Here is a 57,671-nt window from a genome sequence, read left to right as displayed (position 1 = left end):
CCCACATGCGACGGCCATCATGTTCGCCGAGCGCGCCGCGGCACTCGAGCGTGCGCAATGACCCGTTGCGGATGCACACCGCGATCGGAGGCGTAGCGTTCGTGTTCTGGGGACCGTTCGGGTTCCCCAACAGATGGGTTTACTGCCATGTCGGACAAATCGCCCCGCAACACGATGACCAAGAAGTCCGGCAAGTCTCTGAAGGACAAGCGCGCCGACAAGCGGGCCAAGTCCAGTGGTGACACCAGCAACGACATCATTACCTCGGCTGTCAAGAAGAAGTAGGCACTCGCAGTCGACGCGACCGGGCCTGCCGCTCGCGTCGACCACGGTTGTATCCTTGCTTGTGAGCTGGGTTACAGCGATGTGGACAGGCCACAAAGGAAGTGTCGAATGGCAAGCCGATCGGACGGTGGCGGCAACCCCTGGGTCGCGGTGCGACCCGGCGAGGACATCGCTGTGCTCGCGCGCAAGATGTCCAGTGCCCATCAATCTTTCGTCGACGACATCCGCACTCACGGCTCGACGGTCAGGTCCGTGGTCCTCGACTCGTGGATGCGTAGTCGTACCAAAGGTGTCGACCCCGACGGTGCGAACGAGGCACCGACGCTGACCGGTCCCGATCTCGAGAGCTACCGCAGCGGTCATCCGATGTCCATCATCCGACCGGTCGTTCGCAAATTGCTCGTCGAGGACGCGTCCGACACCGGATTGCTCGTCGCGATCTCGGATGCGGAGGGCCGGCTGCTATGGGTCGAGGGTGATTCCGCCGCGAAGGATCGTGCGCTCGCGATGGAATTCGCCGAAGGGGTCGACTGGAGCGAGGAGAGCAAAGGTACCAATGCTCCCGGCACTGCACTCGCCGTCGATCACAGTGTGCAGATCTTCGCATCCGAGCATTTCTCGCGGTCGGTGCACGAGTGGAGTTGTTCGGCGGCTCCGGTTCACCACCCCACCAGCGGCCACATACTGGGAGCGATCGACATCACCGGGGGTCCACGGGTGGCGGTGCCCGAGGTGCTCTCGTTGGTGCGAGCGACCGTCGCGGCTGCCGAGTCGGAGTTGCGACTGCACCTGATGAACTCGCCGAAATCCTTGGGCGACACCGCTCCTCGGCTCGAGGTTCTCGGATCGGGACGGCCCGGTGTGGTTCGCGGATCCGGTCGGATACCTCTCTCGCAGCGGCACGCCGAAATTCTGCTGCTCCTGGGCGAGCATCCCGAGGGGCTCAGCTCGGACCATCTCGCCGTGCTCCTCGACGAGCAAGAGCTCGATTCGGTCACCATCCGCGCCGAGATGTCGAGACTGCGCAAGACGTTCGGCACGGCCGGACTGGCCTCGCGGCCCTACCGGCTGGTCGGTGAGTTGACGTCCGATGTCGCCGACATCCGACGCGCCCTCGACCGCGGCGACGTCGAGGCCGCGCTACGTATCTACACCGGTCCGGTGCTCCCTGGATCGTCCGCCCCCGGCATCGAGGACATCCGTGAGGAGTTGCGGTCTCGAATGCAGGCCGCCCTGCTCCGGCTCGGGGATCCGGTGCTGTTGGCGCAATGGACCTCGTCCATTCACGGCCGCTCGGACATCATCGCGTGGGAGGCCTATCGGGCGACGCTCAGCCGCGATTCCGCGCTCTACGGTCAGGTCAGCGCACGCATCGATCTGCTCGATCAGGATCTCGGAATCTGACGGCAGAGGTGCCCGCCGGTACGCCGAGCGGATGCAGCAACGTAGTTGCAACGTTGCACCGCCTAGTGTCCTGAATCACACACCGCATCAACTGTGAAGCACGTGTCGATCAGGAGGATTTTCAATGTCCGTCTATGCCCGTCCAGGTACCGCCGATTCCGTCATGTCGTTCCAGTCGCGCTACGACAACTGGATCGGCGGAGAATGGGTACCGCCTGTCAAGGGTCAGTACTTCGAGAACCCCACTCCCGTCACCGGTGAGAACTTCTGCGAGGTCGCTCGCTCCACGTCCGAGGACATCGAGCTCGCACTCGACGCCGCGCACGCCGCAGCCCCCGCGTGGGGCAAGACGTCCGCTGCCGAACGCGCCGTGATCCTCAACAAGATCGCCGACCGCATCGCCGAGAACCTCGAGTCCATCGCGCTCGCGGAGTCGTGGGACAACGGCAAGCCGATCCGCGAAACCCTCAACGCCGATATCCCGCTCGCCATCGATCACTTCCGATACTTCGCGGGCTGCATTCGGGCGCAGGAAGGATCGCTGTCCGAAATCGACAGCGACACAGTCGCATACCACTTCCATGAGCCGCTCGGCGTCGTCGGGCAGATCATTCCGTGGAACTTCCCGATTCTCATGGCCGTGTGGAAGCTCGCACCCGCACTGGCCGCAGGCAACGCCGTGGTACTCAAGCCGGCCGAGCAGACACCCGCGTCGATCCTGCACCTGATCTCCATCATCGGCGACCTGCTGCCCGCAGGCGTGCTGAACATCGTCAACGGATTCGGCGTCGAGGCCGGTAAGCCGCTGGCATCGAGCCCGCGCATCGCCAAGATCGCGTTCACCGGTGAGACCACCACCGGACGCCTCATCATGCAGTACGCATCGCAGAATCTGATTCCGGTGACGCTGGAACTCGGTGGCAAGAGCCCCAACGTCTTCTTCTCGGACGTACTGCAGGCCAACGACGACTACCAGGACAAGGCTCTGGAGGGATTCACGATGTTCGCCCTCAATCAGGGTGAAGTGTGCACCTGCCCGTCCCGGTCGTTGATCCAAGCGGACATCTTCGACGAGTTCCTCGCGTTGGCGGCCATCCGCACCAAGGCTGTGCGACAGGGCGATCCGCTGGACACCGAGACCATGATCGGAGCCCAGGCATCGAACGATCAGCTCGAGAAGATCCTCTCGTACATCGAGATCGGCAAGGGTGAAGGCGCACAGGTGGTCACCGGCGGCGAGCGCGCGCAACTGGGCGGCGACCTCAACGGCGGCTACTACGTGCAGCCGACGATCTTCACCGGCAAGAACAACATGCGCATCTTCCAAGAGGAGATCTTCGGACCCGTCGTATCGGTGACCTCGTTCAAGGACTACGACGACGCCATCGATATCGCCAACGACACCCTCTACGGACTCGGCGCGGGCGTCTGGTCGCGCGATGGCGGTGTGGCCTACCGGGCCGGACGCGATATCAAGGCCGGCCGCGTGTGGACCAACACCTACCACCAGTACCCCGCGCACGCGGCGTTCGGTGGCTACAAGCAGTCGGGCATCGGCCGCGAGAACCACAAGATGATGCTCGACCACTACCAGCAGACCAAGAACCTGCTCGTGAGCTACGCGCAGAAGGCACAGGGCTTCTTCTGATGGTGGAGGTTCGGCCGCCCGCGCGGCTGAAGACAACCGTCGAGGCGATGGACCTGCTCCGTCGCCTCGGCGGGATCCACGGCGAGCTGATGATGCATCAGTCCGGTGGATGCTGTGACGGCTCGTCGCCGATGTGTTACCCGGCAGGGGAATTCATCGTCGGTGATCGCGACGTCCTCCTCGGCTACATCGACCTCCGGCTCGGCGTGGGAGAGATCCCGACCGATCTGCCGAGCGGAGCCGACGGGGTGGCGGTGTGGATTTCCGGATCGCAGTTCCAGGCGTGGAAACACACTCAACTGGTGCTCGACGTGGTGCCCGGCCGCGGCGGCGGATTCTCGCTCGAATCGCCCGAAGGGGTTCGCTTCCTCAGCCGCGGGCGCGCGTACACCGCAGAGGAGAACGAGATCCTGGCCGAGCATCCACCGCTCGTCGGCACCGACTGGGAACAAGGTCGTCGCCCCGAGGTTCCCGACGACCCCTTGGTCGTTGCCGAGGCAGTCGATGCGTGTCCGGTGCCCGGGATGCTCCAGGGCTGAGCACCGTATGCGCTGCGCGCATACAGTGCGAAAGATGAAGAGCACAAACAAGTCCGACGGGTCCGGCGGCGGCGAAAGTCTACGCACCGTCGTCATCGCCTTCGTCGCCAATCTGGGCGTCGCGATTGCGAAGACGTTCGCCGCCGTGTTCACCGGGTCGGCGTCGATGGTGGCCGAAGCCGCGCACTCGTGGGCCGACACCGGTAACGAGATCTTCCTGCTGGTGGCCAATCGTCGCGGGTCCCGCGGGCCCGATGACCAGCGGCCACTCGGGTACGGGCGTGAGACGTACTTCTGGTCGACGCTGGCGGCGATCGGACTCTTCGTCGCCGGCGCGGCGGTATCGGTGTGGCACGGCATCACCTCCCTGCTCTCCGGAGAATCGAGCAGCGAGAACTACCTCGTCGCCTACGTGGTGCTGGCCCTGGCGTTCGTTCTCGAGGGAGTGTCGTTTCTGCAATCGGTGCGGCAGATTCGCGGTGAAGCAGCCGAGTACGACAAGGACTTCCTCGATTACGCACTCGAGACCTCGGATCCGACGCTGCGTGCTGTGTTCGCCGAGGACAGTGCCGCCCTGGTCGGCATCGTGATCGCCGCTGCGGGAATCGGTCTGCATCAGCTGACCGGTTCAGCTGCCTTCGATGCCATCGGGTCGATTCTGGTGGGCGTACTGCTGGGAATCGTCGCGTTCGTGCTGATCGATCGAAACCGCCGATTCCTCACCGGTGAACCGGGTTCGAGAGCATTATGGAATGCGGTAGTGCAGCGAATCGAACAACTGCCCGAGGTGGCGTCGGTCCGGTTCGTGCGTATCGAGTTCGTCGGTCCCAAGCAGATCTACGTGGTGGCCAGTGTCGATCTCGTCGGTGATTTCGCAGAATCACGTATCGCGCACACGCTCCGTCGGCTCGAGCGTGAGTTGGAAACCAACAGAGCCGTCGTGGACGCAGTTCTGACAGTGGCCGAACCCGACGAGGGCGATATCGGCGATGTCAATGCGGTTGCACAACGACCGTAATTCGCTCGTCATTCGGCGATGATGCAGCGCTTACATCACGGGCCTATTTTGGATCGATTCGCGCGCCACCCGTGTTGTGAATCTCCCCCTCGGGCGTGACCGTCGCCCCGAGCGCAATGACTACGAGAGGCTTGCAATGTCTGTAGTGGACCCCCAGTCGTCTCATCCGAAATCCGGCTCCCGGGAGAGCGTTCAGTCACATGTCGAGGGCGGTGACTATCTGGCCAAGCGAACGCTGAAGAAGGGGACGGCGGGCTGGGTCCTGCTTGCAGGCCTCGGAGTCAGCTACGTCATCTCCGGCGACTACTCCGGCTGGAATCTCGGTCTGGCCGAGGGCGGCTTCGGTGGTCTGCTCATCGCAGCGATCATCATCGCGGGCATGTATCTGGCCATGGTCCTCGGCATGGCCGAGATGTCCTCGGCGCTGCCCGCAGCCGGCGGCGGATACACCTTCGCCCGCCGAGCTCTCGGGCCGTGGGGTGGATTTGCCACCGGCACCGCCATTCTCATCGAGTACGCCATCGCGCCTGCGGCCATCGCGACCTTCATCGGAGCGTATGTCGAATCGCTCGGTCTGTTCGGCATCACCGACGGCTGGTGGGTGTACCTGGCGGTGTACGCAGTGTTCATCGGAATCCATCTTTCCGGCGCAGGCGAAGCCCTCAAGATCATGTTCGTCATCACCGGCATCGCCCTGGTCGGCCTCGTCGTGTTCGCCATCGCCGCCATCGGCCAGTTCGACGCGAGCAACCTGACCGACATCGCGCCGACCGATGCCGCCGGTGCCTCGGGATTCCTGCCGTTCGGGTACCTCGGCATCTGGGCCGCAGTCCCGTTCGCCATCTGGTTCTTCCTGGCGATCGAGGGAGTGCCGCTGGCCGCGGAGGAGGCCAAGGATCCGACCAAGAACGTCCCGCGCGGCATCATCGCCGCCATGGGCGTACTCCTGGTGACCGGGGCCCTCGTGCTGTTCCTGGTCACCGGCGCGGGCGGCGCAGACGCCGTCAAGGAATCGGGAAACCCGTTGGTGGAGGCCCTCGGTGACGGAACGGCGAGCAAGATCGTCAACTACATCGGCCTGGCCGGTTTGGTCGCCTCCTTCTTCTCGATCATGTACGCGTACTCGCGTCAACTCTTTGCACTCTCCCGTGCCGGATACCTGCCGAAGACCCTGTCCATCACCAATTCTCGCAAGGCTCCGACGCTCGCGCTGATCGTGCCCGGCGTCATCGGCTTTCTGCTGTCCCTGACCGGCCAGGGCGGAATGTTGCTCAACATGGCCGTGTTCGGTGCCGCCCTGAGTTACGTTCTGATGATGGTCAGCCACATCGTGCTTCGTCGCCGCGAGCCGAACATGGAGCGCCCGTACCGCACTCCCGGCGGCGTCCTGACCACCGGATTCGCGTTGGTCATCGCCGCGCTCGCCGTCGTCGCCACCTTCGTCGTCGATTCCACTGCGGCACTGTGGTGCCTGGGTGTGTTCCTGGCCTTCATGGTCTATTTCGGGGTCTACAGCAGGCATCACCTCGTCGCGAATTCACCGGACGAAGAGTTCGCCGCACTGGCCGAGGCCGAGGCCGAACTGGAATGACCACATACACCCAGCAGGTGTCGGGCACCACCTACACGTTCGATGGTCTGATCGACCTGATGGCCAAGGCGACCCCGCTTCGATCGGGTGACGAATTGGCCGGCTGCGCAGCCGAATCGGATGCCGAGCGCGCGGCAGCCCAGTGGGCACTGTCCGAGGTGTCGCTGGATGTCTTCCTGCACGACCTGCTCGTTCCGTACGAGAGCGACGAGGTCACACGGCTGATCATCGACTCGCACGACCGCATCGCGTTCGGGGCGCTCTCGCACCTGACGGTAGGAGGCCTGCGAGATTGGCTGCTGCAGGTCACCGCAGGTCCGGATGCTGCAGCGACGCTACGTTCGGTCGCGGCCGGGCTGACTCCGGAGATGGTGGCGGCGGTCAGCAAGATCATGCGCAATCAGGATCTGATCGCGGTCTCCCGGGCCGCACAGGTGACATCGGCGTTCCGGACGACGATCGGTCTTCCCGGGACCCTCACCACCCGGCTGCAACCGAACCATCCGACCGACGACCCCCGCGGTATCGCTGCGGCGACGCTCGACGGCCTGCTGCTCGGATCCGGCGACGCGGTCATCGGGATCAACCCGGCGACGGACTCGCCGCAGGCCACGGCCGATCTGCTGCATCTGCTCGACGAGATTCGGCAACGCTTCGAGATTCCCACGCAGTCCTGCGTACTCTCGCACGTCACGACCACGATGGAATTGATCGACAAGGGCGTTCCGGTCGATCTGGTGTTCCAGTCCATCGCGGGCACCGAACGGGCCAATTCGAGCTTCGGAGTGAGCATTCCGTTGCTTCGGCAGGCCAACGAGGCCGGGCGATCCCTGCACCGCGGAACCGTCGGGAACAACGTCATGTATCTCGAAACCGGTCAGGGTTCGGCCCTGTCCGCGGACGCGCATCTCGGCACCGGCGGCCGCCCGGTCGATCAACAGACCCTCGAGGCGCGCGCATACGCGGTGGCTCGCGATCTCGAGCCGCTGTTGATCAACACCGTCGTCGGGTTCATCGGGCCGGAGTACCTCTACGACGGAAAGCAGATCGTCCGGGCGGGTCTAGAGGATCACTTCTGCGGCAAACTCCTCGGTCTGCCGATGGGAGTGGACGTTTGCTACACCAACCATGCCGAGGCCGACCAGGACGACATGGATACATTGCTGACGCTGCTCGGAGCCGCCGGGGTCTCCTTCGTCATCGCTGTCCCTGGTGCCGACGACGTCATGCTCGGGTATCAATCCCTGAGCTTCCACGATGTGCTCTACGTTCGGCAGGTACTGGGCCTGCGTCCTGCACCCGAGTTCGAATCCTGGCTCTCTCGGCTGGGAATGATGGGCGCAGACGGCAGGGTTCTGGACGTCGACGCCGCCGGATCACCGTTGCGAGCCTTGATGAGTGCGCGATGACCGAACCTGCGGAGCGACCGGACCTACAGTTCTGGGATGAGTTGCGCGCTGTCACGCAAGCGCGGATCGGGTTGGGACGCATCGGTGATTCCTTGCCGACGACCCGAGTACTGGAGTTTCGTGCGGCGCACGCGGCTGCACGGGACGCTGTGCACATGCCGCTGGATGTCGAGAAGTTCACGGGCCGGGTGGAGCAGGTGGGGCTCGGTGTGCCGTCGGTGGTGACGTCACTGGCGACCAGCCGTGCGGAGTATCTGCGCCGGCCCGATCTGGGTCGGCAGCCGAAGGATCTGAGCGAGATCGCGTCGTCGGACGACGAGATCGGCATCGTGCTCGGTGACGGGCTGTCTCCGCGCGCTCTCGACGATCACGGTGTGCCGATGTTGGAGGCATTGAAAGCGGAACTGGCCGATCGGTATTCGATTGCGGCACCGGTGATCGCGACGCAGGCGCGCGTGGCGCTCGGCGATCACATCGCGTCGGCGATGGGGGTGCGCACGGTTCTGGTGCTGATCGGGGAGCGGCCGGGATTGTCGGTCGCCGACAGTCTCGGTATCTACCTGACGCATCTGCCCGAGCCCGGACGCACGGACGCGGATCGAAACTGCATCTCGAACATCCATCCGCCCGAGGGGCAGGGCTATGCCCAGTCGGCGCGAACAGTGGCAGGTCTGTTGGCGGGGGCCCGGAAGTTGGGGCGGTCGGGAGTCGCGCTGAAAGACACCTCTCGGGCCGATGCACTCGAGGGCTCCGAGGCGCTCACTTTGGAGTGAGGGTTTCCCCCTATTCGGGGGTGGTCGCGCGTGACGGGCGTCACTACCGTGGGGCTATGGACAGTTTTTCCTCCGGTGCATCGGAGACCGCGGTTCTGGACGACACGATCGGAACGAACCTGGATCGAACCGCCGCGACATACTCCGATCGTGACGCGCTGATCGACGTTCCTTCCGGGCGGCGGTGGACCTATTCGGAATTCGTCGCCGATGTCGATCTGTTGGCTGCAGGTCTGCTGGTGGCGGGCACCGCGGTGGGGGACCGGGTCGGAATATGGGCACCGAACTGCCCCGAATGGGTTCTCGCGCAATACGCGACGGCGAAGATCGGGGCGGTGCTGGTCAACATCAATCCTGCCTACCGTTCACACGAGTTGAAGTTCGTGCTGAAGCAGGCGGGGGTTTCGGTGCTGTTGGCGGCCACGGATTTCAAGGGTTCGGACTACCGGGCGATGATCGACGAGGCCAGGCCGGAGGTGCCGTCACTGCGTGAAGTGGTGTTCATCGGGAGCATCCAGTGGGAGGCGATGACCGATCGTGGGCATCGGGCGTTGGCGGACACTCCGCGGATGATCAGCGACGTATCGGAGCGGCTGGGTGCCGACGATGCCATCAACATCCAATACACCTCGGGGACAACGGGTTTTCCGAAGGGTGCGACGCTGAGCCATCGGAATATTCTCAACAACGGCTACTTCGTCGGCGAGCTCTGCCATTACACCGCCGAGGATCGAGTGTGCATCCCGGTGCCGTTCTACCACTGCTTCGGGATGGTGATGGGCAATCTCGCGTGCACCTCGCACGGCGCGGCGATGGTCGTTCCCGGCCCGGCGTTCGATCCGGTTGCGACGCTGACGGCGGTGGCGTCGGAGAAGTGCACGTCGCTGTACGGGGTTCCGACGATGTTCATCGCCGAACTGGCGTTGGAGAACTTCCGCGAGTTCGACCTCGGCAGCCTGCGCACCGGAATCATGGCCGGATCGCCATGCCCCACCGAGGTGATGAAACAGGTGATCGATCGCATGGGGATGACGGAGGTGTCGATCTGTTACGGCATGACCGAGACCTCGCCGGTGTCACTGCAGACTCGAAGTGACGATTCCGTCGAGCAGCGTGTATCCACCGTCGGACGCGTCGGCCCACACCTCGAGGTCAAGATCGTCGATCCGGTCCAGGGCGGCACCGTGCCTCGCGGAGAAGCGGGGGAGCTCTGTACTCGTGGCTACTCGGTGATGCTGGGCTACTGGGAGCAGCCGGAGAAGACAGCGGAGGCCATCGACGACGAGGGGTGGATGCACACCGGCGACATCGGGGTGATGGACGAGCAGGGCTATGTGGCGATCACCGGACGGATCAAGGACATGGTGATTCGGGGCGGCGAGAACGTCTATCCCCGTGAAGTGGAGGAGTTCCTCTACACCCACCCCGACATCCTCGACGCACAAGTGATCGGAGTGCCCGACCCGAAGTACGGCGAGGAGCTGATGGTGTGGATCAGGATGCGCGAGGGCGCCGTACCGCTCGATGCGGATGCCGTGCGCGCGTTCTGTAGTGGCAGGCTCGCGCATTTCAAGATCCCGCGGTACGTCCACGTCGTCGACGAGTTCCCGATGACGGTCACCGGAAAAGTACGCAAGGTGGAGATGCGTGAACGCTCCCTCGGATTGATCTGAGAACGGCGGTTCGGCTGACATACTCGCTTCCATGATCAGTGCGCAGTGGACGCCGACGGATGCCGATATCGCCGAGGCCAGGGTCACCGAGTTCGCGCAGTTCGTCGAGCGACGTCACGAGGTGACGCTGCCCGATTACGCGGCGTTGTGGCGGTGGTCGATCACCGAGCTCGAGTCGTTCTGGCGAGCGGTGTGGGACTTCTTCGAGATCCGCTCGGCCACCGAGCCGGGCGTCGTGCTCGCAGAACGCGGTATGCCGGGCGCCCGCTGGTTTCCGGGCGTCGAACTGAACTATGTGGATCAGGTGATCAGGCACGCTCGGCCCGATCGAACGGCCATCCTCGGGGTCGGCGAGGACGGATCTGTTCGGGAGGTGACGTGGACGCAGATGCTCGAGCAGGCGGGTGCGTTGGCTGGGACGCTCGCCGAGGCGGGGGTCGGCCGCGGCGATCGCGTCGTCGGGTACCTGCCGAACATTCCCGAGGCGGTGATCGCCTTCCTCGCGACAGCGAGTCTGGGTGCTGTGTGGTCCGCGTGTGGGCAGGACTATTCCGCTTCGGCGGCGATCGATCGATTGGGCCAACTCGAACCCGCTGCCCTGATCACGGCCGCCGGCTACACCTACGGAGGTCGATTCCGCGACAAGACCGGTGAGGTCGCCGCGCTGGTGGAGGCCTTGCCGACGGTTCGGCTGGTCGTGACCGTCGGCGGGGACTCGGAACACGCGCAGAGTTGGTCGGACGTGACGGCCGAACCGCGACCACTGTCGCCGGTAGCGGTTCCGTTCGATCACCCGCTGTGGGTCGTGTTCTCCTCCGGCACCACGGGTCTGCCCAAGGGCATCGTCCACGGTCACGGCGGAGTGGTGCTCGAACATCTCAAATCCATTGCGCTGCAGTCCGACCTGGGTGCCGAGGATGTGTTCTTCTGGTACACCAGTCCGAGCTGGATGATGTGGAACTTCCAGGTCGCCGGGCTGCTCACCGGTGCCACGATCGTGTGCGCCGAGGGAAATCCCGCGTTCCCGACGCAGGATGCACTGTGGGGGATCGCGGCAAGGCTCGGCGTGACCTATCTCGGCACCAGTCCCGGTTACGTGCTGGCATGCATCAAGGCCGACGCCCACCCGGGTACCGATCATGATCTTTCGGCCCTGCGAGCGCTGGGTATCACCGGTTCCGCGATGCCGGCAGCATCCTCGATCTGGTTGACGGAGAACATCGGTGAGCGGGTGCCGGTGTTCTCCATCTCGGGCGGCACCGATGTGGTGTCGGCGTTCGCGGGGGGAGTGCGAACGGCACCGGTCTGGGCGGGCGAGCTGTCGGTGCCGTTCCTCGGTGTGGCGCTCGCTGCATTCGACGAAGCCGGAAGATCGGTGACCGAGGAGGTCGGGGAACTGGTCGTCACCGAGCCCATGCCCTCGATGCCCTTGTATTTCTGGAACGACACCGACGGCGTTCGGTACCGGGACTCCTACTTCGACACCTACCCGGGGATCTGGAGGCACGGTGACTGGATAACGATGACCGATCGCGGCAGCGTCGTCGTACACGGACGGTCCGATTCGACGCTCAATCGCAACGGGATTCGCATGGGGAGCGCCGATATCTATCAGGCCGTCGAAGCCTTGGACGAGGTCACCGAAGCTCTGGTGCTCGGCATCGAACTGCCCGACGGCGGCTACTGGATGCCACTGTTCGTCGTCGCCCCGGACGGCGTGACCGACGAGTTACGCGAACGCATCGTTGCCGCCATCAGAACTCAGGCATCGGCGCGGCACGTCCCGGACGAGATCATCGCCGCCCCTGCGATACCGCACACCCGCACCGGCAAGAAGCTCGAGGTTCCGCTCAAGCGAATATTCCAAGGTGCCGGTGCGGCAGAGACTCTCGACACCAGTGCCGTCGACGACCCCGCCGCCGTGCGGTGGTTCGTCGACCGTGCGGCCGAGGATCAGCGAGTCCACCGCGCGAGATAGGCCTTCTCCTCCGGCGCGATCCGGCGCAGGGTCTCGGCACCGACGTCGACCATCGCCATCCGGGTGGTCGCCGTGACCGCGGGCGGTGAATCGGGAGCAGCACCCGCGGCCCGCACCTCGTAGCCGATGGTGAAATCGACCGCACGTACCTTCTCGAACCACAGTGTGATGTCGAGCGGGCCGTCCGAGTGTCGAAGCGGCTTCTTGTACGCAATGGTCACATTCGCGATCAGCGCGCTCTTGATCAGCGATTCGTTGGCCTCGCCCTCGCTGAGCAACCACTCGATGCGCGCCTCTTCGAGCAGGGTGACCATGCGGGCATGGTTGATGTGTGCGAACGCGTCCATGTCCGACCACCGCACGGTGACGGTCGCGTGATACCCGACGGGATCGGTCCGATCAGTCTGCATCGCAACAGGCTCTGTTTTCATTGCTAGAGGATGGCATGCGCGTGCTCGACGTCGACGTTCTACAGTCCAGGGGTGATTATCGGCAACGTGGCATTGGATGGTTCCGGCGCACTGTTCGACATCGAACTCGCAGGCTCGGTCATCGTGTCGATCACTCCCTCCGGGGGTCGTGGACCCACCGGCGAGGAGGTGTTCGACGGTGGCGGCGGGGTCGCTCTGCCAGGGTTCGTGGACAGCCACGTTCATCTGACGCAGTGGGCGGCGGCGCGTCGAAGAATCGACGTCGGACCTGCGTCGTCGGCGGCCGATGCAGTCGCGCTGGTCTACCCCTACGTGCGAACAGCGGGCGAATCGGTTGTGCGCGCCAACGGCTTCCGTGACGCGCAGTGGCCCGAGGAGCCGCACAAGGATCTGATCGAGAATGCGCTGCCCGGGGCTCGCGTGGCGATGACGAGCATGGACCTGCACACACTGTGGCTGAGCCCGGCGCTGCTGGCCGACCTCGGCATCGATCACCCCACCGGCGTGCTCCGCGACGTCGACGGGCTCGAGGCCGTGATGGCACTCGAGGCCATGGAAGATCCGGCCGAGCTCGATCGGGCCGTGCTCGACGCCACCGCGGCACTGGCGGTCCGTGGTGTGACCGGCGTCGTGGATTTCGAGTTCGCCGACAATCGGAGTGTGTGGGATCGACGTCTGTCGGCCGGTTCTCCTGCGGTCCGCGTGGACACGACGGTGTGGCCGCAGTGGCTGGACGAAGCACTCGGGCGCGGGGATCGGACCGGGGACGTCTCGGCACTGTCGGACTTGATTCGGCGTGGTCCGCTGAAAGTGATGCTCGACGGCTCGCTCAACACTCGGACGGCGTGCTGCCACGACCGGTACCCGGGCGTCGAGGGAGAGGACGCGTACGGGCTGCTGCTCGAGAGCCGGGAGAGTCTGTTCGAGCTTGTCGCGAAGGCCTCGCGCGGTGGCATTGCGGCGGCAATCCACGCGATCGGCGACCGAGCCAACGGCGTCGCGCTCGATGCGTTCGAGCGCGCGGGCTGCGGCGGTCGAATCGAACACGCGCAGCAGATTCTGCCCGAGGACATCGCGCGATTCGCTGCCTTGGGTGTCACAGCTTCGGTGCAGCCCCAGCACGCGATGTCCGATCGCGATATCGCCGAGGATCTGTGGTCCGGTCGACGCTCGGTCGCCTATGGCTACGGCTCACTGCATCGCAGCGGGGCAACGTTGCTGTTCGGCTCCGATGCGCCGGTCAGTCCGCCCGAACCGTTGGCTGCCGTGGCAGCCGCGGTGTTCCGTACCGACGACGATCGACCCCCGTGGCATCTCGAGGAAGCCGTTCCTCTCGATGCCTCGCTGCGGGCGGCGAGTGGTGGACGTGGGGTGCTGCGTGTCGGAGACGTCGCAGACATCGTCGTTCTCGTCGAACATCCTGAACATCGCTCGGCGGATGATCTCGCCGAGACGGAGGTGCGGGCCACGTTCTGTGCCGGCGCGCTCACCCACGCCTCCGCGGGCTAGATCGTCGTGCGCCTTTTGCGTACCCAGAGGTACGCAAAAGGCGCACGAGGGCGAAGCCCGAGCATCGAACTTGTCGGTGCGGCCGCGTAGCGTGTGTTCGATGACATCGTTCACCGATCCGCGGGTGCGTGCGCTCACCGGGGCCGGTACGGCCGAGGAGTTCGGCAATCGCAACCCCGGATCCGGGCGAATCGATTGTTCCGATGGCACCGTCCAAGGAGATCGCAGCTTTCGGCAAGACGCCGTGATGAGCGCGCAACTGCGCGGGTTCGGCACTGTAGATTGACCGGGTGCCGAATCGAGTCAGCGTGTGTCGGATGTTCTCGAACCGGGTATCGAGTTGTAACGGTGCGGTACGCGAATAGGGATATGTACCGAAAGGTAACTTCCAGTTGTTTCCGGTGAGAAAATAGAGAACGAAGTAAGCGTTGTGCTCGATGTGTTCGGTGCCCACCGATCGCTGCCCGTCCGGCAGCAGGTGGGGGCGCGTGTGATTGTGGGAAAGAGAGGCTTCGATTGGACCCGCTAGGTGTGGAGGGTGCTGGACGAGACGACAAGGCAGTCGATCCTCAGCATTCGTCGTTCCCGCTGTCGCCGGCCCAATTGGGGATGTGGTTCGCCCAGCATGTGGACCCCTCGGTACCTGCCAACATCGCCCAGTACATCGAACTGCGCGGCGATCTCGATGTGGAGCTGCTCCGTCGAGCCTCCTCGCAGGCTGCGCTCGAACTGCAGTCCGGATTCGTGCGCCTCGTGGAGATCGACGCCGAGCCCCGACAGCTGGTCGACCCCACTCTCGACGACTCCCTGAACTACCTCGATCTGCGCAACGAGGCAGATCCGCGGGCGGCCGCTCTGGCGTGGATGCACGCCGACTACAGCGCTCCGATCGACATTCTGCGTGACCGCCTGATCGCCGCCACCGTCCTGCGGCTCGAGGACGACGTGTGGTTCTGGTACGAGCGCGTGCACCACGTGGTGCTCGACGGTTTCGGTGCCGTCACCTTCATGAACCGTGCGGCGGAGCTCTACACCGCGGCAGTGGAGGGCACCGAGCCGAGCAAGAATCTGGCCTCGGATCTGACCAAGGTCTACGACATCGACGTGGCCTACCGCGGCTCGACTCGCTTCGAGGCCGATCGCGAATACTGGGCCTCGCGCATCGACGGGATCGACGGGGTCACCACCCTGGCCGGGCATACTGCTGCGCCCGCCGCCCGGAGTCAGATCGACAGCACCGGTCTGTCGGCCGAGACGATGGAGCGGCTCGAAGCTCTGCGCGCCGGGACCGACACGACGATGGCCACCATCGTCATCGCTGCATTCGCTGCGTACCTGGCACAGATGACCGGTCGCGAGGACGTCGTTCTCTCGCTCCCGGTGACTGCGCGCACCACCGCGGTACTTCGCCGCTCCGGCGGAATGGTCTCCAACGTCGTGCCGCTTCGCCTCGACGTGGCGGCCGACACCACCGTCGAGACCTTGCTCGCACGGGTCAATGCAGAAGTGTCCGGAGCCCTGCGACACCAGCGATATCGACACGAGGACATCCGCCGCGACGCGGGCGGTGCCAGCGGCCAGGCCTCGTTCTTCGGCCCGTGGGTCAACATCATGCTGTTCTTCGGCGAGGTGCGTCTCGGATCGATGGTCGGCGGCATCAACATCCTCTCCACCGGCCTCATCGAAGACTTCGGCTTGAACTTGTACACGAGCGTCGCCGGGTCGACCACGCACATCGACTTCGAATCCAATCCCAACCTGTACGGGTCGGAGCAGGCCGGTCGAAACCACAACCGATTCGTCGACTTCTTCGACCGATTCGTCGCGTCCGCGCCGAAGGACCGCGTGTGGGATCTGGCGCTGACGGACGGCGGCGAACGCGATCTGGTCGTCACCGAATGGAACGCCACCGATCACGAGACCGTCCCGCTGACGCTGCTGTCCGCGTTCGAGGAGGCGGCGGCCGCACATCCCGACGCGACCGCGCTGGTGTACGAAGGCGAGGGGCTGAGCTACGGGGAGCTTTCGGCCCGCGTCAACGGTCTCGCCCGCCAGCTCATCGACATGGGTGTCGGCCCCGAGACACTGGTCGGACTCTCTATCCGACGTTCGTTCGACCTCGTCGTCGGGATGTACGCGATCGTGGCTGCAGGCGGTGCCTGGGTACCGATCGATCCCGACCATCCTGCCGAGCGAACGGCGTACATTCTCGACTCCGCGCAACCACGATGCGTTCTGGTCTCCTCGCGTGACGACGTGGAACTGCCCGCGGGAACCGAGACGGTCGAGGTCGATCGCGTCGACTACACCTCGCAGTCCACGGCACCGGTTCGAGACGCCGAACGCACTGCGCCACTGCGGTTGTCGAACACCGCCTACGTCATCTACACCTCCGGCTCGACCGGACGACCCAAGGGCGTGGCCGTCGAGCATTCGGCAATCCACAACCAGATGGAGTGGATGCTCGCCGAGTACCCGATGGACAGCTCCGATGTCTATCTGCAGAAGACCGCCACCACGTTCGATGTCTCGCTGTGGGGATTCTTCCTCCCGCTGCGGGTCGGGGCGACGATGGTGCTCTCGACACCGGACGGGCATCGAGATTCGGTGTACGTGGCGAACAAGATCGCCGAACACCGGGTCACGGTCACCGATTTCGTACCGTCGATGCTGACGGTGTTCGTCGCCAACGCGCCTGCGAACACCTGCGGTTCGCTGCGCCATGTCTTCGTGATCGGTGAGGCCCTTCCGGTCGAGACGGCGGCGTCGTTCCGCGCGATGTGCCGAGCGGGGCTGCACAATCTCTACGGGCCGACCGAGGCCGCCGTCTCGGTGACCTATCACCCCAGCGGCCCGCAGGACACCCGCACCGTTCCCATCGGCGTCCCCGAGTGGAACACGAGGGCATTCGTTCTCGACGGTCGGCTACGCCCCACTCCCATCGGTGAAGCGGGCGAGCTGTATCTCGCCGGAGTCCAGCTCGCGCGAGGCTACGTCGGTCGACCCGATCTGAGCTCGGATCGCTTCGTGGCCAACCCCTTCGGTGTCGGCGGCGAGCGGATGTACCGCACCGGCGATCTCGTGCGCTGGCGTAGCGATGGAGTGCTGGACTACATCGGCCGCACCGACTTTCAGGTCAAGTTCCGCGGACAACGCATCGAACTGGGTGAAATCGAGACGGTTCTGCTCTCGCACGAATCGATCTCGCAGGCAGTGACCCTGGTAGTGCAGACGGTCACCGGCGACCAGCTGGTGGCCTACGTCGTCGCGAGTCCGGGACACTCCGTGGAATCCGCCGCGGCGATCGAATTCGCAGGGCATGCGCTGCCGTCCTACATGGTGCCTGCCGCCGTGGTCGTTCTCGACGCGCTACCGCTCAACACCAGCGGAAAGCTGGATCGAAAAGCGTTGCCGGAACCGGTGTTCAGCAGCGCCAAGAAGTACCGGGCCCCACGCAGTCGTGCCGACTACGTGGTCGCAGGCATCTACGAGGATCTGCTCGGAGCGTCCAAGGTCGGTCTGGACGAGGACTTCTTCGAGCTCGGCGGTAACTCGCTCATCGCCACCCAGTTGGTGACCCGGGTAGGCGCTGCGCTCGGAGTGCGGCTTGGAGTTCGCGAGTTGTTCGAAGCTCCGACGGTCGGTGCACTTGCGGCCAGAGCAGAATCGGCGGCCGGTCGAGGGGCGGAAACCCCCGCGCTGGAGTCCGCAGAACGACCCGAGCGGATCCCGCTTTCGCCTGCGCAACAGCGGATGTGGTTCCTCAACCGGTTCGACTCCACGACCGCGGCCTACAACCTGCCGTTCTCCGTTCGGCTCACCGGCCCGCTCGACGTGGTGGCATTGTCGGCCGCGTTCGCCGATGTCGTCGATCGGCACGAGACATTGCGTACCGTCTACCCGGAGGTCGATGGCTCACCCGAACAGGTCGTACTGACGGCGGCGCGAACCCCGGCGACGATCGTGCCGGTTCGTATCGAACGCCGCGAGTTGGGCAGCCATCTGCACGAACTGGTCTCGAAGGGATTCGACGTCACCGTCGACACCCCCTTCCGCATCGCGCTGTTCGAGATTTCGCCGACCGATCACGAACTCGCCATGGTGCTACACCACATCGCCGCGGACGGCGCATCCTTCGGTCCGCTGGCACGCGATGTGCTGGTGGCCTACTCGAGTCGCGTCAAGGGACGCGCACCCGAGTGGACGCCGCTCGAGGTTCAATACGCCGATTACGCACTGTGGCAACGCGCGGTGCTCGGCCCCGAGACCGATCCGCTGTCTTTGGCCTCCCGTGAAATCGCGTACTGGAGCGCAACTCTCGAAGATCTACCGGATCAGCTGGCACTGCCGACCAGCCGTCCTCGGCCCGCAGTGTCCTCGAATGCAGGCAGCAAGCTGCGTATCGATATCCCGGCGCAGTTGCATGCATCGTTGGCGAACCTGGCTCGAACGAGCAATGCTTCGCTGTTCATGGTCGTGCAGTCGGCCTACGCGCTGTTGCTCGCTCGGCTCAGCGGTACCACCGACATCGCCATCGGAGCACCGGTGGCCGGCCGCGGCGAGCCCGCACTCGACGACCTGGTCGGCATGTTCGTCAACACTCTGGTGCTGCGTACCGATGTCGACCCGGCGTTGACCTTCGAGGAACTGGTGGCTCGCGTACGCGAGACCGACCTGTCCGCGTTCGCTCACGCGGACGTGCCGTTCGAGCGTCTGGTCGAGGTGCTCAACCCGGTGCGCTCGACGTCGCGGCATCCGCTGTTCCAGGTCGCGATCTCACTGGAATCGGCAATGTCACGTGAGCTCACCGTGGGCGATCTGCGCGCGGTGGCTGCCGAGTTCGACGTCCCCATCGCCAAGTTCGACGTCCAGCTGTGGCTGACCGAGCATCTCGACGACGGAGTGCCCGCAGGAATCGACGCGGTGTTCGAGTACGCCACCGATTTGTTCGATGCGGAACTCGTCGAGAGTTTCGCGCGGCGTTTCCTCGCAATTCTGGACGCAGTCACCACCGATCCGACCGTCCCGGTCGGTGACGTCGATATCGTCGACGCCGCCGAGTACGAGTCCGTGGTTTCGCGGTGGAACGTCTCAGGAGAGGACGTCTCTCGTGAGTTGACGCTGGTCGATCTGCTCGATGCTGCGGCGTCGAAGGTCCCGGAGTCCGTCGCGGTGCGTTTCGACGGCACGTCGATGACCTACGCCGAGTTCGACGCACACGTCAATCGCCTTGCTCGAATACTGATCTCCCACGGGGTCGGCCCCGAAAGCCTGGTGGCCGTGGCCCTGCCGAGGTCGGCGGAGCTCGTCGTCGCACTCGTCGCGGTGATCAAGGCGGGCGGAGGTTACCTGCCGGTCGATCCCAGCTACCCGCTCGACCGCGTCGAGTACATGCTCGACGACGCGCGCCCGACGACGGTGCTGTATTCCGGCACCCATCCGGTCGAACTGCCCGCGGACCTCGAATCCCGAACCGGCGCATCGCTGTTGGATATCGACACGATCGATCTGTCCACAGTCGATGACAGCCGAGTGACCGATGACGATCGCCTCGGTTCACTACGCCCCGACAACGTCGCGTACGTCATCTACACCTCCGGTTCGACCGGTCGTCCCAAGGGCGTGATGGTTCCGCACCGGAACGTGGTGCGGCTGCTGGCCAACACCGATTCGGTGTACGGCTTCGGTTCCGAGGACGTCTGGACGATGTTCCACTCGTACGCGTTCGACTTCTCCGTGTGGGAACTGTGGGGTCCGCTGTTGTACGGCGGGACTCTGGTGGTCGTGGACTACTTCACTTCTCGTTCGCCCGAGGCCTTCCACACCCTGCTCGTCGACGAGCAGGTGACGGTGCTCAACCAGACGCCATCGGCGTTCTATCAACTCTCCGAGGCCGATCGCGCCGCGTCGCCCGCACGTGGTGAGCTGTCACTGCGCTACGTGATCTTCGGCGGTGAAGCGCTCGAGCAGCGGCGGCTCACCGGATGGTTCGAGCGGCACGGCGACACGACTCCACAGCTGATCAACATGTACGGCATCACCGAGACCACGGTGCACGTGTCGTTCCAGGCCCTCGGGTCCTCCTCGGTCGGCACCAGCGCCTCGGTCGTCGGCAAGCCGATCGCCGGTCTGCGCGTGTACGTGCTCGACACTCGACTGCACCCGGTCCCGGTCGGCGTTCCCGGTGAAATGTACGTTGCCGGTGGACAACTCGCACGCGGATACCTCGGTCGCCGCGAGCTGACCTCGGTTCGCTTCGTGGCGAACCCCTTCGCCTCGAAGTCCGAGGACGGTTCTCTGCTGTACCGAACCGGTGACCTCGCGCAATGGAACGCCGCAGGCGAGCTCGAATACCTCGGACGTTCGGACGATCAGGTCAAGGTTCGCGGATTCCGCATCGAACTCGGCGAGGTCGAGGCCGCGGTGACCGCGTACCCGACCGTCACCCAGGCTGCCGTCGTCGTGCGGGAGGATTCGCCCGGTGCCGCGCGACTGGTGGCGTACGTGGTCTCCGCGGAAGCGGAGGGCAAGCCGGTCGTCGATCTCGAGGACCTCAGAAGCGGTATCGCCGAACTCCTTCCGGATTACATGGTGCCGTCCGCGTTCGTCGTGTTGGACGCGATCCCCCTGACCGTCAACGGCAAACTCGATCGCCGAGCTCTGCCCGCCCCGGTGTTCGAGGTACGCGAATTCCGCGCCCCCACAACGCCGATCGAAGAGATCGTTGCCGATGTCTTCGCCGACGTCCTCGGTGTGGAGCGCGTCGGACTGGACGACGACTTCTTCGAGTTGGGTGGCAACTCGCTGATCGCCACGCAGGTGGTCTCGCGGCTGGGAGTCGCTCTCGACGCGACCGTCCCGGTGCGCATGCTGTTCGAGGCATCGACCGTCGCGCTGCTGGCGGTCCGGGTGGAGCAGGCGGCCGGGGAGGGCGGGCGTGTCGCGCTGGTCGCCACCGTTCGGCCCGAGCGAATTCCGCTCTCGCTCGCGCAGCAGCGGATGTGGTTCCTCAATCGTTTCGACGTCGATTCCACGGCGTACAACATTCCCTTCGCGCTGCGGTTGACCGGTGAACTCGATGTCGCGGCTCTGCAGGTCGCGATCATGGATGTCATCGACCGGCACGAGTCTCTGCGTACGGTGTATCCGGACACGGCACGGGGCCCGCAGCAGACCATTCTCGACGCCGCCCAGACGGTGCCGAACCTGATGCCGATCCCGACCTCGGCGACCGACATCCAGCGGCAGGTGTTCACCCTGGCATCGACGACGTTCGATGTCACCGTCAACGTCCCGATCCAGGCTCGGCTGTTCGAGATCGGTCCACGCGAGCACGTCATCGCCATGGTGGTGCACCACATTTCGGCCGATGGTTGGTCGATGGGGCCCCTGGCGCGAGATCTCATGATCGCGTACGCCTCGCGTACTGCCTGGGAGAACCCGGCGTGGATGCCGCTCGATGTGCAGTACGCCGATTACAGCCTGTGGCAGCGTTCGGTTCTGGGTTCCGAGGACGATCCGCAGTCGCTGATCTCGGGTCAGGTCGACTACTGGGCCGACATACTCGCGGGCCTGCCCGATCAGCTGGATCTGCCGACCGATCGGCCGCGTCCGAATCGTCAGTCCTACCAAGGGTCTTCGATTCGATTCGAGGTACCGGCCGAGGTGCACCGCGGCCTGTCCGCACTGGCGCACACGCACAATGCCTCGTTGTTCATGGTGGTACATGCTGCTCTGGCAGTGTTGCTGGCACGGTTGTCCGGCACCGAGGACATCGCGATCGGAACTCCCGTCGCGGGCCGCGGCGACGCAGCCCTCGACGACGTGGTCGGCATGTTCGTCAACACCCTTGTGCTGCGCACCGACATCGACTCCGGGCGCACGTTCTCCGAACAGATCGGCAGAGCACGAGAGGTGGCGCTCGGGGCCTTCGGCCATGCAGATCTGCCGTTCGAGCGTTTGGTCGAGGTGCTCAATCCATCGCGCTCGCAGGCTCGGCACCCGCTGTTCCAGGTGATGCTCTCGTTCGAGAATCTCACCCGTACACACGTGGACCTACCGGGCCTGTCGGTGGACAGTGTCGCTCTCGACGCCGAGGTGGCGAAGTTCGATCTGCAGCTGACGGTCACGGAATCGATCGGGGTCGACGGTCGCGGGCAGGGAATGACCGCCGAACTGACGTACGCCACCGACCTGTTCGATGCCGACACCGTTCGCGGCTTCTCCGAACGGTTCGTGCGGATGCTGACCGCAGTGGTCTCCGATCCGACGGTCGCGGTGGGCGATATCGACCTGCTCGACGACGGCGAGCGCGAACGTGTGGTGACCGAGTGGAACGACACCGAACACCGGGTGCCGAAGAACGTGACGTTGGTGGATCTGTTCGACCGTCAGGTCGCCGACAGCCCCGACGCTCCTGCGCTGGTGTTCGAGGGTGAGCGACTGACGTACGCCCAGTTCGATGCGCGGGTCAATCGCCTTGCGCGAGCTCTGATCTCGCTCGGAGTGGGGCCGGATTCGCTGGTCGGGCTCGCCATCGGGCGCAGCGTGGAGTTGTTCGTCGGTATGTACGCGATCGTGAAGGCGGGCGCCGGATACGTCCCGGTCGATCCGATGCAGCCTGCCGATCGCAACGAGTACATCGTGAAGACCGCCGCGCCGATCCGGGTGCTGTCCACGACAGGCGATCACGTGGAGTTCGACGGCGTCGAGACGATCGACATCGACACTCTCGACGTGTCGCACCTGCCCTCCACCCCGCTGACCGACACCGACCGCATCGCACCACTGCGCGCGAGCAACACCGCGTACGTGATCTTCACCTCGGGATCGACCGGTAGGCCAAAGGGTGTCGGGGTGTCGCACGAGGCCATCGTCAACCGGCTGCTGTGGATGCAGCACGAGTACCAACTGACCGCGGCGGACGTGGTGCTGCAGAAGACGCCGACGACGTTCGATGTCTCGGTGTGGGAGTTCTTCTGGGCGCTGCAGAACGGCGCTTCGGTGGCTATCGCTCTCCCGGACGGTCACCGCGATGCGGCCTACCTGCTCGATGTCATTGCTCGCGAACAGGTGTCGGTGGTGCACTTCGTGCCGTCGATGATGTCGGTGTTCGTGCCGGAGGTCGAGCGTCGCCGTGCCTCGGGCGCGTCGCTGCGAATGGTGTTCGCCTCCGGTGAGGCTCTCCCTCCCACCACCGCGCGCGATCTGCGCCAGGCCGTGCGTGCAGTGTCACTGCACAACCTGTACGGACCCACCGAGGCTGCTGTCGACGTCACCTATCACGAGGTGGTCGACGAGGATTCGGAGGTGATGCCGATCGGCGCTCCGGTGTGGAACACCGCTGTCTACGTACTGGATTCGCGTCTACAGCCCACACCGGTCGGAGTCGCCGGTGAGCTCTACCTCGCGGGCACACAGTTGGCCCGCGGCTACGTGGGACGACCGGACCTGACTGCAGATCGATTCGTGGCTCATCCGTACTCTGCGGACGGAGAACGGCTCTACCGCACCGGAGACGTCGTCCGTTGGAACCGAGCCGGCGAACTCGAATACGTCGGCCGCTCGGACTTCCAGGTGAAGTTGCGCGGCCTGCGCATCGAACTCGGTGAGATCGAGTCGGCTCTGCTGGCTCAGCGACCGATTGCTCAGGCGGTCGTCGTGGTCCGACGCGAACAACTCGTGGGTTACGTCGTGCCTGCCGGGGTATCGGTGGACACCACGGCAGTGCTGGCGAACTTGCGCTCCCGCCTGGCGGAGTACATGGTGCCGTCGACGCTGATCGTGCTCGACGAGTTCCCGTTGGGTGCCAGTGGAAAGCTCGACCGCAAGGCATTGCCGGACCCCGAATTCGAGGTCACCGAGTATCGAGAGCCGACCAACGACATCGAGCGCACCGTGGCCGAGGTATTTGCGCAGGTGCTCGGCATCGAGCGGGTGGGCCTCGACGACGATTTCTTCGAGCTCGGCGGAAACTCGCTCATTGCAACGCAACTGGTCTCCCGGCTGGGTGTCGCCATGGACACTCGAATCGCGGTCCGGGAGTTGTTCGACGCCTCGACGGTGACCGATCTCGCTGCGCGGCTCGGCACTCTGGTCGCCACCGGCAGCAGGCCGGCTCTGGTGCCGCAGGAGCGGCCGGAGCACATCCCGCTCTCGCTCGCCCAGCAGCGGATGTGGTTCCTCAACAAATTCGACACCGAATCGGCGGCCAACAACATTCCGATCGCCGTCCGGCTGTCCGGCCTGCTCGACCGTCGGGCGATGCAGATCGCCGTGGCGGACGTCGTGGCCAGGCACGAATCGCTGCGCACGGTCTTCCCCGAGACCGACGGCACGGCGCATCAGGTCATCGTCGACGCAGACTCGGCCACACCGGAACTGACGCCGATCGACATCTCCGCAGACCAGGTGGCCGACGCCATGCGCGAGCTGGCGACCACGGGATTCGACCTGTCGAAGGATCTGCCGTTCCGTACTCGGCTCTTCGAGATCAGCCCGACCGAGCACCTACTGGTGTTCGTCGTGCACCACATCGCGGCCGACGGCTTCTCACTGGGTCCGCTGACCCGCGATGTGATGAACGCGTACGCGGCGAGGTCGATGAACCAGGATCCCTACTGGTCTCCGCTTCAGGTGGACTACGCCGACTACAGCCTGTGGCAACGCAAGGTGCTCGGCTCCGAGGACGACCCGAAGTCCGTCGTCTCGCAGCAGATCGACTACTGGACAACCGCATTGGCCGGCCTGCCCGATCAACTCGACGTGCCGTCGGACCGTCCGCGACCCGCGGTGGCGTCGAACAGCGGTGCGCTCGTGCGCTTCTCCATCGACGAGGATCTGCACCGATCGCTGATCGAAGCTGCCCGTCGCGAGAATGCCTCGCTGTTCATGTTGGTACACACCTCGCTCGCGGTGTTGCTGTCACGGTTGTCCGGTGAAACCGACATCGCCATCGGTACCCCGGTCGCCGGTCGTGGCGAGGCCGCGCTCGACGACCTGATCGGCATGTTCGTCAACACTCTGGTGCTGCGTACCGAGATCGATACTGCGCGTCGATTCGATCAGATCCTCGCCGACACCCGAGAGACCGACCTGTCTGCGTTGGCGCACGTCGATGTGCCGTTCGAGCGGTTGGTCGAGATCCTCAATCCCGCCCGATCCACGGCGCGGCACCCGCTGGTTCAGGTGGTACTCGCGTTCCAGAACCTGAGGCAGAAAGATCTCGAACTGCCGGGTCTGTCGGTATCCGGGGTCGATTTCGAGACCCTGGTCGCGTTGTTCGACCTGCAGTTCACCTTCGTCGAATCCATCGGACCTGGCGGTGCCGCGCAGGGCATGACCGTCGATGTGACCTACGCGACCGATCTGTTCGACGAATCGACGGTCGTGACGTTGGGCGAGCGACTGATCACGGTGCTGGAAGCCGTGGCAGGCAACCTCTCGACGGTGGTCGGCGACATCGATCTTCTCGAGCCCGCCGAACGAAGCCGAGTTCTGGTCGAGTGGAACGACACCGATCACCCGGTCGATCGAGCACAGACATTGGCCTCGCTCGGTCGAGCAGTCGAACCAGATTCCCCTGCACTGATATTCGGAGACGAGACCGTCACCTACGGCGAGTTTCAGGCGCGGGTGGCCCGGCTGGCGCGGTTCCTGATCGGCCGTGGCGTCGGCCCGGAGACGGCGGTGGGCATCGCCGCCCGTCGCTCGGTGGAGTTGCTCGTCGGAATTCATGCGATCGTCGCGGCCGGCGGCGCGTACGTGCCGATCGACCCCGATCAGCCGAGCGAGCGCATCGATCACGTACTCGACACCGCAACGCCGATCTGCGTGCTCACCACCTCGCGAGAGACGGTGGAGGCAGGCGGGGTCGAGGTGATCGCCATCGACACACTCGACCTGTCGGAATTCTCCGACGACCCGATCACCGACTCGGACAGAATCCGCGCGCTGTCGCCGTCGAACCCGGCGTACGTCATCTTCACCTCGGGTTCGACCGGCCGCCCCAAGGGTGTGGCTGTGTCGCACGAGGCGATCGTCAACCGTCTGGTGTGGATGCAGTCGGAATACCAGCTCGCCGCCGACGATGTCGTGCTGCAGAAGACCCCGGTCACGTTCGACGTGTCGGTGTGGGAACTGTTCTGGCCGTTGCAGATCGGTGCACAGCTGGTCATCGCGAAGCCGGACGGGCACCGAGATCCCCAGTACCTGCTCGCGCTGATCGAGGCCCACGCAGTCACCACGGCACACTTCGTGCCCTCGCTGCTCGAGGTCTTCGTGTCCGTCGCGGCCGCCGATGCGTCCACCGCATCCACCTCGCTGCGGATGTTGTTCGCCTCCGGCGAGGCGTTGCCTGCCGAGGTCGGCGACCGCGTTCGACGGGTGCTGCCGGGCGTTGCACTGCACAATCTCTACGGCCCGACCGAGGCAGCGGTCGACGTCACCTACCACCCGGTCTCCGAGGCCGACGTGGACCTGGTACCGATCGGGGTTCCGGTGTGGAACACCAGAACCTACGTCCTCGACGCACGGTTGTCGCCGGTCGCTCCAGGGGTCGGGGGTGAGCTGTATCTCGCCGGTGTCCAGCTGGCGCGCGGATACCTCGGGCGAGCGGATCTGACGGCCGATCGATTCCTTCCCGACCCGTTCGGCGCACCGGGCGAACGCATGTACCGCACCGGCGACCTCGTGCGCTGGCGCTCGTCGTCGAACGGCTCCGGACGATTGGAGTACCTGGGCCGCACCGACTTCCAGGTGAAACTGCGCGGGCTCCGGATCGAACTCGGCGAGATCGAAACCGTGCTTCGTCGACATCCCTCCGTGGAGTCCGCCGTAGTACTGGTTCGGCAGACCGCATCCACCGGCGATCAACTGGTCGCATACGTCGTGCCGACGATCGGCGGAACGGTCGACGTCGCCGAACTGACGGAGTTCGCGTCGCGTTCGCTGGCGGGATACATGGTCCCGGCAGCGACCGTCGTACTCGACGCACTTCCGTTGACACCCAACGGCAAGCTCGATCGGCGCGCACTACCGGAGCCGAACATCGAGCAGCGTGCCTTCCGGGCACCTGCGACGACCTCCGAGCGCGTGGTGGCCGAGGTGTTCCGCGATGTGCTTGGCATCGACGTGGTCGGTGCCGACGACGAGTTCTTCGCCCTCGGCGGTAACTCACTCGTCGCCACCAGGGTCGCGTCGAGAATTGGTGCGGCACTGGACACCACGGTGACCGTTCGGACCATCTTCGAGGCGTCGACGGTTTCCGCGCTGGCAGCCAGGCTCGATGAACTCTCGGGTTCGGGCCGTCGAATCCCGTTGGTGCGTACCGATCTGCCGGACGTGGTACCACTGTCGCTCGCGCAGCGCCGAATGTGGTTCCTCAACCGGTTCGACCCCGAGTCCGCGACGGAGAACCTCCCCGTCGCCATCGAACTGAGCGGCCACCTCGACATCGCGGCTCTGCGCGCGGCAGTGGCCGATGTCATCGAACGACACGAGTCGCTACGAACGGTCTACCCGGAGGTGGACGGCGTCGCATCTCAGGTGATCGTCCCGGCAGCGCAGGTTGTTCCCGATCTGCTACCGCGTCCAACCACCGCCGGGGAACTACCTTCAGCGCTGATGGAATTGGCGATGAGCGGATTCGATGTCACCGGAGCGCCCCCGCTCCGCGCCGCGTTGTTGGAGCTGGAGCCGAGCCGACACGTTCTGGTCTTCGTCACCCATCACATCGCTGCCGACGGCTTCTCGGTCGGGCCGATGACCCGAGATCTGATGGTCGCGTATGCGGCCCGCAGCGCGGGTACCGAGCCGGATTGGGCCCCGCTCGCCGTCCGCTATGTCGACTACACCCTCTGGCAGCAGGCCGTTCTCGGTTCGGAGGAGGATCCGAAGTCACCGGTCTCGAACCAGATTCGGCACTGGACTCGCGCACTGTCCTCGCTGCCGGAGGAGATCACCTTCCCCGGCGATCGCGTCCGCCCGGACCGTTCCTCGTATCGCGGCGGCAACATCACGCTGACCCTCGACGCGGACACGCACGCTCGCCTCGTCGACGTGGCCCACGCCAACCAGAGCTCGCTGTTCATGGTGCTGCATTCCTCGCTGGCGGTGCTGCTCGCCCGTCTGTCCGGCGAGACCGACATCGCGATCGGTACTCCGGTCGCAGGGCGCGGTGAGGCAGCCCTCGACGACGTCATCGGAATGTTCGTCAACACGCTGGTGCTGCGGACCGATATCGATCACGGCGGCGCGTTCACGGAGCTTCTGGCTCGGGCACGCGAGACCGACCTGTCGGCGTTCGCCCATGCCGAGGTGCCGTTCGAACGCCTCGTCGAGGTACTCGATCCACCGCGTTCGGCGGCTCGTCATCCGCTCGTGCAGGTGATGCTGACCGTGCAGAACATGGAGCAGACCGAGCTCGAACTGCCCGGACTGAGTGTGCGCGCCGTCGACCTCGACGTCGAGACGGCCAAGTTCGACGTTCAGTTCACGTTGACCGACAACCACATCGACGGCGGCATGACCATCGATGTCACCTTCGCCCGAGACCTGTACGACGACACCACGGCGCGCACGATCGGTGAGCGGCTGATCGGTGTCCTCGAGTCCGTGGCACGTGATCCGGGCCAGCGAATCGGCGACGTCCCGGTGATGGACGAAGCCGAACGCACCCGGGTGCTCGCACTCGCCCAGGACGCGCCCGCCGTCGCCGATTCGCTCGACACGATCGTCGATCTCTTCGCCGCTCGGGTTGCCGAGGACCCCGACGCTCCCGCAGTGGTGTTCGAGGGTGCCACCACGAGTTATCGAGAGATCGACGAGTCCTCGACGGCACTGGCCGGAACCCTTGCCGCTCAGGGGGTCGGACCGGAGACCTTGGTCGCCGTCGTGTTGCCACGTACCGCCGATCTCGTCGTGGCACTGCTCGCGGTGCTCAAAGCCGGGGGTGCCTACGTCCCGATCGATCCGTCCTACCCGGCCGAGCGTATCGAGTTCGTTCTCACCGACTCCCGTCCGGTGGCCGTACTCACGTGGTCCGGTGTCGAGGTGGCGCTTCCGGAGCAGTTGCCCAGGATCGATATCGACGCCGACGCGACCGAGAACGTCCTCGCGGCCGTCGATCCGACTCCGGCGACCGCAGCCGGTGCTGCTTACGTCATCTACACCTCGGGTTCGACGGGTAAGCCCAAGGGCGTGCTGATCCCGCATCGCAACGTCGTGCGGTTGTTGGCGAACACCCAGCGACACTTCGGGTTCGGCCGCGATGACGTGTGGACTCTGTTCCACTCCTTCGCGTTCGATTTCTCGGTGTGGGAACTGTGGGGTCCGCTGACCACCGGCGGTAGCGTCGTCGTGGTCGACTACTTCACGTCCAGGTCGCCGGAAGCTCTGCGCGAGCTGCTCGTTCGTGAGCATGTCACCGTGCTCAACCAGACTCCGTCCGCGTTCTATCAGCTCGATCAGGTCGATCGCACCGCAGGCTCGGCCGCCGACTATTCGTTGCGGTACATCGTGTTCGGTGGCGAGGCGCTCGAGCTGCGGCGACTGGCCGGTTGGTTCGAGCGGCACGGAGACGAGTCCCCGCAACTGGTCAACATGTACGGCATCACCGAAACCACGGTCCACGTCTCGCACCGCGTCGTGGACGCGCAGTCCGCGGCGCAGGCATCGGGATCGCTGGTGGGTCGCGCCATCTCCGGGCTGTCGGTATACGTACTGGATTCGCGTCTGTCGCTGGTACCCGCGGGCGTTCCAGGGGAGATGTACGTCTCCGGTGGTCAGGTCGCGCGCGGGTATCTCGGGCGACCAGGATTGAGCGCGACGAGATTCGTGGCCGATCCCTTCGCAGCCGACGGATCCGTGCTGTACCGCACCGGTGACGTGGCACGGTGGTCGACCGACGGAGAGCTCGAGTTCGTCGGCCGCGCCGACGACCAGGTCAAGATCCGCGGCTTCCGCATCGAGCTGGGCGAGGTCGAGTCCGCCGTCGCGTCCGCTCCTGCCGTCGGGCAGACCGCGGTGATCGTGCGTGAGGACACTCCAGGTGCCACCCGCTTGGTGGCCTACGTGGTGCCCGCAGCCGAGTCGACCATCGACGTCGACGTCGTCAGAGCGGCGGTCGGGGAGAACCTTCCCGAGTACATGGTGCCCTCGGCTTTCGTGGTTCTCGACGCAATTCCGTTGACCGGCAATGGAAAGCTGGACCGCCGAGCCCTGCCCGAGCCCGCCGCGCGCACTCGTCGGTTCCGGTCTCCGGTCACTCCGGTGGAGGAGATGGTCGCCGAGGTTTTCGCCGACGTTCTCGGCGTCGAACGCGTCGGTCTCGACGACGACTTCTTCGAACTCGGCGGCAACTCGCTGGTGGCAACTCAGGTGGTGTCCAGACTGGGTGTTGCAGCGGACACGACCGTTCCCGTCCGTGCACTGTTCGAGGCCCCGACGGTCGCGGCTCTTGCAGCCCGGGTCGAACAGGGTTCGGGCGCAGCTGCGCGGCCGGCGCTGGTGGCCTCGACCCGGCCGAGCCGAGTTCCGCTCTCGCTCGCGCAGCAGCGGATGTGGTTCCTCAACCGCTTCGATTCCGAGTCCACGGCATACAACATCCCGTTCGCGCTTCGACTCAGCGGACGCCTGGACGTCGACGCGTTGCAGCGTGCCGTCTCCGACGTCATCGAGCGTCACGAAACTCTGCGATCGGTGTACCCGGACTCACCCGAGGGCCCGCATCAGGTGATCGTGCCCATGTCGGAGGTGCCCACCACACTCGAGGTGATCGACACCGACGCGGAGTCGGTGACCGCGCGAGTTCTGGAGCTGCTGGCCTCGACGTTCGACGTCACGACCCAGGTTCCGCTGAAGACCGCGCTCTTCCGAGTCTCGGACACCGAATTCGTACTCGGCATGGTCATCCACCACATCAGTGCCGATGGTCTGTCGGTGATGCCGCTGTCCACCGATGTCATGACCGCCTACGCGGCGCGGACCCGCGGTTCGGATCCGGCGTGGGCGCCGCTGCCGGTGCAGTACGCCGATTACGCACTGTGGCAACGCGAGGTTCTCGGTTCCGAGGAAGACTCCGAATCGATTGCTGCGCAGCAGATTCGGTACTGGGAAACTGCTCTGGCCGAGCTGCCCGAGCAGATCGAACTACCGCTCGATCGGCCGCGTCCCGCCGAGCAGACCTTCCGCGGCGGTCGTGTCGATTTCCGGATCGACGCAGCCGCGCATGCTCGGTTGACCGAGTTGGCGCGCACACACAACGCAACGGTGTTCATGGCGGTGCACGCGGCGTTCGCCGTGCTGCTCTCGCGCCTGTCGGGATCGCCGGACATCGTCGTCGGAACCCCCATCGCGGGTCGTGGTGAAGCGGACATCGAAAACCTCGTCGGCATGTTCGTGAACACGTTGGTGCTGCGGCTCGACGTCGCGGCCGAGGCGAGTTTCGAAGACCTCCTCGACGCAGCTCGAGAAACCGATCTGCAGGCCTTCGCGAACTCCGACATACCGTTCGAGCGGCTCGTCGAGGTCGTCAACCCCACTCGGTCGACGGCGCGCCACCCGCTGTTCCAGGTCGGCTTCTCGTTCCAGAACTTCGCGCGGCGAGAGTTCGAGCTGGACGGACTGGACATCTCGGCACTCGACACCGAGACCGGAACCTCGCAGTTCGACCTGCACCTGATCGTCTCCGACGCCCCGAGCGACGAGGAGGCCCAGCGCGACGACCAGGCACCGGGCGGCTTCGATGCGTTGTTGACCTACGCGACCGATCTGTTCGACGAGGGCACCGCACGCTCGGTCGTCGCACGCTTCGAGGCGGTTCTCGACGCCGTTGTGGCCTCGCCGTCGACCCCGGTCGGCGACCTGGACCTGTTCCTCGACGGTGAGCTGCCCGCGATCGTCGACGAGTGGAACGACACCGACCGTGACTTCGATTCCGTGGGTGGCGGCACGCTCGCCGATCTGTTCGTGGACTCGGCAGCGCGTCACGGCGACGCCACTGCTCTCGTGCACGACGAGGGCACGCTGACGTACGGCGAGTTCTCCGAACGGGTGTCTCGTCTGGCCCGCCACCTGATCGGCCTGGGTGTGGGACCCGAAGTGCCCGTGGGGCTTGCCATTCGGCGATCGGTGGATCTGCTCGTCGGCATGTACGCCATCTCGATGGCCGGTGGAGCCTACGTCCCGATCGATCCGGACCAGCCGGCCGAACGCAACGCGATGGTGTTGGGGACCGCAGCTCCGCTGTGCGTACTGACCTCCGGTGCCGTCGGGTCGGAGATCTCGGCTGCAGCAACAGTCGTCGATCTGACGCAGCTCGATCTTGCGAGCTACTCTGCTGCGCCGGTGCAGCCCTCCGAGAGATGCGGGGCACTCTGCGCCGACAACACGGCCTACGTGATCTTCACCTCCGGTTCGACCGGTCGGCCCAAGGGCGTAGCCGTCTCGCACGGTGCCGTCGTCAACCAGTTGAACTGGATGCGCGAGGAGTACGGCCTCGACGAGACCGATGCGTCGCTGCTCAAGACCGCGGCGACATTCGACCTGTCGGTGTGGGAGTTCTGGTCGCAGCTGACCTCGGGTGGGCGACTCGTCGTTGCGAACGCGGACGGACATCGCGATCCCGACTACCTGCTCGCACTGGTCCGTCGGCACGCGGTGACGACGCTGCATCTGGTGCCGTCGATGTTGTCGATGCTCGGCACCGTTGCCGCGGGTGAGCTGTCACCGGATCTGCGACGGGTCCTGGCCATCGGTGAAGCACTACCCGCAGCGGTGGCGCAGGATTTCCGGCGGCACAACGGTTCCGCCGAGCTGCACAACCTGTACGGCCCGACCGAGGCCGCGGTGTCGGTGACCTCGCATCCGGTCACCGACGACGACACGGTGACCGTGCCGATCGGTGTGCCCGAGGCCAACACCACGGTGTTCGTTCTCGACTCCCGCCTGCATCCGGTGCCTGCCGGGGTCAGCGGAGAGCTCTACCTCGCGGGAGCGCAGCTCGCGCGCGGATACTTCGGACGGCCGGACCTGACGGCGGAGCGATTCGTGGCGAATCCGTTCGACGCGAACGGTTCTCGGATGTATCGCACCGGCGACCTCGTGCGCTGGCGAGTGCCGCTGGTCGACGGTGTAGCGGCGGCAGCTCGCCTCGAGTACATCGAGCGTGCCGACTTCCAGGTCAAGATTCGCGGGTTCCGCATCGAACTCGGCGAAATCGAGTCTGCTCTGCGGGCTCAGGCCACGGTGGCGGAGGCCGCCGTGCTCGTGTATTCGGGCGAATCGATGGGGGACCAGTTGGTCGCCTACGTCGTCGGGCGGGCCGGAGCCGTAGTAGAGGTGGCCGTCGTCGAAACGGAACTCGCTCGCGCTGTGCCGTCGTACATGGTTCCGGATGCGTTCGTCGTCCTGGAGGCGCTTCCGCTCAACGCCAACGGCAAGCTGGATCGAAAAGCGTTGCCTGCACCCCAGTTCGAGGCCGCCGAGTTCCGCGCCCCGGTCAACCCGATCGAGGAGATCGTCGCTGCGACCGTGGCGGAACTGCTCGGTCTCGACCGCGTCGGTCTCGACGACGACTTCTTCGCCCTCGGTGGAAACTCCCTGATCGCAACGCAGTTGGTCTCGAGGTTGGGCCAGTCGCTCGATGCGCAGATTCCCGTGCGTGCGGTGTTCGCGGCGTCCTCCGTCGCCGGTTTGGCCGCGCACATCGCCCCACTGGTCGGCGGCGGTGCGCGCCGAGAACTGACTGTCCGTGAGCGGCCGGATCTGCTGCCGCTCTCGATCGCCCAGGAAAGAATGTGGACGATCAACCGAATCGATCCCGGCTCGGCGGCGTACAACATTCCCGTGGCGGTTCGGCTGACCGGCGCACTCGATATCGACTCCCTGCGTGGGGCATTCGAGGACGTACTCGCCCGCCACGAGATTCTGCGCACGGCCTACCCGGATTCGGTGGACGGGCCCGTCCAGGAGATCGGGGCCGTGGCCGAGGTCGGGGTAGACCTGACACCGGAGCCGGTGGCACCGGATGCCGTCGTGTCTCGACTGACCGAGATTCTGGGCACCGGATTCGACGTCACGAAGGCCGTCCCGGTTCGAGCGGCACTGCTGCAGGCAGGCGATGACGAGTACGTCCTCGCCGTCGTGGCACATCACATCGCGGCCGACGGTTTCTCGATGGGCCCGCTGATCCGCGATGTCATGGTGGCCTACACCGCACGGGTCGCGGGGGAGATGCCCGGATGGACTCCGCTCGAGGTGCAGTACGCCGACTTCGCGCTGTGGCAGCGAGAGGTGCTCGGCAGTGAGAGCGATCCCGACAGTCCGCTCTCGAAGCAACTGGCGTACTGGACGGAGGAGTTGGCCGGAGCGCCGGAACAGTTGACCCTTCCGCTGGATCGGCCGCGCCCGCCGCGCCCGACGATGCAGGGTGCCTCGTACGAGTTCTCTTTCGGCACCGAGATCGCGTCCGCGATCGAGAAGATCGCCCGTGAACACGCGGCGACGACGTTCATGGTGGTGCACAGTGCATTCGCCGTACTGCTCGGCAGACTGAGCAACTCGTCCGACATCACGATCGGCACGCCTACCGCCGGTCGCGGTGAGCAGCAGTTGGACGACCTGGTCGGCATGTTCGTCAACACGTTGGTACTGCGGACCCGGATCGACCCGAACGAGACCTTCGTCGAGCTGCTGCAGCAGGCAAAGGACAAGGACCTCGCGGCATTCGGGCATGCTGACGTCCCCTTCGAGCGGCTCGTCGACGCACTGGGCCGGGCGCGGTCGAGCGCGTACACGCCGTTGTTCCAGGCGATGTTGACGTTCCAGAACCATGTGACCGGAACGTTCGAGTTGCCGGGTCTGCAGGTGAACGCGCTGCCTGCGGGCGATGACCAGGCCAAATTCGATCTGCAGCTGACCGCCGTCGAGACATTCGACGACACCGGTGCACTGCAGGACATCGAGGCGACCTTCACCTACGCGACGTCGATTCTCGACGAATCGTCGGTGGCGACGTTCGCAGAGCGCCTGCTGCGGATCTTGCACACCGTGGTCTCGGATCCCGATGTGGTGCTGCGGTCCATCGACATCCTGTCCGAGGAGGAGAAGGCGGAGTTCGCGCCGCGCACCAAGCCCAAGACGGTGGACGATCTGCCCGAACTCGTGGCCGGGGCAGCGGCCGTCGCACCCGATGCGGTCGCTCTCGAACACGGAACGACGCAGCTGACGTTCTCGGTGTTCGAGGACAAGCTGTCGCAGATGTCGGCAACGATGGGCTCGTCGATGAAGCCGCAAGCTCTGGTGACGGTGACGTTGTCGGCACTGATTCCGGGCATCTTGCCCGCCCTCGGTGCAGAGGGGCTGTCGACCGCTCTGGCATCGTTGATCGAACGGGCGGAGTCGGTGATCGCGTCGTCGTGACGAAAGCCGAGCTCGCCGGTTGTGCACGTGGATCGATCAGGAGGAAGAGTTAGATGGCGGTTGGACGTCGACGCGAGGCAGCATTGACGGTCGAGGACCTTCCGCGCTTGGTTCGGAGCGTCGCTGCGGTCGAACCGGACCGCGTGGCGCTCGCGCACCGCGGTACGGAGCTGAGCTATGCCCGGTTGGACGAGGAGATCACCACCCTCGACACGGCCATGGGTGGTGCCCTCGGCCCGGACGCATTGGTTCCCGTCGTACTGTCCAACACCGTTCCCGGAGTCATCGAGGACACCGACGGTGGTCTCGATGCCGTGGTCTCCTCGGTCGTCTCCGACGCCGTGTCGGTTCTCGGTGACGACGAGTCGGCGTCGAGATCGGCCGATCCCGAAGCCGCCACGCTGTACACGCTGTTCGCCGATCAGGCCGAGCGCACCCCGGACGCCACTGCCCTCGTGTTCGGAGACGAGCGGCGAACCTACGCAGAATTCGCCGCCTCGGTCGATCGCCTCGCGCGAGTGTTGATCGAGCGGGGCGTCGGTCCCGATACGACGGTGGGGTTGTCGATCCGCCGCTCAATCGATCTGTTGGTGGGCATGTACGCCATCTCGGCGGCTGGAGGCGCGTACGTTCCGTTGGACCCGGACCATCCGGTGGATCGGCTCGGGTACGTCCTCGATACCGCGCGACCGGTTCTGGTGCTGACGACGTCCGAGGACCGACCGCAGTTGCCGGACGGCACGCAGACTCTGCTCGTCGATGCCGTCGACGTCACTGGCGTGACTGCAGGGCGCATCACCGACCTGGACCGGCTCGGCACCCTTGCCGAGGACGATCTCGCGTACGTCATCTTCACCTCCGGTTCCACGGGACGTCCGAAGGGCGTGGCGGTGAGCCACCGCGCCATCGTCGCCAATATTTCCTGGCGTCAGCGCGAGTACGCGATGACGGCAGCCGACGTCGTGTTGCAGAAGACCCCGTTCACGTTCGACGTGTCGGTCTGGGAGTTCTTCTGGCCGTTGCAGATCGGTGCGACGCTGGTGATAGCCGAGCCCGACGGGCACCGCGATCCCGCCTACCTCGCCCGCGTCATCGCTGACCTCGGCGTGACGGTGACCCATTTCGTCCCGTCCATGCTCTCGGTCTACGTTGCCGAACCCAGCGCCGCGCAGGAGGATTCGCTCCGAATGGTGTTCGCCTCCGGTGAGGCGCTGCCGGCGCGGACCGTCAACGCGTTCCACGCGATCTCGAACGCGGAACTGCACAACCTCTACGGACCTACCGAGGCCGCCGTCGACGTCACGTACTACCGGACCGAGCAGGTGGAGGACGGCTCGGTGCCGATCGGCGCCGCCGTCGACGACACCGATCTGTACGTGCTCGACGAAGGACTGCGGCGCTCACCCCGAGGAATCGAGGGCGAGCTCTATCTTGCCGGCGTACAGCTCGCTCGCGGATATCTCGGCCGCACGGATCTGACGGCCGATCGGTTCGTCGCCGACCCGTTCGGTGAGCCGGGGGACCGGATGTATCGCACCGGCGACCTGGTGCGCCGGCGGGCCGACGGCCTGATCGAATACATCGGGCGCACCGACTTTCAGGTGAAACTGCGCGGCCTCCGCATCGAACTCGGCGAGATCGAGCAGGCCCTGCTCGCCGAGCCGCAGGTGACCCAGGCCGCGGTACTCGTTCATACCGACCACTCGCAGGCCCAGTTGGGCGAGCAGCTCGTCGGCTACGTCGTGAGCACCGAACCCGATCTCGATCACGACGGCCTCGCGGAGGCAGTGCGTCGCCGCATGCCCGAGTACATGGTGCCGTCGATGTTCGTGGTGCTGGACGAATTCCCGCTCGGTGCCAGCGGCAAGCTGGACCGAAAAGCCCTGCCCGCACCCGATTTCGCCTCCCTCGTACGCGAGTACCGCGCCCCGAGCACCGATACCGAAACGGCCCTGGTGGCAATTTTCGAGGCGGTTCTCGGGATCGAACGAATCGGCGTGGACGACGACTTCTTCGTCCTCGGCGGAAACTCCCTCAATGCCACCCGCGTGATCGCGCGAGTCAACGCCGAACTGGGCACTGCGGTGGATGTGCGGTCGTTCTTCGACGCACCGACCGTCGCCGAACTCGCCGCGGCAGTCGACGCCGCAGGATCCGGGGACGCGCGTCCGCCGCTGGTCGCGCAGCAGCGGCCAGAACGGGTGCCGCTGTCGTTGGCCCAGCAGCGGATGTGGTTCCTCAACCGATTCGAACCGGACTCGGCTGTGAACAACATCCCGGTCGCCATCGCGCTGAGCGGGGAACTGGACTTCACGGCACTGCAGACGGCCTTGGTGGACGTGCTGGGCCGGCACGAGTCGCTACGGACGGTGTACCCCGACCACGACGGCATCGGCTATCAGCGAGTGCTCGACACCGATTCATCGGCAGTGGAATTGGAGCGAACCTCGGCAGCCGAGGTCGATGTCCCCGCCGTACTGCTCGAGTTCGCGCTCCGGCCCTTCGATCTGGCGGTACAGCTGCCATTCCGTGCGGTGCTCGTCGAGACCTCCGAGACCGAGCACGTCCTCGCGTTCGTGGTGCATCACATCGCGGCCGACGGATTCTCGATGGGACCGCTGACCCGAGACGTCGTGACTGCGTACGTGGCTCGCACCAACGGGCAAGCGCCGCAATGGACTCCGCTCGAGGTGCAATACGCCGACTTCACGCTGTGGCAGCGGGCCGTCCTCGGGAGCGAGGACGACCCGGAGTCGCTGATCTCGGCACAGGAGAACTATTGGCGACTCCAGCTCGGTGGAGCCCCGGAGCAGCTCGAGCTACCCACCGATCGACCCCGCCCTGCTGTCGCCACCACCAACGGCGGCACGCACACGTTCGAGATCGACGCCGACATGGTTCGCGGTCTCGACACGCTCGCCAGAGATCACAACGCGACGAGGTTCATGGTCGTGCACGCCGCACTGGCGGTGCTCCTGGCCAAGCTCGCGTCCGCCGAGGACATCAGTATCGGTACGCCGGTCGCAGGCCGTGGTGACGAGGCCCTCGACGATGTGATCGGAATGTTCGTCAACACACTGGTGCTGCGCACCGGCGTTGATCCACGAACGTCGTTCGACGACATCCTGCGCGAGGTCCGTGAGGTGGACCTCGCCGCGTTCTCGCACGCCGAGGTGCCGTTCGAGCGTCTGGTGGACGTGTTGTCGCCGGTGCGCTCGCAGGCACGACACCCGCTGTTCCAGGTGATGCTCACGTTCCAGAATCTGGATCGAACCTCGGTCGAACTTCCCGGGCTGAACATTGCGGCGGTCGACTACGAGGCAGATCTGGCGAAGTTCGATCTGCAGGTGACCCTGTGGGATTCCGCGCCGTCCGACTCCGGGCCCACGGGACTGACGGTCGCCCTGACCTACGCCGCGGACCTGTTCGACACATCGACGATGGTGCGGTTCGGGGAGCGGTTCGTCCGTGTTCTTCGTGCGGTCACCGCAGCGCCCGCCGAGGCCGTCGGTGAGATCGACCTGCTCGACCCGGTCGAGCGGAAGTCCGTGCTGGCGTTCGGTTCCGGACCGGTGCACGAGATCCCCGGCAGGACGACTCTGGTGGATCAGTTCGATGCGCGCGTCGCGCAGACCCCCGACGCTCAGGCTCTGGTGTTCGAGGACGTTCGCCTGACCTACGCCGAGCTCGACGCGCGCGCCAATCGACTGGCGCGCTACCTGATGTCCGTTGGTGTCGGTACCGACACCACCGTCGGCCTCGCGGTCGGCCGCAGCATCGAGTTGCTCGTCGGTATGTACGCGATCGTCAAGGCCGGTGCTGCGTACGTACCCATCGACCCGACTCAGCCGCCGGAGCGCAACGAGTACATCGTCGGCACGGCCTCGCCGGTACGCGTGCTCTCGAGCACCCGAGACCACGTCGAGTTCCCGAGTGTGGAGACGGTGGACATCGACACGCTGGACGTGTCGCACCACTCGACGGCGACGGTGACCGATGCGGAGCGGACGGCTCCGCTGCGGGCGGACAATCTCGCGTACGTCATCTTCACCTCGGGGTCGACGGGTCGCCCGAAGGGCGTCGGGGTGTCGCACTCGGCGATCGTGAACCGGTTGTCGTGGATGCAGCACGAGTACCCCCTCGGCCCACAGGACGTGGTGTTGCAGAAGACTCCTGCGACATTCGACGTGTCGGTGTGGGAGTTCTTCTGGGCTTTCCAGGTAGGCGCGTCGGTTGTCGTCGCGGTTCCCGAGGGGCACCGTGATCCGTCGTATCTGCTCGATGTCATTGCTCGCGAACAGGTTTCGGTGGTGCACTTCGTGCCGTCGATGATGTCGGTGTTCACCCCGGAGGCACTGCGCAGGCCCGACGCGGGAGCGTCGCTACGGACGGTGTTCGCCTCGGGGGAGGCACTCGCGCCTGCCACCGCACATGCGCTGCGCAACGCACTCCCGCAGGTGTCGGTGCACAACCTGTACGGCCCCACCGAAGCTGCCGTCGATGTGACGTATCACCCGGTCTCCGACGCGGACACCGCGGTGGTGCCGATCGGCTCGCCGGTGTGGAACACCGATGTGCACGTTCTCGATTCGTCGTTGCGGCCGGTTCCGGTCGGGGTATCGGGAGAGCTCTACCTCGCGGGTGTCCAACTCGCCAGGGGATACGTGAGCCGACCCGATCTGACTGCGGATCGCTTCGTTGCCGATCCGTTCGCAGTCGACGGCGAACGGATGTACCGGACCGGCGATGTGGTGCGATGGCTACCCGCCGGCGAACTCGAATACATGGGCCGCTCCGACTTCCAGGTGAAGTTGCGCGGCCTGCGGATCGAACTCGGCGAAATCGAATCGGCGCTACTGGATCTGCCCGAGATCGCACAGGCCGTCGTGCTGGTACGACGAGAACAGCTGGTCGCCTACGTCGTCCCCACCGAAGGCTCGGTCGATGTGGATCGGGTACGCACGGCCCTACGTGGACGGCTGGCCGAGTACATGGTGCCGGCCACCGTCGTGGAACTCGAGGAGTTCCCGCTCGGCGCGAGTGGCAAGCTGAATCGGCAAGCACTACCCGATCCGGAGTTCGAGGCAACACCGTACCGAGCACCGAGCGATCCGATCGAAGAGATCGTCGCGAACGTCTTCGGCGCGGTGCTCGGACTCGACCGAGTCGGCGCGGACGACGACTTCTTCGCCCTCGGCGGCAACTCGCTCGTCGCAACTCAGGTCGCCGCACGACTCGGTGCCGAACTGGGCACCACCGTGCCCGTCCGAACGATGTTCGAGGCAGGCACCGTCGCATCCCTGGCGGCCGCGTTGGAGAGCCATGTCGGCCGCGGAACCACGGCTCCGCTGGTGCCACAGGACCGTCCGGAACAGATCCCACTGTCCCTCGCCCAGCAGCGAATGTGGTTCCTCAACCGATTCGAGCCCGAATCGGCCGTCAACAACATCCCGGTGGCGATCCGGCTCAGCGGGGCACTCGACGCCGCGGCCCTGCAGGCGGCCGTCACCGACGTACTCGATCGGCACGAAGCGCTTCGTACCGTCTACCCGAGTGCGGACGGTGCGGGACACCAGGTGATTCTGCCTGCCGAGGACGCCACGCCGGATCTGACGCCCGCCACCCCGTCCGCCGACGGTGCGGTGTCCGACCTGATTGCCTTCGCCTCCGAAGGATTCGATGTCACCCAGTCGACTCCCTTGCGCGCCAAACTGTTCCGGGTCGCCGACGACGAGTACGTACTGGTGTTCGTGGTTCACCACATCAGCGCCGACGGGTGGTCCATGGGGCCACTGACCCGTGACGTCATGACTGCATATCTCGCTCGAGTCGCAGGAGAGGCTCCTCGGTGGACGCCGCTGCCGGTTCAGTACGCCGATTTCGCGCTGTGGCAGCGTGCGGTGCTCGGCGACGACGAGGATCCGACCAGCCTGATGGCATCGCAGGCGAACTACTGGCGTACCGCTCTGGCTGACCTGCCCAGTGAGCTGACCTTGCCGTACGACCGGCCACGTCCGGCCGTCCAGTCGTACTCCGGCGGGCGATTCCAGTTCGACATCGATGCCGAACTGCGCGCCTCGCTCGACGATCTGGCCCGGTCGACCGGAACCACGCTGTTCATGGTGCTGCACGGTGCGCTGGCTCTGTTCCTGGCACGCATGTCGAACTCCGACGACATTGCGGTGGGCACGGCCGTCGCGGGCCGCGGCGAAGCTGTCCTGGACGACGTGATCGGCATGTTCGTCAACACCCTGGTGCTGCGCACTTCGGTCGATCGGAGCACCGGCTTCACCGACCTGCTCGGACACGTCCGAGACGTCGATCTCGAGGCGTTCGCACACGCGGACATCCCCTTCGAGCGGCTGGTGGATCTGCTCGAGCCAGAGCGGACCACGGCCAGGCACCCACTGTTCCAGGTGGCGATCGCGTTCGAGAACCTCCCGCCGAACGAGTTTCACCTGCCCGGTCTGACGGTCTCGGCCGTGGACGTGGAGGTCGACACCGCCAAGTTCGATCTGTCGTTGACACTGCACGAGAAAGCCGACGGCGCAGGTCTCGCCGCCGGATTCCTCTATGCGCGAGACCTGTTCGACGAGAAGACGATCGAGGTGTTCTCGCGGCGTTTCCGTTGGCTGCTCGACGCGATCGTGGCGGCACCGGACACCCCGGTGGGCGATCTGTCCATCCTCTACGACGACGAGTACGACCGGCTCACGCACGTACACGGTGACGACGTGTTGGCCGGCGGTACTCTGGCCGAGATCTTCACTGCCGGAGCCGCCCTCGACCCGGCTGCGACTGCGATCCGCTACGAGGGGCGCTCGATCTCGTACGCCGAACTCGATGCGACGTCCTCGCAGCTCGCGCGCGTGCTCATCGAGCGCGGGGCCGGCCCCGAATCCGTTGTGGCTCTGGGATTCCAGCGCTCCTACTTCATGGTGCTCGCGGTCTGGGCCGTGGCGAAATCGGGGGCCGCGCACCTACCCGTCGACCCGACGTATCCGCAGGATCGCATCGCCCACATGGTCTCGGACTCCGAGGCACTGCTCGGCCTGACCACCCGTGCGCACTCGGCGCAGCTCTCCGCCTCGGGCGAGGATCTGCTCTGGCTGAGCGTCGACGAGGACGAGTTCGTCGCAGAGGTCCGCACCCACTCCACCGAACCGATCACCGACGCCGATCGCCTGCGACCGGTCACGTTCCAGAACCCGGCCTACGTCATCTACACCTCGGGTTCGACCGGCAAGCCGAAGGGCGTCGTCGTCACGCACGCCGGACTCGGCGGCGTCCTCGACGCAGCAACCGATCTCTATCACCTGAAACCGGCCTCGAGGTTCCTGCACATCTGCTCGCCCAACTTCGATCCGTCGGTCCTGGAATGGATGGCGGCGTTCTCGGTCGGGGCGACGTTGGTCGTCGTACCGGCGTCGATTCTCGGCGGCACCGAACTGGCCGAATTGTTGAAGGCGGAGCGGGTCACTCACACGATCATCACGCCCGCGGTGCTCGGCACGATGGATCCCCACGGGATCGATTCGCTCGAGGTGCTCTCGGTGGGCGGAGACGTGACCACTCCCGAACTGCTCGCCCGGTGGGCAGGGGGCCGAAAGTACTTCAACGGGTACGGGCCGACCGAGACCACGATCATCTCCAGCTTCGCCGAGCTGACCCCCGGTGCGCCGATCACCATCGGTCGACCGATTCACGGCATGTCCGTGCTCATTCTCGACTCCCGTCTCGAACCGGTTCCGACCGGTGTCGCGGGTGACCTGTATCTGTCGGGCGGTGCGCTTGCCCGCGGTTATCTCGGTAGGCCAGGGCTGTCCTCCGAGCGCTTCGTGGCCAATCCCTACGGCGTCGAGGGTGCACGGATGTATCGCACCGGCGACGTGGTGCGATGGACCGACGATCTGCAGTTGCAGTTCGTCGGCCGCACCGACTTCCAGGTCAAGGTGCGCGGCTTCCGGATCGAGCTCGGTGAGATCGATTCCGCGCTCACCGCTGTTCCCGAGGTGGACTTCGCCGTCACTCTCGGTCACGAACTGCCCTCGGGCGTCACCACCCTCGTGTCGTACGTTCTGCCCTCCCGTGGATCTGTCGTCGACGTCGACGAGCTGACCGCCTTTGTCGGAAAATCACTGCCCGCGTACATGATTCCGTCCTCGATCATCGTGCTCGACGCTGTTCCGCTCACCCCGGTCGGCAAGTTGGATCGAGCCGCACTACCCGCACCGGTGTTCGAGGCGCGTGAGTTCCGCGCACCGACCACGGCGGTCGAGGAGATCGTCGCCGGAGTGTTCGCCGACGTCCTGCACATCGACCGAGTCGGACTCGACGACGACTTCTTCGCCCTGGGCGGCAACTCGCTGATCGCCACCCAGGTGGTCTCGCGACTCGGCGCGGCACTGGACACCGTCGTGCCGGTGCGGGCGCTGTTCGAGAGCTCGACCGTCGCCGCGCTGGTCGCGCACGTGGAGAGCGCTGTCGGTTCGGGCAGCCGGGCTGCATTGGTGGCGGGCCCACGTCCGGAGCGGCCGCCGCTCTCGCCGGCGCAGCAGCGGTACTGGTTCCTCAACCAGTTCGACACGTCCTCGTCGGTGGACAACATTCCGTTCGCCGTGCGGCTGTCCGGCGATCTCGATCTCGCCGCGCTCCGGGCGGCGGTGCTCGACGTCGTCGAACGCCACGAATCTCTGCGTACTCGCTACCCGGACTCGCCGGACGGCCCGTTCCAACAGGTGCTCCCGGCGTCCGAGGTGCCGCTGGACCTCGCCGTCCGCGAGGTGGCGGGAGCGAATGTCGTTGCGGCCGTTACGGACTTCTTCAGGCGGGGCTTCGATGTCACCGTCGAGGTACCGGTCGATGCGCAGGTGTTCCGGGTCGGTGCGGACGAACACGTTCTGGCTTTCGTCGTGCATCACGTGTCGGCCGACGGCGCATCGATGGGCCCGCTGGGCGTCGACGTCATGACCGCATACACCGCGAGATCGACAGGCTCGGCACCGGACTGGGAACCGCTCGCGGTGCAGTACATCGACTTCGCGCTGTGGCAGCGAACCGTGCTCGGCACCGAATCGGATGCGAATTCACTTGCAGCGCAGCAGGTATCGTTCTGGAAGGACGCGCTCGCCGAGCTGCCGGATCAACTGGTGCTTCCCACCGATCGCCCCCGGCCACCGGCGCAGAGTTTCCGTGGCGACGCCGTGCGGTTCACCGTCGGTGCCGATGTGCACGCCGCTCTCGCCGAGCTCGGACGTAGCGAGCAGGCAACGTTGTTCATGGTGGTGCATTCGGCATTCGCGGTGTTGCTCGCGCGCCTGTCCGGTTCCGAGGACATCGCCGTCGGAACACCCATTGCGGGCCGCGGCGAGCGAGCCCTCGATCCGATGATCGGCATGTTCGTCAACACCCTGGTCTTCCGGTCGACCGTCGAACCGTCGATGACGTTCCGGCAGTTGCTCGGCCAGGCTCGCGAGCGTGACCTGGCCGCCCTCGCACATTCCGATGTTCCGTTCGAGCGTCTGGTGGAGGTGCTCAACCCGGTGCGCTCGACAGCGCGCAACCCGCTGTTCCAGGTGGGGCTGTCCTTCCAGAACCTCGCCGAGTCGACGTTCGAGCTGCCGGGACTGACGGTCAGTGCCGTCGAGGCAGATGCCCTGACCGCGAAGACCGATCTGCAGCTGTCGATCTCGGATCGCTATGCTCCCGACGGTTCGCCCGCCGAGCTGTCGGCCGAGTTCAGCTATGCCACAGATCTTTTCGATCGCGCCACGGCCCAGACGTTCGCCGACAGGTTCGTGCGGCTGCTCGCAGCGGTCGCCGAGGACCCGGCCGCCGTCGTCGGCGATCTCGATCTGCTCTCGTCCGAGGAACACATCCGGATCGTGCGCACGTGGAACGACACCGCTCACGAGGTGGATGCCTCGCAGACCCTGGTGTCGCTGTTCGATCGGCAGGTGCAGGACCAGCCCGACGCGATCGCGCTGGTCCACGCTGGAGGATCGCTGTCGTACGACGAGTTCGATCGCCGAATCAACCGGCTGGCCCGCGTCCTGATCGGGGCCGGCGTCGGACCGCAGGTGACGGTTGCCCTGGCGATCAGGCGCTCGGTGGACCTGCTCGTCGCGATGTACGCCGTCGCCAAGGCAGGCGGGGCGTATGTCCCCATCGACCCGGACCAGCCGGCAGACCGCAACGCCTACATTCTCGAGGTAGCCGCTCCCGCTCTGGTTTTGAGCACTGCGCGTGACGAATTCGAGCTCGACTCGCTTCCGGTTCTGCTCGTCGACACCGATCAGCGACTGCTCGACGAGAAGGTCTCGGACGCGCCCGTCACCGACCGCGATCGACATTCGCCGCTGCGGCCCGCGAATACCGCGTACGTCATCTTCACCTCCGGATCCACCGGCCGCCCCAAGGGCGTCGCGGTCAGCCATGCCGCCATCGTCAACCAGCTGCTGTGGCAGAGCGCCCACTACGGGCTGGGCAGCACGGACCGGGTGCTGCTCAAGACTGCCGCCACCTTCGACCTGTCCGTGTGGGAGTTCTGGGTCGCCACCATCTCCGGTGGTGCGATCGTCGTCGCCGACGCCGAGGGACACCGCGATCCCGCCTACCTCGTCGATCTGATGAGCCGGGAATCGGTGACGACACTGCACACCGTGCCGTCCGTGCTCGACGCGTTGGTCACGGCATCGGCAGGCGCACTTCCCGAACATCTGACGCGAATCCTGGCGATCGGCGAAGCACTGCCGGTCGCCACGGCCGAGCGGGCACTACGCAGTTCCGCTGCGCGACTGGACAATCTGTACGGACCGACCGAGGCAGCAGTCTCGGTGACCGCTCATCGGGTGACGAGCGTCGAGGGCACCGCGGTTCCCATCGGCGGGCCCGAATGGAACACCCGTGTCTACGTGCTGGACTCGCGTCTGGCTCCGGTGCCGGTCGGCGTTGCAGGTGAGCTCTATCTCGCGGGTGCTCAGCTCGCCGACGGGTACTTCGCTCGGCCCGATCTGAGCGCGGAGCGTTTCGTTGCCGACCCGTTCACCCCCGGCGGCCGCCTGTACCGCACCGGCGATCTCGTGTCCTGGCGGGCCGACGGTGAACTGGAGTACGTCGGGCGTACCGACTTCCAGGTGAAGATTCGCGGTTTCCGTATCGAACTCGGCGATATCGACGCCGCTCTCGGATCGCTCGACGAGATCCGAGACGTCGCCGTCGTAGCGCTCGCGGACACGGGATCCGGGGCTCGACTGGTGGCCTACCTCGTACCGGCCGCCGGCGTTTCGCTCGATCAGGACGGCATCGGCCGAGCACTCGCCGAGCGTCTGCCGTCGTACATGATCCCGTCGGCCTTCGTCGTGCTGGAGGCTCTTCCTCGAGGCGTCAACGGCAAGCTGGATCGACAGGCGCTCCCCGAACCGGAGTTCGAGACAGCCGAGTTCCGCGCCCCGACCAACCCGGTGGAAGAGGCCGTTGCGGCAGTCTTCGCCGAGGTGCTCGCGTTGGAGCGCGTCGGCCTGGACGACGACTTCTTCGCACTCGGCGGCAACTCGTTGATCGCCACCCAGGTGGTCTCCCGACTGGGGGCGGCGCTCGACACCCAGGTGCCGGTCCGCTCGATCTTCGAGTCTCCGACGGTGCAGTCGCTCGCACGTGCGATCGAGTCCCAGGTGGGCACCGGTGCGCGCCGGGCACTGACGGCTCGAAAGCGACCGGACTCGGTGCCGCTGTCGATGGCGCAGCAGCGCATGTGGTTCCTGAGCCAATTCGATCCGACGTCCGCCGTGAACAACATCCCGGTGGCGATTCGGTTGTCCGGAAACGTCGATGTCGATGCACTCGTCAGCGCCGTGCACGACGTGTTGGCGCGGCACGAGATTCTGCGCACCGTGTACCCGGAGGTCGACGGACGAGGCCACCAGGTGGTGCTCGGTACCGCGGAGGCCGGCGTGACCGTCGCCGTCGAGGACGTCGACGAGAGCGCGATCGAGCAGGCACTGCGGGACTTCGTGTCCGCCGGATTCGATGTGACCCGAGCCGTTCCGGTCCGAATTCGGATCCTGCGGGTGAGCGAGTCCGAGCACGTACTGGCGTTCGTCGCCCATCACATCGCCGCGGACGGGTTCTCGATGGGACCCCTCACGCGCGACATCATGGCGGCCTACACCGCCCGTGCAGCCGGGGAGAGCCCACAGTGGGCACCACTTCCGGTGCAGTACGCGGATTACGCATTGTGGCAACGCGAGGTACTCGGCGCCGAGGACGACCCGGATTCGCTGTTGGCCGAGCAGCTCGCCTACTGGACTTCGGCTCTGGCCGGTGCCCCGGCGCAGCTCGATCTGGCAACGGATCGGCCACGACCGGCGGTGGCGTCGTATCGCGGTGCGGCATACAACTTCTCGATCGACGCGTCACTGCAGTCCGGCATCGCCCGCGCCGCCCGAGCCGGTAACGCCACGAACTTCATGGTGGTGCACACCGCGCTCGCAGTACTGCTCGGCGCACTGGCGGGCACCGATGACGTGACGATCGGTACCCCGGTCGCCGGCCGCGGTGACGCGGATCTGGACGAGCTGGTCGGCATGTTCGTCAACACGCTCGCGCTCCGCACCGCGGTGAGCCCCGCTGCATCGTTGCGGGAGCAACTCGCTGCAGTCCGTGAGGCCGACCTGAGCGCCTTCGGGCATGCCGACGTGCCGTTCGAGCGGCTCGTCGACGAGCTGGCCCCGGACCGCTCGCAGGCTCGTCACCCGATCTTCCAGGTCATGCTGACGTTCCAGAACCTGAACCGTCAGACGTTGGCCCTGCCAGGTCTGAGCGTCGAGGGAATCGATCTCGGCAGCGCTTTCGCGAAGTTCGACCTGCAGGTGACACTGTGGGAGAACACCGACGAACACGGCGCTCCGGCCGGCATCGACGTGCAATTCGACTATGCGACCGATCTTTTCGACGAGTCCAGCATGGCCTCTCTCGGGCGACGGCTGGTTCGGGTGCTGCACGCACTCACCGACGCTCCTGATCGAGCCGTCGGCGACATCGACATTCTCGAGGAGGGCGAACGCACCCGCGTCCTCGAGGAATGGAACGCCACTGCGCACGAGGTGGATCCCGGCGCAACCCTGGTCTCGCTGTTCGAGGCCCGTGTTGCAGCGTCCCCGGACGGCATCGCCACGAGCTTCGCCGACGATCGAGTGACCTACCGCGAATTCTCCGAGCGGGTCAACTCGCTCGCGCGGCTGCTCATCGCCGAGGGAGTCGGGCCGGAAACCGTGGTGGCCACCGCCATGCGCCGCTCGATCGACATGCTGACGGGTATCTACGCCGTGCTCGCTGCCGGTGGTGCCTACGTCCCGGTCGACCCGGATCTTCCGGCCGAACGAATCGGCTACATCCTGGACACGGCTGCACCGGTGGTGCTGCTCACGACCGAGCGCGACGGCACAGCTCTCGTGACCGACGCCGTCAGAATCCTGGTCGACACCGTCGACACCACAGGTCTGTCCACGGCACCGGTGACCGATGCGGACAGAACCGCACCGCTACGACCGGCGGACACCGCGTACGTCATCTTCACCTCCGGCTCCACCGGTCGCCCGAAGGGCGTTGCGGTCAGCCACGCCGCCATCGTCAACCGACTGTTGTGGATGCAGGACGAGTACCGTCTCACCGAACACGACAAGGTGCTGCAGAAGACACCGGTCACGTTCGACGTATCGGTGTGGGAGCTGTTCTGGCCGTTGCAGATCGGCGCCGAACTGGTCATCGCGGTTCCCGACGGCCACCGCGATCCGGCATACCTGGTGCGCACCGTCGCCGAACGCGGCGTCACCGTCGCGCACTTCGTCCCGTCGTTGTTGGCCGTGTTCGCCGCCGCGGACGGTGTCTCGAACTGCACCGGACTGCGCATGGTGTTCGCCTCCGGTGAGGCACTGCCGGCATCGGTTGCGGCCGCGCTCCGCTCGGCGCTGCCCGCCACCGAACTGCACAACCTGTACGGCCCGACAGAGGCTGCCGTCGACGTCACCTATCACCGCGTCCTGCCGTCGGACACCGTCTCGGTTCCCATCGGTGCACCGGTGTGGAACACGAGGGTGACCGTGCTCGACGCGCGACTGCACCCTGTTCCCGTCGGGGTGCCCGGTGAGCTGTATCTCGCCGGGCACCAACTCGCCCGCGGATACCTCGGCCGCCCGGATCTGACCGCGGACCGGTTCGTCGCCGATCCGCACGGCGCAGCAGGATCGCGGATGTATCGCACCGGAGACCTCGTCCGTTGGAACGCGGACGGCGAGCTGGACTACCTCGGCCGCACCGACTTCCAGGTCAAACTGCGCGGACTGCGCATCGAACTGGGAGAAATCGAGGCTGCCCTGACCGCGGACCCGTCGGTCGACCAGGCCGTGGTGCTCGTGCGGCGGACGCCGTCGGCGGGTGAGCTACTGGTCGGGTACGTCGTTCCCGTCGTCGGCGAGACGATCGACACCGCAGCGGTCACAGCGTCGGTCGCCACCCTGGTTCCGGAGTACATGGTTCCGGCCGGGCTCATCGTGATCGATGCCCTCCCGCTCGGGCCGAACGGCAAACTGGACCGCAGAGCACTACCCGAACCGGAATTCGGCAGCGACGCCGAATTCCGCACGGCGACAACCGATACCGAACGCATCATTGCCGAGGTATTCGCGGATGTGCTCGGCCTCGATACCGTCGGGGTGGACGACTCGTTCTTCGCGCTCGGCGGCGACAGTATCGTCTCGATTCAGCTCGTTTCCCGCGCCAAGGCCAGGGGAATTCAGTTCGGTCCGCGAGATGTGTTCGAGCGCAAGACTGTTGCCGGTCTCGCAGAGATCGCCGTAACCGTCGGCGAGGGCAACGACGCGGTCGTACTCGAGGAACTCGACGGCGGTGGCGTGGGTTGGATGCCGCTACCGCCGTTCGGTGTCGCGATGATCGAGCGTGGCGGCGGGTGGTCACGTTTCCATCAGGCCGTCACCCTCGAACTGCCGGTCGGTATCGATCGGGCCGGAATCCTCGCCACGGTGACCGCTGTGGTCGATCGTCACGACGTGCTGCGATCGACGCTGGTACACGACGACCGGGGCTGGGGTCTCGACGTCGCGGACATCGGTCTCCTCGATGTGGATTCCATCCTGACTCGGACCGACAGCGATTCGGCTGCAACGGTATTCGACGATGCGGTCGGAACGCTCGACCCCACGTCCGGACGCATGCTCGCCCTCGTCTGGGCCGATCGCGGACCCGAGCAAGCCGGAACACTGACCATCGCGGCTCACCACCTCGTGATCGACGGTGTGTCGTGGCGCATTCTCGTTCCCGATCTCGTCTCCGCCTGGGCACAGGTGTCCGGGGGAGTGGTCCCGGTCCTTCCCGAGGTCGGAACCTCGATGCGGCGTTGGACGCACGCACTGGTGGACGCGGCGGCGAGCGAGGCGCGACAGGCCGAGTTGCCACTGTGGCGCTCGATCGCCGACACCGAGGATCCCGTACTGGGGGATCGCCCGTTCGATCCCGCGATCGACGTCGTGGCCACTGTCGAACGGGTGAATGTCGAACTGACGGCCGACGTCACCCGCACCTTGCTGACCACCGTTCCGGAGATCTTCCGCGGTGGTGTGGGCGACGGGTTGCTGGCCGGGCTCGCTGTGGCCGTCACGAGACTGCGGTCCGAGCGCGGAATCACCGCACCGGTAACTCTGGTGCAGCTCGAGGGCCACGGCCGCGAGGAATCGGTGGTTCCCGGAGCTGATCTGGGACGCACCGTCGGCTGGCTGACGAGCCTGTTCCCGGTCCGTCTCGACCTGACCGGAATCGATGTCGACGCCGCGTTCGCAGGAGGATCGCAGCTCGGCGACGCCGTCAAGGCAGTCAAGGAGCAGATGCTCGCGCTGCCCGATCGAGGCATGGGCTGGGGGCTGCTCCGGTACCTGTGCTCCGAGACCGCTGCGGAACTGGCCGAACTCGGAACCGGACAGATCAGCTTCAACTACCTGGGTCGGGTCGACGCAGGCGAGGTCCCGGACGAGATGAAGTCCCTCGGCTGGTTGCCGGCCGCCGACGGTGAGCTCACCGCGCCCGGCGACGCCGACATGGCCGCGAACAAGACGATCGACATCAACGCGATCGTGCTCGACACCGACCAGGGTGGAGTCCTGAGCGCGAGCTTCGCATTCCCGACCGGAGCCGTGTCCGCCGACACGGTCGAGCGTCTCGCCGGGCTGTGGTCCGAGGCGTTGTCGGCGCTGGCCACGTACGCCGAGGCACCCGGCTCCGGTGGCCTGACCCCATCGGATGTGCCGCTGGTTGCGCTCTCGCAGCCCGAGATCGCATCGTTCGAGGCTCGCTACCCGGAGCTGACCGACATCTGGTCGCTGTCGCCGCTGCAGCAAGGGCTGCTGTTCCACGCACTGTTCGCCGACGCGTCGATCGACGTCTACACCATGCAGGTCGTACTCGATCTGGCCGGCGAGGTGGACGCCGAACGGTTGCACCACGCGGCGCAGACACTGCTGGACCGGTACGACAATCTGCGTACCTCGTTCACCGCGACCGCTGACGGTGAGACGGTGCAGATCGTCCAGCAGAACGTTCGTCTGCCGTGGAACACGATCGATCTGTCTCATCTCGACGGGATCGAGCGCGACGCTGCCGTCGCCGAGGCACTGGCCGCGGATCAGCGACGCCACTTCGATGTGTCCACCGCACCGCTGCTGCGATTCCTGCTCGTCAGGATCACACCGACCACGTACAAGCTCGCGATGACCAACCATCACGTGTTGCTCGACGGCTGGTCGCTACCGCTGGTGATGAAGGAACTGCTGTATCTGTACGCCGCTCGGGGTTCGACGGTGTCGATGCCGAGGGTGCGCTCGTACCGCTCTTACCTGGCATGGCTCGACCAGCAGGACCCGACCGTGTCCCTCGGTGCGTGGACTGCGGCGCTTGCCGGTGTCGAGGAGCCGACGTTCGTCGCACCGCCGAGTGTCGGGCGCGAGATCTCTGCGCGCTCGGCCGAGACCGAGCGATTCGTCGATGCCGAGACCACCGCGTCGCTCACGGCGCTCGGCGGACGACTCGGGGTCACCGTGAACACGCTGGTGCAGGCGGCATACGGGCTGCTGATCGCACACATCACCGGTCGCACCGATGTCGTGTTCGGTGCCACGGTCTCCGGTCGTCCCGCTGCTCTTGCTGGCGTGGAGTCGATGATCGGGTTGTTCATCAACACCATCCCGGTGCGGGTTCGATTCGATCCCGCCGACACGGTGGAGAGCTACCTGGTACGGATTCAGGGTGAACAGGCAGACCTGCTCGACCACCACCACATGGGGCTCGTCGACATCCAGCGAGCGATCGGAATGGGGAATCTGTTCGACACCCTCACCATCTTCGAGTCGTACCCGGTGGACGAAGCTCAACTGACGCAACAGGCTGCGGCCATCGACGGCATGACCGTCGAGGCAGTGAGCTCCAACGACAACACGCACTACCCCTTGACCTTGCTCGTGGTGGCGGAGGATCGAATCTCCTTCACACTCAAATACATCAGTGATCTGTTCGATGCCGCGTACGTCGACTCGATCCTGTCCCGGCTCGTCGGTGTGCTCGAGGCCTTCGTATCGGACACCGCTGCGGCGGTCGGCGATATCGATCTGCTCGGCTCGGAAGAACGAACTCGAGTAGTCGAGACCTGGAACGACACCGCGCGCCGGATCGATGCAGGTGACCGGTTGACGGCCCCGTTCGCAGCGCGGGTTGCAGCGAACCCGGATGCTACGGCCATCGTCTACGAGGACACCGCCGTGACCTATGCGGAGTTCTCGGAGCGAGTCAACAGTCTTGCTCGACACCTGATTTCGCTCGGCGTCGGCCCGCAGGCCCTCGTCGCACTCGGCATGAGGCGAGGCATCGATCTGATGGTCGGCATGTACGCCGTCCTCGAAGCAGGCGGTGCGTACGTTCCCATCGATCCCGATCACCCGGCCGAACGGATCGAGTACATCCTCGATACCGCCGTGCCCGTCGCCGTCCTGTCGACGAGCCAGGACCGGACGGGGCTGCCGCAACAGTTCCCGATCATCGAACTGGACACAGTCGATCTGGCGTCCTACCCGGCCGATCCCGTTGTCGACTCCGACCGCCTGGCACCGGTTCGCCCGGGGAACACCGCATACGTCATCTTCACGTCGGGCTCGACCGGCAGACCGAAGGGCGTCGCGGTATCGCACCGCGCGATCGTCAACGAGATGGCCTGGATGGTCGACCAGTACTCCCTCGACGAGAACGACATCTACCTGCAGAAGACGGCGACGACGTTCGATGTGTCACTGTGGGGGTTCTTCCTCCCACTCCAGGTCGGTGCGAGTGTCGTTCTCGCAACCCCCGACGGCCACCGCGACCCGGCGTACGTCGCGGACCGGATCGCCAGGCACGGCGTCACCGTCACGGACTTCGTGCCGTCGATGCTGACCGTGTTCGCCGCGTACGCCACCGCGGAGCAGTGTCGTTCCCTCCGACACGTCTACGTGGTGGGCGAAGCGCTGCCCCCGGAGACGGTGAAGGACTTCCGGGCGATCACCTCTGCCGCGATCCACAACCTGTACGGCCCCACCGAAGCCGCTGTGTCGGTGACGTATTGGGAGACCACCGCCGACAACGGCGTGACCGTCCCGATCGGTGCTCCGGAATGGAACACCCAGGCCTACGTCCTCGACAACAGGCTGCACCCGGTGGCCGCGGGCACCGCGGGCGAGCTGTACCTGGCGGGCACGCAGCTCGCCGACGGCTATCTCGGCCGCGTCGACCTGACGATGGACCGATTCGTCGCGAACCCGTTCTCGGCCGCGGGCGAGCGCATGTACCGCACCGGCGACCTCGTCCGATGGAGATCGGGCCGAGCGGACCAGGGGGTGCTCGAGTACATCGGGCGCACGGACTTCCAGGTCAAGTTCCGCGGCCAGCGGATAGAGCTCGGTGAAATCGAGACCGCACTGTTGTCGCACCCCGACGTCAACCAGGCCACGGCGGTGGTGGCCACTACCGGTGCCGGTGATCAACTCGTCGGCTACGTCGTGCCTGCACCGAGTAGGACGCTTGACCCGGCGGAGGTACGTAGCTTCGTCGGTGGCACCCTGCCGACGTACATGGTGCCTGCGACGGTGATGGTGCTCGCCGAGTTCCCGCTGAACACGAGCGGAAAGCTGGACCGAAAAGCGCTGCCGCAACCGGTGTTCGAGGTTCGAGCGTTCCGGTCGCCGGCGACGCCGGTCGAGGAGATCGTGGCATCGATCTACGCCGAGTTGCTCGGCGTCCAGCGCGTCGGATCGGACGACGACTTCTTCGATCTCGGCGGCAACTCGCTGATCGCGACGCGAGTCGCTGCACGGGTGTCGGCTGCGCTCGGAAAGAAGGTCGGGGTCCGAGACCTGTTCGAGGCCTCCACCGTGGCCGATCTCGCCGCTCGTGCCGAATCACGCATCGACGACGCACACGATGTGCCGCTGCGTCGACGACCGGCAGGCGAGAGGGCTCCGTTGTCGCTCGCGCAACAGCGCATGTGGGTGCTCAATCGACTCGAACCGGAGTCCGGGGCCTACAACATGCCGATGGCGCTGCGGCTTCGCGGCGAGCTCGACGTCGCGGCATTGCAGACCGCCGTGACCCGCACCGTGGAACGGCACGAGGCCCTGCGCACGCGCTACCCGGAGGACGCGGACGGATCGCCGTACCAGGATGTCGTCGACGCCGAATCGGTGGCACCCGATCTGACTCCGATCGACGTACCGAACGATGCCGACACCGCCGAGCGGATTCGCGCACTCGTCTACGAGGGCTTCGATGTCACCGTCGCACCGCCGATCCGGGGAGCATTGTTCCGCTTCGGCCCGGACGAGTACGTCTTCGTCATCGTCATGCACCACATCAGCGGCGACGGCGCATCGATGGCACCGCTGGCCCGCGACGTCATGACCGCATACCTGGCTGCAGCGTCGGGAACCGATTACACGCCCGAACCTCTGACGGTGCAGTACGCCGATTTCGCGGTGTGGCAGCGCCAGGTGCTGGGGTCGGAGAGCGATCCCACGTCGATTATCTCGGAGCAGTTGGCCTTCTGGGCGGACGAGCTCAGCGGGATCACCCCGGTCGTGTCGTTGCCATGGGACCGGCCGCGGACGGCTACCGCGAACCTGCGCGGCGCCAGTGTGAGCGTCGAGTTGGACGAGTCGGTACACACCGGGCTCGCTGCGATCGCACGTGAGAACAACGCAACCCTGTTCATGGTGTTGCACGCGGTTCTCGGGGTGTTGTTGTCGCGGATGAGCGGCTCTCGCAGTTTCGCGGTCGGCACGCCGATCGCCGGCCGCGGGCACGAGGCGCTCGACGGGCTGGTCGGCATGTTCGTCAACACGCTGGCGCTGCGGACGAACGTCGATCCCGATGCGACGTTCGCCGAGCTGCTGACCGCACTGCGCGAGACCGATCTGCGGGCCTTCGCACACTCGGACGTGCCGTTCGAGCGGGTCGTCGACACCATCGCACCGGACCGGAACGCCGGGTACACCCCGCTGTTCCAGACGGTGCTGTCGGTGGAGCCTCACGGCGAGGCGCGGTTCGAGTTGCCGAACCTGGTGGTCGAACCCGTCAGCGGCTTCGAGCCTACGGCCAAATTCGACCTTCAGGTGACGGTGGAGACCCAGCATGCCGACACCGGCAGCGGAACCGGAACCCTGAACGTCGAATGGGTGTACGCCGCCGACCTGTTCGACGAGTCCACCGTGGACTCACTGGCGCAACGATTCGCACGCATAGCCGGGGCGGTGGCCGCAACGCCATCGGTCGTCGTCGGCGACATCGACGTGCTCGACGCAGGCGAGCGGGCCGCGTTGACCGACACCGGGCAGAGCGCTGACACCGCTGCGGCACCGGTGCGGTCGGACCTGACACTGCCGCAGGTGCTCACCGCCACGGTGGACGCAGATCCTGATGCCCCGGCGTTGTCCTCGGACGGAGCCGAAACCACGTACCGAGAGCTCGATGAGCAGTCCTCGCGGATGGCTCGGCTGCTGATCGACCGCGGCGTTCGGCCTGGAGTCGTCGTCGCTGTCGCTGTCCACGACGCCGTCCAGTCTGTCGTGACGCGGTGGGCGGTGGCCAAGGCAGGCGGAGCCGTGGCTCCGATCGATCCGGTAGCGCCGTCGAGCTCCTCCGATGTTCTGGAGCGGGCAGGGGTGTCCGTTCTCGTCCTGGACGGTGACGACGGTCCGAGCTGGGCCGCCTCCGCGACGACGGTTCGCCTCGGAGATCCGGACACGGTCGATGCCCTCGCTGCGAGTTCTGCTCGGCCGGTGACGTATTCGGACAGGACGGCCGTTCTCGGGCCGGACAGTCCGGCGTTGATCGTGGGCGATGGCAGCAGCATGATCGACCATGGAACGCTCGCTGCACTGGCGACCAGCGCGGTGACGGACTGGTCGGTGGCATACGATTCGCGGCTCGCCGTCCCCACTCGGGTCGAGTCCGCTGCATCCGTTCTGGCAGGCGTGGTCGCCGTCCTTGCAGGTGCGGCTCTGGTGACCGACCGTGCGACGTCCGCCGAGGACGCTGCCGATCTCGTGTCCGCAGAGTGGGTGACCCATGCCTTCCTCACCGACGCAGACATCGCCGCAGTCGATCGACTCCAGCCCGAGGACACAGAAGACCTCGTTGCGATCGTGTCGATCGAGGGCGACGGTGCGAGCGGCGTCGAGCGGAGCCGGAGCGATATTCCGGTGCATCGTCTGCCCGAGCCGATGGGAACCGTCGACCGATAGGGTGAGGCGAACTGCAACGCTCGCCGCGTCGTGGACGATGAACGGTCGGATCGGTCCGGGCGTCGTCCACGACCACGCGCGGAGCAACACTGGTGAGGAGTCATAAGTCAGATGAGTTCGGATGGATCGACCGGTACACCGTCCGAGTCGGGTGGCCGAGCAGGTG

The 57,671-nt window shown here is 65.7% G+C and carries 16 protein-coding genes (1 of these 16 cut by a window edge); 15 read left to right on the top strand and 1 reads right to left on the bottom strand.

Features of this window, described 5'->3' with window-relative positions; genetic code table 11:
• The 11 genes from mftG to J1M87_RS21880 all read left to right on the top strand — a co-directional run.
• A protein-coding gene (gene mftG, locus J1M87_RS21930; RefSeq protein ID WP_206491898.1) for a mycofactocin system GMC family oxidoreductase MftG crosses the window boundary here: on the top strand, positions 1 to 61 show its 3' portion. 1,415 nt of this gene lie to the left of the window's left edge; 61 of the gene's 1,476 nt are visible here — the last part of the coding sequence; the start codon falls outside the window, past its left edge; it ends in the stop codon at positions 59 to 61.
• An 86-nt stretch (positions 62 to 147) separates the two neighbouring features.
• Positions 148 to 285, top strand: a complete 138-nt coding sequence (locus J1M87_RS21925; protein ID WP_167326762.1) for a hypothetical protein — start codon at positions 148 to 150, stop codon at positions 283 to 285.
• Positions 286 to 393: 108 nt separating this feature from the next.
• A complete protein-coding gene (locus tag J1M87_RS21920) occupies positions 394 to 1,689 on the top strand; it encodes a transcriptional regulator (RefSeq protein WP_206491897.1) in 1,296 nt (431 codons plus the stop codon).
• Between the two features lie 124 nt (positions 1,690 to 1,813).
• Entirely contained in the window at positions 1,814 to 3,337 is a 1,524-nt protein-coding gene (adh, locus tag J1M87_RS21915) for an aldehyde dehydrogenase (protein WP_206491896.1), read from the top strand.
• A complete protein-coding gene (locus tag J1M87_RS21910; protein WP_206491895.1) occupies positions 3,337 to 3,876 on the top strand; it encodes a DUF779 domain-containing protein in 540 nt (179 codons plus the stop codon). The genes adh and J1M87_RS21910 overlap by 1 nt, the downstream gene beginning before the upstream one ends.
• A 34-nt stretch (positions 3,877 to 3,910) precedes the next feature.
• Positions 3,911 to 4,894: a cation diffusion facilitator family transporter gene (locus J1M87_RS21905; RefSeq protein ID WP_206491894.1), complete on the top strand. Its 984-nt coding sequence runs from the start codon at positions 3,911 to 3,913 to the stop codon at positions 4,892 to 4,894.
• Between the two features lie 136 nt (positions 4,895 to 5,030).
• Positions 5,031 to 6,485, top strand: coding sequence for an ethanolamine permease (gene eat / locus J1M87_RS21900; RefSeq protein ID WP_206491893.1), 1,455 nt, complete (start codon positions 5,031 to 5,033; stop codon positions 6,483 to 6,485).
• On the top strand, positions 6,482 to 7,894 hold the full coding sequence (locus J1M87_RS21895; protein ID WP_206491892.1) for an ethanolamine ammonia-lyase subunit EutB: 1,413 nt from the start codon (positions 6,482 to 6,484) through the stop codon (positions 7,892 to 7,894). The genes eat and J1M87_RS21895 overlap by 4 nt, the downstream gene beginning before the upstream one ends.
• Positions 7,891 to 8,667: an ethanolamine ammonia-lyase subunit EutC gene (eutC, locus tag J1M87_RS21890; RefSeq protein WP_206491891.1), complete on the top strand. Its 777-nt coding sequence runs from the start codon at positions 7,891 to 7,893 to the stop codon at positions 8,665 to 8,667. Before J1M87_RS21895 ends, eutC begins: the two co-directional genes overlap by 4 nt.
• Before the next feature lie 56 nt (positions 8,668 to 8,723).
• On the top strand, positions 8,724 to 10,340 hold the full coding sequence (locus J1M87_RS21885; protein ID WP_206491890.1) for an AMP-binding protein: 1,617 nt from the start codon (positions 8,724 to 8,726) through the stop codon (positions 10,338 to 10,340).
• A 31-nt stretch (positions 10,341 to 10,371) separates the two neighbouring features.
• Entirely contained in the window at positions 10,372 to 12,318 is a 1,947-nt protein-coding gene (locus tag J1M87_RS21880; RefSeq protein WP_206491889.1) for an acetoacetate--CoA ligase, read from the top strand.
• Here J1M87_RS21880 and J1M87_RS21875 read toward each other — a convergent pair.
• Positions 12,294 to 12,728: a thioesterase family protein gene (locus J1M87_RS21875; protein WP_206491888.1), complete on the bottom strand. Its 435-nt coding sequence runs from the start codon at positions 12,726 to 12,728 to the stop codon at positions 12,294 to 12,296. The two genes, J1M87_RS21880 and J1M87_RS21875, sit on opposite strands and share 25 nt — an antisense overlap.
• Before the next feature lie 72 nt (positions 12,729 to 12,800).
• Between J1M87_RS21875 and J1M87_RS21870 the strand changes: the two genes are divergently transcribed.
• The 4 genes from J1M87_RS21870 (at position 12,801) to J1M87_RS21855 (ending at position 57,505) form a co-directional block, all read left to right on the top strand.
• Positions 12,801 to 14,258: an amidohydrolase gene (locus J1M87_RS21870; RefSeq protein WP_206491887.1), complete on the top strand. Its 1,458-nt coding sequence runs from the start codon at positions 12,801 to 12,803 to the stop codon at positions 14,256 to 14,258.
• 100 nt (positions 14,259 to 14,358) lie between these two features.
• Positions 14,359 to 14,544 (top strand): hypothetical protein, encoded by a 186-nt coding sequence (locus J1M87_RS21865; RefSeq protein WP_206491886.1) that lies wholly within the window; start codon positions 14,359 to 14,361, stop codon positions 14,542 to 14,544.
• A gap of 245 nt (positions 14,545 to 14,789) precedes the next feature.
• Complete coding sequence (locus J1M87_RS21860) at positions 14,790 to 35,678, top strand: non-ribosomal peptide synthase/polyketide synthase (protein WP_307830900.1); 20,889 nt, start codon at positions 14,790 to 14,792, stop codon at positions 35,676 to 35,678.
• 53 nt (positions 35,679 to 35,731) lie between these two features.
• Positions 35,732 to 57,505 carry a non-ribosomal peptide synthase/polyketide synthase gene (locus J1M87_RS21855; protein WP_206491885.1) on the top strand — a complete coding sequence of 7,258 codons (21,774 nt, stop codon included), beginning with the start codon at positions 35,732 to 35,734 and terminating at the stop codon, positions 57,503 to 57,505.
• The last annotated feature ends 166 nt before the right edge of the window (positions 57,506 to 57,671 follow it).

This window comes from Rhodococcus sp. KRD162 (genome assembly GCF_017168335.1).
GTDB lineage: Bacteria > Actinomycetota > Actinomycetes > Mycobacteriales > Mycobacteriaceae > Rhodococcoides.
Note: the sequence above shows the minus strand (reverse complement) of the source record. Positions and strands in the feature narration are given on the sequence as shown.

Excerpts from the sequence above, each read along its gene's own strand:
- J1M87_RS21905 (WP_206491894.1), top strand. The coding sequence starts at position 3,911 with ATGAAGAGCACAAACAAGTCCGACGGGTCCGGCGGCGGCGAAAGTCTA.
- adh (WP_206491896.1), top strand. The coding sequence starts at position 1,814 with ATGTCCGTCTATGCCCGTCCAGGTACCGCCGATTCCGTCATGTCGTTC.
- J1M87_RS21875 (WP_206491888.1), bottom strand. The coding sequence starts at position 12,728 with ATGCAGACTGATCGGACCGATCCCGTCGGGTATCACGCGACCGTCACC.
- J1M87_RS21880 (WP_206491889.1), top strand. The coding sequence starts at position 10,372 with ATGATCAGTGCGCAGTGGACGCCGACGGATGCCGATATCGCCGAGGCC.
- J1M87_RS21895 (WP_206491892.1), top strand. The coding sequence starts at position 6,482 with ATGACCACATACACCCAGCAGGTGTCGGGCACCACCTACACGTTCGAT.
- eat (WP_206491893.1), top strand. The coding sequence starts at position 5,031 with ATGTCTGTAGTGGACCCCCAGTCGTCTCATCCGAAATCCGGCTCCCGG.
- J1M87_RS21865 (WP_206491886.1), top strand. The coding sequence starts at position 14,359 with ATGACATCGTTCACCGATCCGCGGGTGCGTGCGCTCACCGGGGCCGGT.
- J1M87_RS21910 (WP_206491895.1), top strand. The coding sequence starts at position 3,337 with ATGGTGGAGGTTCGGCCGCCCGCGCGGCTGAAGACAACCGTCGAGGCG.
- eutC (WP_206491891.1), top strand. The coding sequence starts at position 7,891 with ATGACCGAACCTGCGGAGCGACCGGACCTACAGTTCTGGGATGAGTTG.
- J1M87_RS21920 (WP_206491897.1), top strand. The coding sequence starts at position 394 with ATGGCAAGCCGATCGGACGGTGGCGGCAACCCCTGGGTCGCGGTGCGA.
- J1M87_RS21925 (WP_167326762.1), top strand. The coding sequence starts at position 148 with ATGTCGGACAAATCGCCCCGCAACACGATGACCAAGAAGTCCGGCAAG.
- J1M87_RS21855 (WP_206491885.1), top strand. The coding sequence starts at position 35,732 with ATGGCGGTTGGACGTCGACGCGAGGCAGCATTGACGGTCGAGGACCTT.
- J1M87_RS21885 (WP_206491890.1), top strand. The coding sequence starts at position 8,724 with ATGGACAGTTTTTCCTCCGGTGCATCGGAGACCGCGGTTCTGGACGAC.